This is a genomic window from Pseudoalteromonas sp. SANK 73390, assembly GCF_054966645.1.
The window spans coordinates 1-42,662 of the sequence record NZ_ARPN01000080.1 but is presented as its reverse complement, the minus strand read 5'-3'; the positions used below and the strand labels follow the sequence as shown (position 1 = coordinate 42,662).

The window sequence follows — 42,662 nt, the reverse complement described above, 5'->3', positions numbered from 1 at the left end:
AACAATTACTCCAACTTCTAAATTAGAAGTTGGTGCGGAGGGAGAGACTTGAACTCTCACACCCGAAGATACTGGAACCTAAATCCAGCGCGTCTACCAATTCCGCCACCCCCGCATTAAATCACAAAAGCTAGAACGATGAGTTTGGTAGTAAATAAAAACATGGTGGCTATGCCCTGATTTGAACAGGGGACCCCATCATTATGAGTGATGTGCTCTAACCAGCTGAGCTACATAGCCATCTATTTTTATTTCTCATCATCGCTGATGCGGGGCGTATTATGCTGATATGGCCCAAACACGTCAATACCTTTTTTACAAAAAACTGCTCTTGGCGGTTTGTTTGCGGATTAAATAGCCGAATTGGTCACGTTAATGTCATTGCTAGTTGCTATTTTAATCAATTTAATAAAAAAGGGCCATTAGGCCCTTTTATTATTTAATGTGGTTTTAAACATTAAATAAGAAGTTTAATACATCACCATCTTTTACGATGTAATCTTTACCTTCTTGGCGGAATTTACCCGCATCCTTGGCTCCATTTTCACCACGATATTGAATATAGTCATCAAAAGCAATGGTTTGAGCACGAATAAAGCCACGCTCAAAGTCAGTGTGAATTTTACCAGCCGCTTGTGGTGCAGTTGCACCTACAGGAATGGTCCATGCACGAACTTCTTTAACGCCTGCGGTGAAATAGGTTTGTAGCTTCAATAACTCATAACCGCCACGGATCACTAAGTTTAGACCTGGTTCTTCAAGTCCTAAGTCTTCCATAAATTCCAGCTTATCTTCGTCATCAAGTTCTGACAGTTCTGCTTCGATAGCTGCACAGACAGGAATGACAACGGCATCTTCAGATGCAGCAATTTCACGTACTTTATCTAAGAATGGGTTGTTCTCAAAGCCATCTTCATTTACGTTTGCTATGTACATTGTTGGTTTAATGGTTAAGAAGTTTAAGCTCTTGATTGCTTCTTTTTCTTCTTTTTCCAATTGTAATGAACGTAGTGTCAAGCCTTCGTCTAAATGAGCTTTTACTTTTTCAAGCACCTCATTTTGGAATTTGGCTTCTTTATCGCCGCCTTTTGCTTTTTTTGCATTTCTTTGCACAGCACGATCTGCGGCGTCCATATCAGCCAAAACAAGCTCAGTGTTGATAACATCTATATCATCAGCAGGGTCGATAGTACCTGCGACGTGTACGATATTTTCATTTTCAAAACAACGGACTACATGGCCAATCGCATCAGTTTCACGAATGTTGGCTAAAAACTGGTTACCTAGGCCTTCACCTTTTGATGCACCTTTAACCAGACCTGCAATATCAACGAACTCCATCGTTGTAGGTAAAATACGCTGTGGGCTAACAATCTCTGCGAGTTGCTCGAGGCGATTATCTGGAACAGGTACCACGCCAGTATTTGGCTCGATAGTACAAAATGGAAAGTTTGCGGCTTCGATACCCGCTTTAGTTAATGCATTGAAAAGGGTAGATTTACCAACGTTAGGTAAACCAACAATGCCACATTTAAAACCCATAGTTTTGAACCCTATTTTAACTCAGATAAACGCGATAAATTTTTGATCACGGTTTAAATGAATGTAGTCTGTTTTGTGCTTTTAACACACCGTCTTTTGCTAAAATTTCCATGCAACGAACTGCCTCATCAACTGCAGCTTCAATTTTCTCTTGGTCTTCTTTAGGCGCTTTTCCTAGCACCCAGCCAGTTACTTTATCTTTGTGGCCCGGGTGACCAATACCAATACGTAAACGCATGAATTCTTTGCTGTTAGCCATTTTAGCAATAATGTCTTTTAAGCCATTATGGCCACCATGACCACCGCCTTTTTTCAACTTAGCAATTCCCGGTTCTAAATCCATCTCATCATGTGCAACAAGAATATGTTCTACCGGTATTTTATAAAAATTAGCTAGGCTACTCACCGCTTTACCACTTAAGTTCATATAAGTAGTTGGGATCAAAAGTTTAAATTCTTGATTATTGATGAGTATTTTACCAGTTAGGCCATGATGTTTGGCATCTGGTTTTAATTGGCAGCTGTAGCGTTTGGCGAGCTCGAGAATGAACCATTCACCAGCATTGTGACGTGTGTTTTGATATTCGGGGCCTGGATTAGCCAGGCCCACAAGCATTTGAATATTGCTCAAGGTGCTTACACCTCAATTATTATTCAGCAGCGTCTTCGTCAGTTGCTTCTTCTGATGCAGAACCCTTAGGTGCATTTAAAGTAACAACAGCTTGGTCATGGCCTTCACCTTTACCAAGTTCAACTGATGCAACACCAGCTGGAAGAGTGATGTCAGAAAGGTGAATAGTTGCACCTACTTCCATTGCAGCTACATCGATTTCGATGAACTCAGGTAGTGCTGCTGGTAAACATGTTACGTCGATTTCAGTAACTAGGTGAGCAACAGTGTTACCGCCTTTAGTTGCAGCTTCTTCGTTTAAGAAGTGAACTGGTACTTTAGTGTGGATCTTATGGTTAGCATCTACACGTTGAAAGTCTAAGTGAGTAACTTTAGGCTTAAATGGGTGACGTTGAATGTCTTTTAAGATTGCTTCAACAGACTCGCCAGCAATGTTAAGCGTAAGGATGTGGCTGTAGAAACCTTCATCTTCTTGTGCTTTTATTACTTTATTGTGCTCTAGAGTAAGCGCTAACGCTTCTTTATCAGCACCGTATAAAATTGCTGGTACTTTGTCTGCACGACGTAGGCGGCGGCTCGCACCCGTACCCAAGTCAGCACGTACTTCTGCATTCAATGTATATAATTCGTTAGACATAATGTTTCCAAAAATTTAATTAATGTTTAAGGTGCTCGCGACCAAACACCCTACCTAAAAAGGCGCGCTACTATACCATTGCCGGTGAATAAAGAAAACATAGAACCACAAAAAAAGCACCCTGGGGTGCTTTTTGCGTTTTACATCGATGTAGTCACACTGTAATTAGTGTTGGAACATCGCTGAAATAGACTCTTCGTTACTAATACGACGAATAGTTTCAGCTAGCATATCAGCAAGCGTAAGTACTTTGATATTGTCTAAAGCACGTAACTCATCTGACAATGGAATTGAGTCGGTAACAATAACTTCATCAATCACGGAGTTACGTAAGTTTTCAGCTGCTGCACCTGAGAGTACAGGGTGTGTAGCATAAGCGAATACGCGTTTTGCTCCGTGCTCTTTAAGTGCTTCAGCGGCTTTACAAAGCGTACCACCGGTGTCAATCATGTCATCAACGATAATACAGTCACGACCAGCAACATCACCAATAATATGCATAACTTGTGACACATTTGCTTGTGGACGACGTTTATCAATAATAGCAAGGTCGGTGTCATCAAGTAACTTTGCAATGGCACGGGCACGAACTACACCACCAATATCCGGCGATACGACAACAACATCTTCAAATTCACGTTCTTTCATGTCATCTAACAGTACCGGGCTACCAAATACGTTATCAACAGGAACGTCAAAAAATCCTTGGATTTGTTCAGCGTGAAGATCAACCGTTAAAACACGGTCAACACCAACGCTAGATAGGAAGTCAGCAACAACCTTAGCAGTGATTGGAACACGGGCAGAGCGCACACGGCGGTCCTGACGAGCATAACCAAAATAAGGGATAACAGCGGTAATACGACCCGCAGAGGCACGACGTAATGCGTCGACCATAACGATAAGCTCCATAAGGTTATCGTTTGTTGGGGCACAAGTTGACTGGATAATGAAAACATCCGATCCGCGTACGTTTTCATTGATTTGTACGCTGATCTCGCCGTCACTAAAACGACCAACAACAGCATCACCTAATTCAATGAATAAACGTTTTGCAACTTTTTGAGCTAACTCAGGTGTTGCGTTACCAGCGAAGAGCTTCATGTCAGGCACGGTAGGGTTCCTCAGGCACTGAATTTTTGGACTAACATGCAATGACAGAGTCAAAACAGGCTAACTTAAACAATTTACTTCTACATTTTAAGCCAATTATCTAGTTGCATATGCGCAACTGATATATTGGAACTTGGGGCTATAAACCCTTGCCAGTATGACGGTAATGAACTGAGCACACGCTGTGCTGCAGCTGCTGAATCAAATTCAACAAAACAACACGCTCCGGTTCCCGTCATACGAGACGGCCCGTATTTTAGCAACCACCCTAGGGTCTTTTCAACCTCGGGGTAGAGCTTTTTAACCAAAGTCTCACAATCATTGCGGGTATTTGACAGTTTCCAGTCAGTTGTAAGCTTCTTTGTGTCCCTAGGTAAGTCAGGGTGAGTAAATACCTTTTTAGTACTAACATGGACATTTGGAAATACCACACAAAACCAACGTTTCTCTAGGGTTACGGGCATTAAATTTTCACCAACACCCTGCGCTAATGCGGTTTTTCCATTGATAAAAACAGGCACGTCAGCACCTAATTTTAGGCCAATTTGAGCCAATTTTTGATTGCTTAAATTACATTGCCATAATTGATTAATCGCTAATAATGTTGTTGCTGCATCTGATGAACCACCACCAACACCTCCACCCATGGGCAAGTTTTTGGTTAATGTGACGCTGATACCTTTTTGAATTTGTTTATAAGGTTGCAGCGCCATAATTGCTTTGTAAATTAAGTTATCTTCTAAAGGAATATCCGCTGTATCGCCGATGATATTGATGCAATCTTGTTCATTAAGGCGAAAAGTCAACTCATCACCAAACTCTAAAAAGGTGAATAGCGTTTCGAGTTCGTGATAACCGTCAGCTCTTTTTGCATTGATATGTAAAAATAAATTAAGTTTGGCTGGCGCCATAAGCGTTAAAGTGGTCATATTAAAATTGCCATGAATTGAGCTGAACTTTTATTCGTAAGGTTTTATGAGATAGATTCATACGAGTGGGTAGCCACATGCCATCTACAAGTGAGAATTGTTGATATTGAGCTTGCCATAGCTGGCCTTGTTGATCAATCCAAGTACTTTTACTTAGGCGGCTTTGTTCATCATATTGGTTATTCGGGTTATCTACCATACCTGTAAGCCAAGTAGGTGCTTGAGCGATAGGCAAATCTAAGCCAGTGAGACGTTTTACTAATTGTTGACTGTCGGCGTCAACATAGGTCTTGCCGTCATGCTGCAGTTCACTGTGTTGTGCTAATTCTGTAAGCGATAATATGCGTGTGCCAATGAAACTCGTCAGGATAAGCTGCTGCTTATTATTTTTGTATTGCCAATTAAAGTTCGCAGATTGGCGTTGTGTATCACTGATAAAAGCTAATTTACCATTTGCTTGCCAGCTTGTTTGTTCCTTTAATGAGGCTCTCCAATCACTAGTTTGTGGCTGTGGAGGCGAGATTTTCTGCGCACATCCAGTAATAAATAAAAAAAACATGAGCAAAATCAAGTGAAATCGTGTCAAATGATGTTCCTTACTTTCCATATTCGATTGATTTTTGGTAAAATTGCCAACTTTAAAATAGGGCGCGGGCAATTCTGGCATCTATGACTATCATAGCACTAGGTATAAATCATAAAACTGCATCAGTAGAATTGCGCGAGAAAGTCGCTTTTTCACCTGAGCAATTATCTCAAGCTCTTATTGATCTTGCGCAACAAGCTCAATTCAAAGAAACAGTGATTGTATCAACCTGTAATCGTACCGAAATCTATTGTAGCCTTGAGCATGAGAATTCCCAAGTGCTTCTTCAGTGGCTTGCATGTTTTCATAATATAGATGAGTCGCAATTGAGCGATAATGTATATGTCCATCATAACCAAGATGCCATAAATCACTTGATGCGTGTAGCCTGTGGGCTTGACTCATTGGTGCTCGGCGAGCCACAAATTTTAGGTCAAATTAAGCAAGCTTATAATAGTGCCAAACAGCATCATGGAATAAAGCCAACTTTTGAGCGTTTGTTTCAAAAAACATTTTCTGTTGCCAAACAAGTACGTACTGAGACTGATATTGGTGCAAGCGCGGTTTCTGTTGCATATGCGGCCGTAAATTTGGCCAAGCATATATACGGTCAGTTAGATAAAACCCGGGTGTTACTTATTGGTGCCGGTGAAACGGTTGAACTTGTGGCAAGGCATTTGTATCAGCATCACCCTAAGTCGATTACGGTTGCTAACAGAACTATTGAACGAGCTCAAGGCTTAGCAAGTGAAGTGCAAGGCCAAGTGATATCTCTTGCGCAATTGCCAGAAGAATTACACAAAGCAGATATTGTGATCTCCTCAACCGCTAGTACGTTGCCAATTATCGGTAAAGGGGTGGTTGAACAGGCGCTTAAACAGCGCCGCCATAAGCCTATGTTGTTTGTTGATATTGCAGTACCGCGCGATATTGAAAGCCAAGTAAGTGAGTTAGATGCCGCTTATTTGTATTCAGTGGATGACTTGCAAGCCATTGTTAGCGAAAATATGGCAAGCCGAGAACAAGCAGCACGTCAAGCACAAGCTATTATAGAACAAAGAACGCGAGAGTTTGCCCAATGGCAACGCTCGTTAAAATCTGTTGATGTAATTGTTCAATACAGAGACAGTGCCCAGCAAATTAAAACAGAGTTGGTTGAAAAAGCACTCAACCAACTAGAATCAGGCAAGCCTTCAGAAAAGGTGTTGCTAGAGTTGGCTAATAAATTAACTAACCGTTTAACTCACGCCCCGACAAAAGCGATTCAACAAGCCGCTAAGTTGGGAGATTTTGAGCAGTTAGCACAACTTAAACAAACATTAGGAATTGAGCAGGAATAATACGTTAATGAAAGAGTCCGTATATCGTAAATTAGAGACCTTAGCTGAGCGCTATGAAGAAGTGCAAGCAATGCTAAGTGATCCAGAAGTAATTGGTGATCAGAACCGTTTTCGTACACTATCAAAAGAGTACTCAGAACTTGAAGATGTTGTAAAAACGTTTGCTGCCTATCAACAAGCTCAAGAAGATGTAGCAACATCAGAAGAAATGCTAAAAGATTCAGATCCTGATATGCGCGAAATGGCCCAAGAAGAGTATAAAGAAGCAAAAGCGGCGATAGTGCAGTTAGAGGATGACTTGCAGGTATTAATGCTACCTAAAGATCCAAAAGACAGCAACAACGTGTTTCTTGAGGTCCGTGCCGGTACGGGTGGCGATGAAGCGGCTATTTTTGCTGGAGACTTATTTCGCATGTACAGCCGTTATGCTGAAACTCAAAAGTGGAAGGTAGAAGTAGTCAGCACCAATGAAGGTGAACACGGTGGCTATAAAGAAGTGATAGCAAATATCAGTGGTGATGGTGTTTACGGAAAGCTAAAATTTGAATCTGGTGCGCACCGAGTGCAGCGAGTACCTGAAACTGAATCTCAGGGCCGTGTACATACTTCAGCATGTACGGTTGCAGTAATGGCGGAAATCCCTGAAGCTGAAGCAATTCAAATTAATTCGGCAGATTTAAAAGTTGATACATTTAGAGCATCAGGTGCTGGTGGCCAGCACGTCAATAAAACAGACTCTGCTATTCGTATAACTCACATCCCTACAGGGGTTGTGGTTGAGTGTCAGGATGAGCGTTCACAGCATAAAAACCGTGCCAAAGCTCTATCCGTTTTAGGCGCACGTTTGCAACAAGCTGAAGATGAAAAACGCCAAGCTGCAGAAGCATCAGAACGTCGGAATCTGGTAGGTAGTGGCGATCGCTCAGAACGTATTCGTACTTACAACTACCCACAAGGGCGTATTACAGACCACCGTATCAATTTGACTTTATATCGCTTGAATGAAGTGGTGGCAGGCGAGCTAGGAGCAATTATTGATCCATTATTGCTTGAACATCAGGCTGACCTACTCGCGGCGATGGGTGACGATTAATCGTGTCATTATTTAATGTTGCCGAGGCTGTTGCTTGGGCAACAAAAATACTCAATAAAACCTCACCAAGTCCTAAACTAGATAGTGAGGTTTTATTGCTACACAGTCTCGATAAGCCACGCAGTTACTTATTTGCTTGGCCTGATGCGTCACTTAACGAGTCACAGCAAGAACATTTTGAAGCGTTGATAGCAAGGCGACAAGCAGGTGAACCCGTTGCACACATTGTTGGAGAAAGGGAGTTTTGGAGTCTCCCTTTAGAGGTTAATGCAAGTACCTTAATTCCTCGTCCAGACACTGAAACTTTAGTAGAACATGCATTGACGCTTACCTTACCATCAGTAGCAAAAGTGCTCGACTTGGGCACCGGAACAGGCGCAATTGCATTAGCCCTTGCATCTGAGCACCCGAACTGGCAAATAAGTGCTTTGGACTACTCAGTGGATGCTGTTGCCCTTGCAAAACGAAATCAGCAAAAACTCGGTTTAAATAATGTCTATATAAAACAAAGTAATTGGTATCAGGCTGTAACTAATGAAAAGTTTGATCTGATTGTGAGTAACCCACCGTACATAGAGAGTGATGATCACCATTTGTCTCAAGGAGATGTAAGGTTTGAACCGCTTACTGCGCTTGTGGCTGATGATGAAGGGATGGCTGACATTAAAACGATTATTGCTCAAGGTACTGAACACCTAAATCATGGCGGTTATTTGTTAATTGAGCATGGGTATAGGCAAGCTGCTAAATTGCAGCAGTATTTTGCACAAATGGCGTATAGCAATATACTTACAATTAAAGATATGGCAGGCTGTGATCGTGTAACTCTAGCTCAATGGCTAGGGAAGTCCCCATAATAATTAAATTGATGTGCACTTAAAGGATCTCTATATGGATGATTTTTTGTTTTCTGATGAACCGAACGAAGTCATTGAGCCGGAAAGCAGCGGTAAGTGGAAAGTGATCATCGTTGATGATGAACCTGAAGTCCATGCAGTGACTAAACTTGCGCTGAGTGATTTTGAATTTCAAAAAAAGCGATTAGAGTTTTTAAGTGCGTATTCTGGAGAAGAAGCACGAAAAGTGATCAAAGAGCACCCCGATGCTGCCATTGTATTACTTGATGTGGTAATGGAAACCGATGATGCAGGTTTGCAGGTTGCTAAATTTATCCGTGAAGAAGCAAAAAACAACCATATTCGAATTATTTTAAGGACGGGTCAACCGGGGCAAGCGCCAGAGCGGCAAGTTATTGTTAATTATGATATCAATGATTATAAGTCAAAAACGGAATTGACAGCTCAGAAGTTATTTACGGTTGTGATGTCTAGCTTGCGCTCTTACCGTGATATTCTTGCTATCGAACAATCCCGCCAAGGTTTAGAGAAGATAATCTGTGCATCGCGAGATATTTTTGCGACTCACTCAATCGAGCATTTTATTCAAGGCGTAATGCAACAACTGACGTCTTTGTTAGGTACTGTTGATGAAGCAATGTATGCCACCTCGTTAGTAGCAAGTAATCAGTGTAGTAAGCAAAGTGGGCAGTTGGTAGTATTTACCGGTCGAGGCGAGTTTGAGCGCAGTGAAGGCAAACCAATTAGTGAGGTACTTACTTCTGATCAGCTTGAAGCTTGCAATCAGGCTCTTCAAGATAAAGGCATAGTATATAAAAACAACTATTTATTTGCTTATTGCTCCAGTGAATATAATCATAGTTCTATGCTATTTGTATCAGGGATCCCAGAGCATTTAACTGATACGCAAAAGCATCTTATAAAAATATTTTCACAAAATGTGCAGTTAGCTTATGAAAATGTACAATTACAAGCTGAGATTGAAAGTACTCAACAAGAGCTTGTTTATCGTTTAAGCGAAGCCTTAGAGCAGCGCTCTACAGAAACAGGGAATCATGTTAAACGTGTGGCCTATTTATGTGAGTTGTTTGGTAAATACAGTAAACTGAGTCACCATGATGTTGAATTACTTAGAATGGCATCACCATTACATGACGTGGGTAAAGTAGGTATACCTGATGCTATTTTAAATAAGCCCGGTAAGTTAGATGATAAAGAATGGGATGTAATGAAATCGCATACTTTAAAAGGCTATAAAATTTTACAAGACTCGCGGCGTGAGATAGTCAATGCCGGAGCAATTATCGCCAAAGAACATCATGAGAAATGGGACGGCAGTGGCTACCCTGACGGTAAAAAGGGCGAAGATATTCATATTTATGGCCGTATAGTCGCTTTGGCTGATGTGTATGATGCTTTACGTCATAAGCGCTGCTACAAAGCATCTTGGGGTAAAGAGCAAGCATTGGAGGAAATTAACAAGCAAAAAGGCAAACATTTTGACCCTAAGTTAGTTGATATATTAAATGCACATATCGATGATGTTGAAGGTATTTTGACGCGTTACCCTGATAAACCACAATAAAAAGAGATTTTATGGATTACATAGCAATAAAGCATACACACGTACTGTTTGCTGTTTTGAGTATTTTACTGTTTTTCACCCGTGCAATTTCTCGTTTGGCTACCGGAAAGATAGCGGCCAACAAAGGTGTATTTATCACCAGTCATAGTGTTGATACATTACTGTTAATATCGGCCGTCGCGTTATTGGCAATAGGTAAAATTAACCCAATTGACCAGCCGTGGTTGATTGAGAAAATCATACTTGTTGTTGCATATATTGTATTAGGTATAGTGAGTGCGAAGGCAAGTACTCGGACTTTGCAAGTTGGTACTTTGGTTGCTGTAGTTTTTTCTTTGTTAGGGATTGGTTATTTAGCAGGCACAAAATCTGCACTTATTTTATAGTTCAAATTCTTGTTTTAAATACATAAAAGCGCATGATTTAATGCGCTTTTTTTATCTTTGAGTTTCATAAAAATATATTCGATACAAATTTTTTCACACAAGCGCCACAGTATCACTATTTGGGTCTTTAACAAAAAGTGATAGACTAGTCCTTCGTTTATAGATTATGTGAGTTAATGCGGTATATATGACTGATATCTGGTTCGAAGAACAAGGTGGTAGTACAGAGTACATACTTCAAGATGCTTTGCTAAGATGTATCAAAGCTGAGTTGCACTGGGATGCGCAAGCCAAATTAGAAAACAGCTTTTGTCAGCTTGCAGAGTTTGAGTTGTCAGTAGATAGACTTTGCAGCCAGTATTCACAACAACATCAACGATTAGATAAATTATTGGATGCTTTTTATACCGATTGGCTGTTCAGTGGCAGTGATCAGAATATTCCAGAGCATTTACTCAATAGTGTTTGCTATACCTTAAATATGCGAAGTGGATCACCTACCTCATTGGCGTTAGTTTTAAGTCATTTGCTAAAGCGTGCTCAGTTTGATGCCAATATTGCTTTGAGCCAAGGCGAGGTTATGGTGCATGTAGCGATAAGTAATGATGAAGGCTACTTAGTCGATCCAAATAGCGGTCAACAAACTTGGTACATCATACCAGAGAACGAACAAGATAAAGACCAAGAAGAAGAGCCAACAGAGATAGTTACAGATGATGAAGCCGTCAAGTTGTATTTAGCACAGCAAAAGTGGGCATTTATTGCAGTAGATAAATTTGGTCATGCATTGAGCTGTGTTGAATTGTTGATGGACCTGATAGGTGATGACCCCTATGAGCGCCGCGACAGAGGCTATTTACTTAACCAGTTAAACTGTCCAAAAATGGCGAAAGCTGATTTACAGTTCTTCGTGGATGAATGCCCTGATGACCCTACGATTGAAATAATTGAGCATCAAATTTCAGAGCTTGCCGATCACAACAACATACTACATTAATAGTAACAATACAGAGGAACGGTATGTCACAAGGAAGCGCTTTAATTACCAATAATGCAGTTATATTGGGTTTGCTCGCACTTATTCTTGGTTTTGTTTTTTATACGTCTAATTTAAAGCAGGGCTTTTGGGCTAAGTTTTATAAGTATGTTCCCGCACTGTTAATGTGCTATTTCCTACCTTCTTTACTGAACACCTTTGGTATCGTTGATGGTAGTAATAATGATGTTTATACCGTAGCAAAATACTTCTTATTGCCCGCCTGTTTGGTATTACTCACTTTAAGTATCGACCTCAAAGCGATAATGGGGCTGGGTAAAAAAGCGTTAATTATGTTTTTAACAGGGACCGTTGGCGTTGTGATAGGTGGGCCCATTGCATTACTAATTGTAGCAACCGTGATGCCTGATTTGCTCGGTGTGGCAGGGCCTGATGCGTTATGGCGGGGTATGGCTGCATTGGCTGGAAGCTGGATTGGCGGTGGGGCAAACATGCTGGCCATGAAAGAGATTTACGGCGCTGGTGGCGAAATATTTACCATCATGGTCACAGTCGATATTGTAGTCGCTAATTTGTGGATGGCAGTCTTATTGTTACTCGCGGCAAGGCATAAAGAGATTGATGCGAAAACAGGGGCAGATACTCGCTCAATTGACCGTTTAATTGATAAGGTGCAGCAGTTTGAAGCCCAACATGCTCGAAAGCCAGAGTTGAGAGACTTGATGATTTTATTGGCTTTGGCGTTTGGAGCGACGGGGGTGGCACATTTTGCAGCTGATTTACTGGTGCCATTTTTTATAGATAATTACCCAGAGCTGAAAAAGTTTTCGCTGCACAGTAAATTATTTTGGATTATCGTTTTGGTAACGACTATAGGATTGGCATTATCGTTTACCAAGGCTAGACAATTTGAAGCCGTTGGGGCTTCTAAGGTTGGCGCGAGCTTTTTGTATATCTTGATTGCAACAATAGGCTTGCATATGGATATTGCAAAGATAATTGAAGCACCAAAATATATAGTCATAGGTGTAATTTGGATGGGAATTCATGTTGGCTTGCTATTTTTGGTCGCTAAACTCATCAAGGCCCCTGTATTTTATGTTGCGGTAGGTAGTAAAGCAAATATAGGGGGGGCTGCCTCTGCACCTGTGGTGGCATCGGCATTTCACCCTGCATTAGCACCTGTTGGTGTATTATTAGCAGTACTTGGCTATGCGTTGGGTACTTATATGGCGTGGCTCTGTGGGCAGTTACTACGCATTATTGGCAGTTAAGTTGGAAAAAAAATGAACACACAAACGATTAGTTTGGCTAACATTGAAATTGCAAATGATAAGCCATTTACACTATTTGGTGGAATGAACGTTCTAGAATCTCGTGATTTGGCAATGCGTATTGCAGAACACTATGTTGAAGTTACACAAAAACTAAATATTCCTTATGTTTTTAAAGCATCTTTTGATAAAGCGAATCGTTCGTCGATTAATTCATATCGTGGTCCGGGTATGGACGAGGGCTTGAAAATATTTGAGGAAATTAAGAAAACCTTTAATGTGCCATTAATCACCGACGTGCATGAACCACATCAAGCACAGCCAGTTGCCGAAATAGTTGATATTATTCAGTTGCCAGCATTTTTAGCACGACAGACAGATTTAGTCGTTGCTATGGCAAAAACAGGTGCGGTGATCAACGTTAAAAAGCCACAGTTTTTAGCACCGCATGAAATGCGCCACATTGTGAAAAAAATCAATGAAGCTGGTAACGAGCAAGTGATTTTATGTGAACGTGGTAGTAGCTTTGGTTATAATAACTTAGTCGTTGACATGCTTGGTATGGATGACATGAAGCATATGGCCCCAGTTATTTTTGATGCAACCCATGCATTACAACGACCGGGTGGCCGTAGTGATTCAGCTGATGGACGTCGTGCTCAGGCTGCAGAGCTTTCACGTAGTGGTATGGCACTGGGTTTAGCGGGATTATTTATTGAGGCACACCCTAATCCTAATGAAGCAAAATGTGATGGCCCTTGTGCTTTGCCATTGGCGAAATTAGAAGGGTATTTACAGCAAATGAAAGCAGTTGATGAGCTAGTAAAAAGCTTTTCTGAGCTTGATACTAGCGCGGCAGATTTATAAGCAAAACAGCAAGCGCATATTAATGTGCGCTTGCTAAATTTGTAAGGCTCTTTAGCTATGTCCAGAAGATTCCCCCCCTTAAATGCACTTAAAGCGTTTGAAGCCGCAGCTCGACATTTAAGTTTTACCAAAGCAGCAGAAGAGTTATATGTAACTCAAGCTGCAGTGAGCCATCAAATTAAGATTCTAGAAGAGCATTTGGGCCTTAAATTGTTTTTACGTAAAAACCGTTCTTTGTTGCTTACAGAAGAAGGGCAAGGCTATTTTCTGGACATCAAAGAAATATTCACTCAGCTTGTAGATGCTACTGAAAAACTACTGGCTCGTGGGGCTAAAGGGTCTTTAACGGTCAGTTTAACACCGAGTTTCGCGATTCAGTGGTTAGTCCCTCGGCTTAGTTTATTTAACGAACTACATCCAGAAATTGATGTGCGAATTAAAGCACAAGACCATGACGAAAATTCATTAACAGATGATGTTGATGTGGCAATATATTATGGACGTGGACACTGGAGTGGTGTGCAAACCCATAAACTTCATACCGAATACCTAGTGCCTTTATGTAGCCCACTATTACTTAATGGTCCAAAGCCGCTAGATCAACCAAGTGATTTGTCACAGCATACATTGCTTCATGATACAACTCGACGTGCATGGAAAGCGTGGATGAAAACCGCTGGCGTACGTAATATTCAGGTTAATCAAGGACCAATTTTTAGTCATTCTTCAATGGTTTTACAAGCTGCCGTACATGGTCAAGGTGTTGCATTAGGCAATAGTGTATTGGCTAAACCTGATTTAGACTCCGGGCGTTTAATTATTCCATTCAATCATGTGCTTGAGAGTAAGAATGCCTACTACTTAGTATTGCGCGAGGCGCAATCAGAATTAGGTAAAATCGTTTCATTTAGAGATTGGATGCTCAGTCTTGTTGAGCAAGAGCAACTGTAATGTCAATACACTGGTTTAGACCAAATCAACCGATTGCCCAATTAATTTTCGCCCATGGAGCCGGAGCAGGTTGCGATTCGCCTTTTATGCAAACAATGGCGCAACATTTATGTGATTTAAACATTCAAGTCGGGCTATTTGATTTTGAATATATGCAACAAGCCAAAGCGCTTGGTAAGCGTCGCCCACCAGAGCGAGCCCCTAAATTACTTGCTTATTTTGTCAAGCAACTAGCGCAAGCTGACAAGCAGTTGCCATTATTTATTGGTGGTAAGTCGATGGGGGGAAGAATGGCCTCAATGTTAGTTACACAAGGATTTGACTCTGTTAAAGGAGTGATTGCAATGGGTTACCCATTTCACCCTCCGGGTAAACCGCTCAAGCTGCGAACAGAACATTTTGTCGATATGCCTTGCCCATTTTTAGTGCTTCAAGGTGAGCGTGATACGTTTGGAACAAAGGCAGAGTTGTTAGCAATGCAATTCAAAAAAAGACCTGATTTTGTATGGTTTGCAGATGGTGATCACTCACTTAAGCCACGTAAGAAAAGTGGTTACCGTGAAGCTGAACATTTACTTGAAGCTGCAAAACATGCCGCCCAGTTTATGCAGGAATATAGTCATGATTAAGCTATTTTTACTCGCAGGAAGTATATTTTGTATGCTATCTGTTGCTCTTGGCGCATTTGCAGCTCACGGCTTAAAACGTCACCTAGATGAGTATGCATTAGGGGTTTTTAAAACCGCCAGTGAATACCAAATGACCCATGGCATTGCGTTGATTGCAGTTGCGCTATTAATGAAATGGGGCGTCAAAGTCAGTATGTCAGGCTGGTTTTTGATTGTGGGCATACTGCTTTTTAGCGGCAGTTTATACATATTAGCGATAACCGGTATTAAATGGTTAGGGGCAATTACTCCGATTGGAGGAGTATGCTTTATTGCCGCGTGGCTCGTTTTAATAGTCAAAATAAGCAAACATTCATTTTAAAAGAGAGCTCAAATGTCGAGTGTTGTAATTTATTGTCGTAGTGGGTTTGAAAATGATGCTGCTGCGGAAATTAACCACCATGCTGCTTTGCAAGGAGTTGCGGGCTATGTAAAGGCTAAACCAAATACCGGTTTTGTCACATTTGAGTGCTTTGCACCAAATGATGCCCAGTTGTTGATAAAAAAAATTAATTTTAAAAGCTTGGTATTTGCTCGCCAGTGGTTTGCTGGCACATTGCTTAATAATATGGATATTGAGGATCGAGTCAGTGCGGTTAAAAGGCAGGTTGATGACTTTCCACTTTGTGGTGATTTACGAGTCGAAACTCCGGATACCAACGAGGGAAAAGAGCTTTCAAAGTTTTGCAAAAAGTTCTCTACTCCATTGGCAAAAAGTCTAGAGAAGCACAATAAGCTGACAAGAGACTATAAGCCAGCAAAACCTGTGTTACATGTGCTGTTTTTAGCCAATGATACGGCTTATGTTGGGTATTCATTGAGTAGCAATAACTCACCGTTTTTTATGGGGATCCCGCGTTTAAGAATGCCCAGTGATGCTCCGAGTCGTTCCACTTTAAAATTGGATGAAGCGTTTAACGTATTCGTACCAAAAGAGCAAGCTGAGCAGCGTGTGCAATCAGGAATGAGAGCGGTTGATTTAGGTGCGTGCCCTGGAGGTTGGACTTATCAATTAGTGCGCCGTGGTATGTTCGTTGCTGCTATTGATAACGGCCCGATGAATGATGCACTCATGGAATCAGGGCAAGTAAAGCACTACACCGAAGATGGCTTTAAATACTTACCAGAAAAACGCAATATTACTTGGTTAGTGTGCGACATGGTTGAAAAACCTTTGAAGGTTACTAACTTAATGCTTGATTGGATAGTCAATGCTTTTGCTAAAGAGTTAATATTTAACCTAAAGCTGCCAATGAAAAAACGTTTTGATAGTGTGTATGAGTGCTTAACGCTCATTCATGAACAGTTGGCTAAATATGAAGTGGACTATGAGCTACAAGCCAAGCACTTGTATCACGACAGAGAAGAAGTGACGGTACATATTAAAGTTAATCGTGTGCCAGAGAAGTTATACAGCTAATACAAAGTAGCTCATTGTCGGGCTACTTACTCCCTCTTACTATTCATTTTACCCATTTCACTGCAAGCTTTTTGACTTATCTTACTTCATCACATTTAAGGATATGAAGGTTTACTTTCAGTGTGGGTGGTGTAATTATGGGTCCAGCTAACAGCCTAAGGAGAAAGCCCATGGATAAAATTAACCTAGCAGATAAGTTTTCACAGTTTGATGAGTACTGGACACCAAAAATAATTGCTGAATCGAATAATCAATTGGTGAAAATAGCCAAAGGTGAAGGGGAACTTGTTTGGCATAAACACGATAATGAAGACGAGCTGTTTATCGTGTTTAAAGGGCAATTAACTTTGCAATTAAAAACAGAAAATATTGTACTCAACCCCGGTGAAATGTACGTTGTACCTAAAGGTGTTGAGCATTGCCCAAAAGCCACACCTGATACCCATTTTCTGATGGTGGAGCCAGCCTCTACCGCACATACCGGCGAAGTGGATAGCGAACTAACTGTTTCACAAGAACAACAACAATGGATATAGTTGAATCATAATTACATGGTGAGTACTCACTTTATTAATTCACGGTGAAAGGTTTATGTTTGTCATCATGAATAAACCAATGTGCTGACATGTTCGCGAAAGTAATCAATTTGACCGTTTGATTCGTGAGAAATAATATAGGTTTGGCTATCAACGTCTTTTTGAGCTAAACCATACCAGAATGATTGACAAAATGTTGTGCAATACCAACCAGGCCCTAACGGTTGAGAATTTAATGATTTTATAGTGGTGCCTTTGGGAAAGATATCCTGACCTAATCGGGTCAGTAGCGTTATAAAATCAGCTTTATTTTTACACTGTTGCCAGCATGTATCTGCATCATCTTTATAATGATCAATTCTCAAATCAATATCTTCTGCAATAAATTCAAGTAGTGTCATATCCCCTTGCTCAAATAGATTTAATAACTGGTGAATTGCAATTGCACTATTTCGCTCATACATAGATTTTCTCTCTTATTTGGTTAGCCAAAAATGAACCCTTAACACCAACCTGCAATAATACTTAATCATTTTTAGGAACTAAATCTAACACTAGCTGCGCTATACATTTATCTCTTATAACAAAAGCATAGCGAAATACCTGCCTGGCTATCGATAAAGTTTCATGGTCTCAAAATAGATCACTTATTTAAGCGGGTTAGGATAAGTTCAATAATGTGAGTTATAAGGTATTTTCTATTTCAAAACCCTTATTCAAACTTGAGGTTAAATTAGCAATTACGTATCCATAGGTATAATATTGTTTATATTTTCAAGGTATAGATAAATTGTATGATAGAAATAAAGCCACTACGTTATTTTGTTGCCGCTTATGAAGAAGGCTCAATAACGGCAGCAGCATCACGTTGTTTTATCGCTCAGCCATCTATTACACATGCAATAAAAGCGCTGGAAACGACTTTAGGTGTCATATTATTTGAACGTACTAAGCAAGGTATTAAAGCAACAAAGCAAGGGCATATGCTTTATACACTAGCGTGCGATTTACTATTACAAAATCAACAACTCCACGCGGCGTTTGTACCTAGCAACAAAACTGAACTTTATCTCTATGTGCAGCCGGATATTAACATTGAACATTACGCAAATATCATTCGCTCTATTCAGCAAAGGGGTAATAACATTAGTCTTTCGATTGCAAGCTCTGTTGAGCAATCGCAATTAGCAATTATTGATGAACAACGTTTACCAACACAATTTAATAGTACTCAGCTTAATCAAGAGTGTTATCAACTATTGGTTCGACATGACCATAAACTTGCAAAAAATAAAAGGGTCACGCTCAATGATTTTAAATCATTTACATTTATTGAAAGACCATACTGCACTAATCGAAAAGAGTTTGAACGCCTGATCCATGTTAATAACATGCATATTACGTATAAAGGAAAAGCGATTCACGACCTTCAATTGCAAGGTTTGGTGAAGTTAGGTTTTGGAGTAGCTGTTATTCCTCAGTCTTATATTCCAAAGGATGATGAGCTGGCTACTATTCCTATTGCTTTGGATACGCCTATATCACGGTCGATAGTATTAGCCTATCGTAAACTACCGGCACAGCTGATATCGTTTATAGAGCAAGTAGTGAGCACAGATGGTATTTGAATACAATGAATATTGATAACTTAGAATAAGGAGTGATAAGCGTAATCGCCAGTAGCAAAAGGATATTGGTAAAGCATTGTAGAGACCACCGACGCTGGGCAGTCTCTAAAAATTTGTAACCTGAAATAGCCGAAGTTACTTCTTTTTCTTTTGCTTAGCCTTTAATTTTTTCTTGGCCTTGATTTTTACTGGATCTTTCTTTTTCTTAGGCAGCTTGGCTTCTTTATGTTGAGGCTCGACTCCTTTGATAATACGTCGCTTTAAGCCTTGTTCAGTATAGCGCTCTACTTTTTTCAAAATAGCGGCATCGTGCGCTTCAACTAATGAAATAGCGGTGCCTTTTTTACCCGCTCTCCCTGTACGGCCTATTCGATGAACATAAACATCAGCTGTACGTGGCATATCAAAGTTAATCACGTGGGTGATGTCAGGTACATCAATTCCTCTTGCAGCAACATCTGTCGCTATTAAAATACGTGTTTTACCACTGTGAAAGCTTGCCATAGCAGACATACGTTTATCTTGAGGCATTTCGCCACGTAGCCAAGTGGTTTTGATGTCATTGGTATAGAGCTCACCAACAAGTTGTTCTAGTCGCTCACGGGTTTTGACAAACACGATGGCTTTGTGTACTTCTTCATCATTTTTAAGAAGATGCGTAAGCATCGCGAGTTTATGCTTGTAATCGTCAGCTAAATGCACCCATTGGTGAATTTTCGCTTTTTCTTTACGTGATGACTCTGCTTCTAACAATGCTGGATCAGTTAGGATCCGCTCTGCAAATAGCTCTACACTGTCGCCCTCTAGCGTGGCTGAAAATAAAAAGCATTGACGGCGATTTTTAGCTTCATCACAAATGCGTAGCATTTCTTTTTTAAAGCCTAAATCCAGCATTCTGTCGGCTTCATCTAAAATAAGTAGCTCAACATTCTCTGCATGGAAGTTTTCAGTTTCTAGATATTCCATTAGTCGACCAGGTGTAGCTATCAGAATATCGTTATTTTTTTCAAAGATTTCTTTGTGGCTACCATAATTGATACCACCCGTTACCACCCCAATACGCAGGTGCGTATTAGTCGCGAGAAGCTGACATTGCTCATGTATTTGATAAGCAAGCTCTCGTGTAGGTGTCATGATAAGGACACGCGCAAAACCAGGATCTCTACGCGGAAAGTCAAGCAAGTACTGAACTGCGGGGATCAAGAAAGCGGCTGTTTTACCCGTTCCTGTTGGCGCCGAAGCTAAAATGTCACGGCCTCTTAGTGCTTCAGGTATTGCGAGTTGTTGAATGCTGGTGGCTGTTTCGTAGCCCATTTTGTCAATGGCGGCCAAAACTTTGCCATCGAGATCAAATTCAGAAAATTGCATAGCGCATCATAAATAAAGGACAATGAACGCAATTATACGCGCGATGTCTATTTTGGAAAAGGTGAATCATGTCTGGGTTTGAATTTAAACAATTTAAGGTACAACAATTGAACACGGCAATGAAGGTTTCAACCGATGGTATATTGCTTGGAGCTTGGGTAAATTTGCAAGAAACCAAGCATGTTTTAGATATCGGGTGTGGGACCGGATTGCTGTCTTTGATGTGTAAGCAGCGTAAACCAAGCCTCTATGTCGATGCCGTTGAAATTGATAGCGGCGCTATATCTGATGCGCGCAATAATATTGCACAAAGCCCTTGGCCTGATGTGCAATTACATCACACTGATATTCAGTCGTTTTCTGCAGCTATTAAATATGACTTAGTGATATGTAACCCTCCTTACTTCAATGACAGCTTAAAGGGACAAAATCAGTCAAGAAATATTGCACGTCATACCGATAGCTTGAGCTTTCAAGCACTGCTTGAGGCTTTTATAAAAGTCAGTCACCGTACGTCTAGATTAGTGTTTATCTTGCCATGTAAAGAGGCAGAGCAGTTTGTTGCTATGGCCAAGTCGGCTCAACTTTTCTTATTACGCCATGGTTTAGTATCTAGCACCTCTGAAAAAGCACCGACTCGTAGCCTAATGGAATTGGGTTTTTGTAAGCCACAAAGCCCTCAAGTACAGTCATTGTGTATTTATCAACATATGCGCAATTATAGCCCTGAGTATATTGCACTATGCAAAGATTTTTATTTAAAAATGTAACTAAATAGGGTGTAAGCCCATTACCTAAAACTCCTTCCACAATGCCATTAATACAGGTGTCATCGCGCCCTGTAAGCGGCTGTAATTTATTTTCTATTACTTTGAACTAAAGTCAAAGTTCATTGTTAAAAAAGTGTTTCGCAATCCTAATTTAAGTGTCGGGACTGTCAGAGCACCCCATGGCTGTGTGCAAGTTGCTGATGGGTAGATTAAAGGAGTAAGCGTTATGATTTTAACTGCTAGCACGACGTTACCAACTCAATTAGGCTCGTTCGATGTAAAGATTTATCGTAACGATAAAGGCGAAGAGATTACTGCAATATGCAAAGGTGAGTTGGAAGGTCGCCGTGATTTACCCGTTAGAATGCACTCTGCATGTTTTACTGCTGAGACATTGGGGTCGTTGAAGTGTGATTGTAAGCAGCAGTTAGACTTTGCGCTTGCTTACATAGAGCGCCATCAAGGCATGGTTATTTACCTACCTCAGGAGGGCCGAGGAATAGGGCTAAGTAACAAGATCAAAGCCTATGCATTGCAAGAGCAGGGCTATGATACGATAGAAGCAAACACCTTACTTAACTTACCAATTGACGCCAGAACTTATGACGATGCAGCGCAGATATTGCAGTTGCATAAGTTATCGTCAGTTCGCCTTTTGACTAATAACCCTGTCAAGATCAAACAACTAGAGGAGCTTGGGGTTAAAGTGTCAGGCAGGGTGCCAGTACCCAGTGATCCAACGTCACACGCGATTAGTTATTTAGATACCAAGCGACGTCAAATGGGACATATGCTGGGGTATTATCATTTACAGCCTCAAAATTGTGAAATAGTCGCAAATGATAGGCCTTTTGTGCATATTAACTTTGCGATTGATGGCAATGCTAATACTAGCTGCTCTAATGGCGATGCGTTGCCTGTATCTTGTAGTGCTGATTGGCAACGCGTACATGAACTGAGACAAAAATATGATGCGATAGCCGTTGGTGCAAATACGTGGCTTAACGATAATCCAAAGTTGACAGTACGAGAGGAAGTGCTTGGCCGAAAGCCTCTGCGTCAGCCTGATAGAGTTATTTTCTCGGGTAAAAAATCGGCTCTATTAAGAGGGCTAGATATAGATCAGCCAAATATACAGCGCTCGACTTTTTTAGTGGGTCAGCCAAGTAATGCGACTGCGAAGCATTTGATACAAATAAATACCCACAGCCATCAGTTAGCATTGCCATTGGCGCAACTTAGCAAAAATAAAGTCAGTAGTATGTTAGTTGAAGGTGGGGTGACGTTAATTAAATCGTTTATAGAGCAACGACTATTTGATCTTATTACTATTTATGTCAGAACATCGTCGATTTGTCTTGCTGTAAATATTGCCACAGAGGTATTAAAAGGTATTTATCCTGACCAAATAGAAGCGCAAGCTTTTGGTGATGGTATTTTGCTAAGTGTTACCCAACCTAAATTAAGCTGTGAAATAAAAGCCGTACAGGAGCTTGCATATGAGTAAGCTCATTTTTGGTTTGTTGACCCCCGATGGTGAGCAGCTAGATGAATTTCAAACGAAACTCAGAGAGTTCACAATCGCGTTTTCACGCTATGGATATCGCAAAGAAATAGTTGAGGCGTCGGATATAGAGCAGCTATTGATTATGGCAATAGCCAAAAACGCACAGTATTGCCTTATTCAGTCAGTAGGACATGTGATAGATGAGCAGTGGTATTTACCACACTGGCATCGTCAAGGTTTCCATCAAAGTATACAAAAACTGTGTGATTACAATGACTTTTTGATTGCAGGGCAGCTGTATTGTTCTGAAAACAATACGTTGGGCATTGAAACAAGCTGTATGCTGATTAACTTATCTCAATATAAAAAGTTGGGCCAGCCTTCGTTTGGTGAGATTGATTGGCAACCAAGGGAGGTACTCTGTGCAAGCCCTGCGCAGTCGTTGAGTGTACAGACTTTATGGCAGAAAAAAACTCAGCCTTGTGACATTCGGGGGTGGCAATTTATTCTGAGTAGTTACCAACATCAACTTGTTGTTAGAGCGTTCTCAGAAGACATCAATTACAACCGCTTTGATCTAAATGTATCGCAGAGTAATCAAGCTTTTGCCGCGCGTTTGCGTAACATCAATACCGCTTTTACAGGTGAGCCTAATTTAGCCGCAACACAGCAAACTTTTTTAAATCGTGCTCAAAAGCAAATCCAAAGCGCAAAAAAAGGCGTGTTTTTATTAAATATTGAATCATATGATGACGTTGATAATGAAGTAAAAGGGCAACCGCTTGATACGGTATTTAGTGTAGCTGCAGGGTTTAAAGCCTATCGTATTTTAGCTGCGCATGGTTTTCACGCAAGTAGTAAAGTTGTGTTATTTGATTACAGCAAACAGGCTTTAGCTGTGCGTCAATATATTGTTGAGCACTGGAATGGTGAAGACTTTACAGCATTTGTTAAACAGATATTTCAACAGTTTCCAGAACCCCACACCTTTTATCAACTATGGCACAACACCAATACAACTAATATTGACTGGCAGGATCTTGAGCGGCTTTGGCAAGCAGAGCTAACCCGTTGGGGCGGAGCCGATAATTTCAAAAAAATGTGGCAAAAGTTTAGCGCGCTAGAGCATCGTTTTATACATGTGGATCTATTGCAAAATAAACAGGTACTTTTCGATGAAATCACAATGTCGGGCAATAGTTACATTTGGTGGAGCAACGCTTTCTTTACTATTTATAGCCATTGGCACTTTAGTGCTGAACAACGCCACTGCATTTACGGCGACTGGGTGAATGCTTTGGCAACTGCTGCAGGCGAGTGCCGAGTTAATGGAGCTGACCATCATAACTGTGCTGTAAATGGGTTAACGGCATTAGCTTATAACCGGCTATTTCAAAAACAAACAGGGGGTGAGCTTAATCCCCAGCAATTGTCTTGCTTAGATATTCAATTTTAGAAAAGGAATGCGTTATGAAAGTGTCTGATACTTTTTTACATCATCGTGGTCCAGTTACTTGCGCTGTTCAAGTGGGCGACAGTAGTAAAATTATTACTTCAGGGTACGACAGTGCTATAGCTTTGTTTGATATAGATACTGAGGAAGTTGAGCTACTAGGCTACCACGAACATTTAGTAAATCGAGTCACAGTCAATAAAGCAGGCACTATCGCAGCAAGTACCTCATCTGATTACAACGTGTATTTATGGAACTTAAAAGACAAAAGCTTAAAAATGGTACTTAAAGGCCATGCAGATGATGTAGAAGATTTTGTTTTTATTGATGAGCACTTAGGTGCTTCAGTGTCTAGAGATTGGCGAATTATTGTTTGGGATTTACAGACAGGTGCGATACAGCGCGTCATCTTGGGTCATCAAAAAGATGTGCTGTCAATTAATTATTTTGACGGCAAGTTGTATACATCTGGAGATGATATGACATTGCGTGTATGGGATATTGAAACGGGTGATCAACTTGCCAAGATAGGCCCATTTACTACGGAAACTGATAGCTGTGCGATTGATGAATTAAATCACCGATTAGTGCTTGGCTGTGATGACGGCTTAGTACGTGTTTTTGATCTGACTACCCATGCACTTGTAGCCCAGTTAGCGGGTCATAGCTCTGCCATTAAAAAAGTAGCGGTTTCACCCGTTAATGGCGATATTCTATCGGCTGCTTATGATCAGCGTATTTTGATTTGGGATAATCAAAACTTTTCGCAGCGTCAGCAACTAGAAAGTAAAAGCACGCTATGGGAGCGCTCTTTTAATTGGTCGTCAGATGGTCAGAGTGTGCTGGCAGGCAGCTTTGATGGCACAGTATTTGTTTGGGATGTACACACAGGGAAATGCACACACCACCTAGGAGCAAACCATGCACGGGGCAATGCTTGCTTTAATGATGTTTCCTCTAAAGGAGATGAGTCAATTGTGGCAGTCAGCGATGACGGTATTGTTCGAATTGGATCACTGAGCATAGACCAAGCACAGTGGCATATTCAGTATGCGCCTCAAACAGGGCGGGTTTTGATGAATGCGGTTCACTTTTGTCCGCAAATGCAAAAAGTGATCACGGGGGCACACAATCAAAGCTTGTATTTATTTGAGCGTACCCAGCAGGCGCTGCATGAGCAAGCCTGTGTCACTTTAAATGAAGGGCCCATCAATACTATTGTGACAGCACAGCATGACGGGTTTGAAGGTGACTTATTCGTGGCTTGCTACAGTGGCAAAATTGCCCACTTAGCCAGTGATGGTAGACAAATTAATAAAATTACGGCCCATGATAATGCAGTGAAAGCTTTAGCGCTTCACCCAACTAAGGCGCTAGGCGTGAGTTGTTGTGCTGAAGGGGCATTAGTTAGTTGGGATTTTGCAGGTAATATTCTCCAGCGTTATTTGGGGCATACAGCTATTATTGATGACGTTGCGATAGACCCTTGTGGACAATTTGTTGCAAGTGCGGGGCGCGACTTTATTTTGAAGGTGCACGGCATTGAAGATGGCAAGCTATACCACTGTATTCATTTAGGGCAACGCTCGCCAAAGAGTATGTTATTTCTGAGCTCAGAGATTGTCATTGTCACAAATTACTGGGGGGAACTTTTAAAAGTCGACCTTAGTAATGGCGAGATACAACGAAATACGATTGCAAAAAATGGCATTAGTGCAGTTGTGCGCCATGGTGAGTATTTGGCTGCAGCCTCTTATGATGGTGCTATTTATTTGGTTGACCCCAAATCGCTCGCGACTGTTAATAGTCTGCGCTCAATGATGCAAAAAGTTTTAGAGCCAGCTTATGTGTAGCGATAACCCTGCTCGTTTCGTGATTTTAGCTGCGCCTCGTAGTGGCAGTAATATGCTTGCTAGCATGCTGCACTCTCACCCTGATATTTTGTGTCATCACGAAATTTACAATCCAAATGGCCTTTTTTACGCATTATCTTTACGAGGCAGCCATTTTCGTTTGGCTGATAGTTTGGAGCACCGAGATAAGCAACCTTTAGAGTGTCTTAAGCGACTTTGGCAAAGCAGTTTAGAGCACAAAGCTGTCGGCTTTAAAATGACACATTGTCAAAACGAGCGGGTATTTGAGCATGTGTTATCAGATAAGCGGGTAAAAAAAATACTCTTGGTTCGCAACAATCAGCTTAAGGTGCATGTTTCAAAGTTGATAGCGCAGCAAAGTGGTGTATGGGAAGAGTATAGTGCTTTGCCACCTGCTACACGTTGTCAGGTTAAGGTGGAGCTTGAGCATCTTGAGTCAGATATAACCTTTAATCATGCTTACTACCAACATATTCGCAGCATATTGAGCTCCTCAGGACAAACTTGGTGTGAAGCAGAGTATGAAGCACTAAAGACTGCTTCGCAGCAAATGGCGATATTACAGTTTCTTGCTATGCGTGAGTTACCTTTAATGGCGCAAAGTCGTAAACAAACACCCAAAGACTTGCGCAAGGTTGTGACTAATTACCAAGAGTTGTTACATCAAAGTACACCGTCAATTCAGGCGCAACTGACAAGCATAGATAATTAATTGAGGCTGTATGAATATTGAAAATGCAAAGAAAATTCGGATGGTCATACTTGATGTTGATGGGGTTATGACTAATGGGCTTGTCGGGTACCAAGCTGAGCAAAGAGTCAAATTTTTCCACTCTCAAGATGACCACCTGATACGTATGACAATCAGGGAAGGGCTACCTGTTGGGATTATTTCTGGTCGTGCAGACCCCGCGAATACAGAGCATGCTGACGAGTTGGGTATGGCGCCATGCTACTTTGGTGAAATTGTAAAGTTGAATGCATTTACGCGATTGTTAGAGACCTATCAACTGAGCGCAGAGCAATGTTTGTATATGGGTGATGATTTAATGGATATTCCCATAATGCGTTTGGTTGGTGTGGCGGTATGTCCAGCAGATGCAACCCCTGAAGCTAAAGAAGCTGCCCATTGGATAACCAATGCAAATGGTGGGCACGGTGCTGTTCGTGAAGTTTTGGTTGCACTACTCAAAGCACAAGGGTTATGGCAACAAGCCACACAAAGGTATTTAATTTAAGGGGCGAACGATGACGTCGTATAGGGAATATGCAGGTATATCTGTTGCTGATTTTTCAAGTTCTCCAAATAGGCTAGAGCAACTAAATTATTCACAGTTACAAGATATTGCAAAGATTGAAGATAATGCGTTTTACTTGCTAGATTTAGACAAAGTGACGTTGAACTATCACACCTTACGTACTTGTTTTACACAGTTGTATGAATCTTGCCAAGTCGCCTATTCATTTAAAACTAATTATACCCCTGCACTTTGCAAACACCTCAAAGAGCTGGGTTGTTTTGCTGAAGTGGTATCGCAAATGGAGTATGAGATAGCCACGAAAGAAGTGGGTTACCTACCATCTCAAGTGATTGTCAATGGCCCGGTACATAATCAGCAGTTTGTTGAGGCCGTATTGTTAGATGGTGCCTGCTTTAATGTTGATGCTTGGTATTTGTTAGATATGGTGAAAAGTATTTGTGAGCGTTATGGCGAACGTCAGTTTAAAATCGGTATTCGCCTATCTTACCCTATTGCTGAAGGCGGTTATTCTCGCTTTGGAATTGAAAGTGATGAAGCCAATTTCGACAAGTTGCGGCAGTGGCAAAATACAGTAAAAAACTGTGACATAATTGGTTTTCATAGCCATTACTCTAACTCATCGCGCAGTCTGAGCTCTTTTGAGTCGCGTATTAAAGGGCTTGCGAAAGCCAGTTTGACCTTCTTTGAACATCGTTACCCTAACTTTATAAATGTGGGCGGAGGATTTTTTGGACAAATGCCTACCTCTTTAGCTGCTCAATATGAAAATGGCACGGTGAGTATTGAGCAATATGCTGAAGTTATTTGCTCAGTGATGAATACACAGTATCCACCATCACAATCATCAACACCGCCCTTATTATTACTTGAGCCAGGTACTGCGCTGGTGGCAAATTGTATGGTGTTTGTAGCCCCCGTACTTGAGGTGAAAAAGTGTGGTGGTCGAACGCTGGTCCTCATCAATGGCAGTAATCACAACGTGAATCACAAATGGCAAGGTGAGTCGCTACCCATCCAGATTATTCGCTGTCCCAATAATGAGCCATTAAATGATGTGAATGAAGTATTCGATATTGTGGGTAACACTTGCATAGAAAAAGATGTGATATGTACCAATGTGCAAGGCGGGGTGCAGGCAGGGGATTTCATTGTATTTCAATATATGGGTGGTTATAGCAATGTACTGAAACAGCCATTTATTCATCCTTGCCAAGGCATTTATGCATGGCAGCAACAAACATTAATTCAAATTAAAAAATCTGGAGATATGCGCTCAGTGCTTTATGACTATCAGTAGCGCAAGTTTTCAAAAGGAATACATGCGAAGTCAGCGTGATAAAAAGTGTAGCGCTGTGCCTGTAAACACAATAAGCAAACAACAGACGCTTATTGATACCAAAATGAGCACAATGTTCATTCAATCGCATTGTTGAAGAGGAAATTAACATGTCTAATTGGTCAGCCCCACAAACACTGGCAATTCCAGCAGGTAAGCTCGTTGTTTTTTGTGCTACGCATCAAGCGCAATTTACGCAGCAGGTACAAATTATTGATGCCCAAGGAATGCCAATCACATTTCACACCTTTGATGGTCAATCGCATACTTTCCCTATCACCGGGGAGGGCACTAGCGTTAACTTATTCGCAAATGGAAATGGCAAGTTTACCATGCAAGCAGGGTATCAAATTCAGTTTAAAAATAGTGGTAGCCAAACGTCTTTGATTGCAGCGAGCACGGTCGAATTTGACTTAAATGGCATTGTCTATGGTGGCGGTACATTATTTGCCACTGACGACCAAGGTGGTTCAGAGCAAGATTACAATGATACTAGCCTATCACTGCAATGGTTTAATACTCAGGGTTAGGTAACCGTTACGATAACAAGGAACTGAATATGAATACGCAAGTAAAAAGCTTATCTAAGCTAATATCTTATGTGATATTGTCTGGCGCACTGGTTATCAGTGGCTTCTCAGTAGCACAAAGCTTTCCCGGTGGAACTGTCATAACACCAACTGATTTAACAGCAACCCCAGCACAGTTGCCTGCACCACCACCAGAGTATCAACTAAATAACCCAATTAGCCACGAAGAATTTGCGCGTTTTGCTTGGCGTCAGTTTATTTATTTAAATTCACCAGCTAAAAAAGCCAGCGCAACGCAAAGTGGTATTTCTCCTATTGTTAGAGGCAGTGTAAACCCGACTGAAAACTTTGTAACATCAGGTAATCCACGTTTTTATCACGCAGGTAAGAGCTCAACGGATAACTTCAGTAATAATATTCTGGTTTGGGAAAGCTATGCACATCGCTCTGAATTATTTCCAAAAAATGCAAAGGCCAGTGGTGATTTTCCGACATTATTGCCTGAATATGCATTTACCAATTTAACGGTGCCTTCAAGCCAAGCAAGGTTTAACAACTTAGATGAAAATTCTCAGATTGGGCAAAATAAAATTTTCTTTCCAAAAAATGGCAGTACGCCCTCACAAAACCCCGCAGATGATTATGAAATTTTATTTGAGGCTAAAGTAAATCAAACAGAATATGACTATATTAAAGAATTGAATGTAACACCGGGTAAGGCGCTTGCCAGTTTTGACTTGCCCAATGAAACCATCGAGATAAAAGCAGCATGGCGGGTACTAAGCGATGATTTGGCTCAATCAGGGCGTTATCACACTGCTGAGGCTTTGTATTACAAGGGAGAAAATGAGGAGGCTGAAGCTCATGTGGCTACTTTTGGGCTAATTGGCCTGCATATTATCCGGAAAATGGAAAATTATGAGTCTTTCGTGTTTTCTACCTTTGAGCATATTGATAATCTGAAAAAGCCTAATGGCGCTGATACGGGGTTATATTATTACACAACCTATAATCAAATGAGTTATCAAGGCACTGTCTCATCGACCCCACATGTTATTGTTAATACAGGCACTAATCTTGTACAGCTGCCACTGCCTCAACAAGGTGATATTACTGCGCAAAATGGCTATGAATTTATTAATGGTAGCTTTACACAGCTAACGCCTACGTCAGCTGGCCCAATTAAGGTATTACAACCGCCAACCATTACTAAAGCGGTGATGAGTGTGAATCAAGAAGTTAAAAATGCAATGGCGCAATCTGGACAGTTTACGAACTCAGTGTGGCAATACTACCAGTTGAAAGGCGTGCAGCCACTGCCTGCAAATGAAGATGGTAGTGTTGCACAGCAAGCTAACCCGTTAACACAAGACTTTTTCTTGGCGAATAACGTGATAGAAAGTAGTCAGCCAGGCATACAGCTATTTAAAGGTGGCGCACCAGGGCCTATATATCAAACGTCTAAAAATGCTAAGTGTGATCAGTTACCTCCTGTGGATAAAGATAATAATGCGAAGAAAACGAAGTTTTTCTGCTTTCCAAACCCCAGATCAGGTGCCTCAGCTGAGAATATCCAGAATGTACCAAACTTAGTCGTACCGGGAGTTAGTCACGCGCAGCAAAACTCGATTGTGATGGGGGGTTGTATGGGCTGCCATGGGCAATCTAAATATAAAAACGCAGATGGGACGACGAGCAGTATTTTTAGTTTTTTAATCTCTACCAAGAACTTAGAAAGTAAGGGCGGTTTCGAAGCCGATCCGTTTGACCAGTCAGGCCCGAGTTTAAGTGCAGCGGCACAAAAGTATATGGCAACACAAAGCAAATAAGTACATTGTTATGTATGTAAAGGAGTGCGATGCACTCCTTTTTTATCATGATTTTTATTGTCAAACAGACAACTTATGGATGCTGACAGGTTTACTTGCTCCATGCTGTTCCGTCCAATGATATTGTTGGGTAATACTGCGCGCTGCAAATTGTGGGTCATCAGCTAAGGTGCATTCTTTCCATATATCCCGCCACAGCTGTATATATTTAAGGTAATGAGGGGCTAGCTCAAGTATTTCTTGTTCATTGTAATTAAACCAAGGCTTAATGAGCCCTGCAAAGTGAATAAATTTAGCATCTAACACTGTTACTTTGTCTAATGTATGAATGTATTGCTCAATAAATGGCATAAAGTTATAACGGCCGTCAACGAGTGTTACTTTGTCTTTAAAATATATATTTAAAAGCATTTGATCCGTAAATCCTTTTAGGCCAAAGTCTCGCCACAGTGCGATGTCGTCAATGAGCTTAACGACGCCCTCATAATGTATTTTATTAAGATAGGTGTTGTTGATGGCCATAAAGCCAGAATTAAAAGTGCTAGTGAAATTACTTTGTCCATAGCTATTGGGGATCTGCAATAGCGGGTAATCACTTTTTTCTAGTAACTTGTTGGCTTGATGCTCATAAGCAAAACCATCTCGTGCGGCTACAAATTCAGTCGTATTCAAAAATACATCATGCATATCTTTACAACACATACCGTCGCTGTCTAAGAAAACCACTTTTTCGTATTGCGCTAGGCGCAAAGTTTCTATGGAGAGTAAGCGTAAATGCAAGTCGCTACGCAGTTGTGGTAAATGCGCGCGTAACCTCGTGATAGCTTGCTCTACTTGGTTGGTACGTTTTATAAATTTGACTGGGTAATGTGCACTTAACTTTGTTTGGTTAGAAGAGCTGAGCTTATCAATAAAAATCACAATGTCGCCGTTAAACCAAGCGTTATATTTTAAAAAGCTATACAGTAAAACCTCAGTGCCCGTAGCGAAGTTATCGCAGGTAACTGTGGCGAGACAATAGGGTCTATTCATGAGTAGGTGACTCCAAAAAAGCAGAGCGGGGTGTAGGTTGATTATTAATAAATTTTTTTACCGCACCATCAAAAGTAACAGATAAAGTAGCTAGCGCGGCTTTTTTGTCTTGGTTTTGCCATAAAAAGTAGTTCAGCATACCGTAGCCTGCGGGGGTTTTATTGGCATCGAGAATATAAAGCCTTTGGCTATGCCTGCACCTTACAATGTCTAATTCACCAAAATCTAAACCGATTAACGTACAGAACTTAAGGATGTTTTGCTGCTCTTGAGCGCTAAACACGGTGTTAGTAGCGATGAGTTTAGGGGGAAGCTGCGCTCTGTTATCAAGTTTTTGTGTTGCCGGCACTTGCCGTATTAAGTAAACGATGGGTATTTCACCAAAAATAATGGGCACACGAAACTCTTGCTGATACTCGTCAATAGTTGAGTCAATGAGTGCTTGATAAACATTGTCTTTATGTTTGCGAGTAATGGGTGCGCTGATCACATGTCCCCCTTTCACTCCATTATCATTCGGTTTTTCAACGCATAGCCCTTGATGTGTCAATGGATCTACAAAACAGCCATAACCAAATACGTCAATGTGTAATAGCTCAACTTTTACTTTACTAATATCAATACAGTGTTGATTGATGATTGTTTGGTGACGACATGTATTTACTAAATCGACAGGACAGCTAACGTGAGTATTGTCTTGCCAAAGAAACGCAATATCGAAGTGAGAGGTTAAGTCTCTGGTAACATGGTAGTGCATGCTATTGATGATATGGGTGATAGAGTAATATTCTTTATCGGGGTATTGCGGGTAGAACAGTATTTTCATAATGCAGCATCCACTCAAAATGCAAAGGAGCCATTACGCAAATCGAAATGGCTCAGAGACTAAGATGTTAGGTCATTGACAACATCCACAGACTGACATTTCACCATCTTTGGTTGTTGTCCATTGACCGTTCCAAGTTAAGCCTAAGTTTGGGCACACTCCTTTAGGTTGAGCGTTGCTACTACATTTTTTAACCGCGCCTTGTTGGCTTTCAATTGGTCCAGCCTGAACATCAACGCAGTTTCCCGTACCAACTACGATATTGTTGAAAATATGGCTGAGTTGCCCTGATGTGGTATTTTTGTTTTTGTTGGTTTTCTCACCAGCATAGCTGTGACAGCCAAAGCAATTAGAAGCAAACCCGCCGTTAGTTTTTGAGTTTGTATCTACCCATTGAAAAGTTGTTTCGGCAACGGTATTGGCTAAACGCAGTGATCCGCGTTGGTTGGTAACATCGCCATTTACGCTGGAGTCATCGTTGATATCATGAACCCAAATAGCACCGACGTTAAAATAATTTTTAAACACGCTCATTGCACCGTCAAGCTGACTATGTACACTTTGATTCATAGCAACAATATCACTCACATTCTCCTTGGCATTTGAGTCGCTCGCGTCAGTACCATAAGGGTATACACGACAGATTTCGGTGGGTACACCTGTGAGTTCATCATTTGGTTTTGCCTGATTTATGCATTTAGCGATGGATTTGTTGTTGCCTGTTTGCAGTGCTGTTGAGCAAGATTCACTGATAAATGACCAACCTTTGTTGGTGCTGGGTTTGTCGCAATCAGGGGCGTTTTTATTGTGCTCAAACGTAGCCCAAATAAATTCTGGATGATCGGGTGTGGCGATTGCAAAATGAAACCCAATTAAACCAAGGGTAGTGTTGTTAGGTGTACCTATTGGGTTTTTCCAGACTAAATAATCAGCTGTGTTGTCTGATTGAGTCAGTACTTTCCAAGCTGTTTTAAGCTCTGTGGTGCCACCTGGGAAATTGGTACTATCTTTAATGCTTTGTGCATCATCACACATATTACGACTAAAACGCATATCATAGTAAGCGATATTACCTGCTTGATCGAAAATGACGTCACCGCCTCCTGCTTCACCATGGATGAAGCTATCTCCTTTTGCCAGTGCATTTTTTAATGTGATGCCGCTGATTTGCCCATCACATGAATTAGCAGGCGTTCCATCGGCGTTTAACTCATACAGTGGGTAATATTGTGTGTTGGAAAAATTACGATTCTGAGCGTTATTTTCTGGATTGGTTGGTGTGTTCTTATAGGTCGACATTAAGCTGATAAAAGATTGCCAAGTAAAGTGATAGAAATCACAAAAAGTATCACCATTATTAGGCACTTCTGAGGGAATACCGGGATCACCTGTAAACCAATTTGCAGGTGCAGTACATTGTGTGCTGCTGTGTGTTGGTTTACTGACTGCTTGATGAGCGGGTAGTACTAGAATTAAGCTATAGGCAAAAATTGAGAGATATTTTTGCCATTTTATATTGGTTTGGTTGATGTACTTCATGATTTGCCCCTAAGTAGATTAAAAACAGCAGTTACTGGTTGCATTAAGTGCAAGAGGCTAGACAGCTGCTATAAAGGACCATTAGGGTAGGTTATAAACAAGCTTCCTTGCATACCAGTAAACTGATTATTTGAAGTATAGTCACAATCACCTAAAAGCAAATTACACTGCATTACAGAGTGCTTGACGTATTAATCTATTTAATAATGATATAAATGAGTGAAGCAGAATTAATTAAAGGGAAGCGCATGCAGGCGAATACGGCAGAAATTTTAGAGTTTTTACAGTACATTAAGTTGCCAATGGAGTTATGCAAAATAGAGCAACATACGTTTTTACCTGGGCTTAGATTAGAGAAGGGAATATTACAGGTAGACACCCAAAAGCTGTTATATCCAGGGGATATTTTACATGAAGCTGGGCATGTTGCTGTTTGTGAACCCACCGAGCGGCATTTACTCAGTGATAATGTCTATCAAAGTGGCCGCAATAAAGATTGGATGCATGGGGAAGAAATGGCGGCCATTGCATGGTCGGTGGCAGCCATTGAATATATTGGGTTGCCACTAGATGTTGTTTTTCATCCACATGGTTACAAAGGTCAGAGCCAGAGTCTAATCAACGCGTTTTCAAACAATACAGGGTTTGGTTTTCCGTTGCTAGGTGCATGGGAAATGTTAGACCCACAACTTGGTTATCCGCACATGCAAAAATGGCTACGTGAAGTTTCTTGGGTATAAAGCACATGAGCAGTTATAACGTGTCGCTATATTCAGTCATTATTTGCGTGATCCAAGTGGCAATACGTTCATCGCTTTTTTCATATTGGCTATCTTCATCAAGGGCAAGGCCGACAAAGTGCTTTTTATCGTCAGTGAGGGCTTTAGAAGCCTCAAATTCATAGTCTGTTGTATTAGGCCAATACCCTAAAAATTGCACGTCTTGTGGGGCAATTTTATCGTGCAACATGCCCAAAGCATCTTGAAACCATTGTCCGTAGCCTTGTTGATCACCCATACCAAATAAAGCAATGGTTTTACCTGCTAAATTTACGCCGTCAATATCATCCCAGCGTGATTCCCAATCTTCTTGCAACTCGCCAAAGTCCCAAGTGGAAATACCAAAAATCAAAAAGTCATATTGCTGGGCATTAGTGAGCGGTTCATCTTTAATATTGTGTAATGAAACGATATCATCACCGATAATATCTTTGATTTTCTCCGCTGCCATTTCGGTATAGCAAGTCGTTGAACCGTAAAATAACCCTATTTGCATGCTATTTATCACTTATTGATTGACTGATATGATAGGCGCGAAGTCTACCTTATGATGCAGCAAATTGATACAGGAAGCCTGTGAGCGAACTACACCCTAACATCCCCTTAAGCAGTGATAATGCTCAATATATTGAAGTATTTTTGGACTCGTTATATCTTGAACAAGGCTTGAGCGAGAATACCTTGTCTGCTTATCGCAGTGACTTGGAAAAATTTGCGCGGTTTATTCAACAAACATCTAAGCAAACATTGTTAGAAGTGCAAAGCGAGCTGATTGAATCTTATTTGGCACATCGTCATGATTTGGGTTTAAAAGCACGCAGCACAGCGAGAGCAATTAGTGCTTTAAAGCGTTTTTATTTATTCTTTGTCAGAGAAAAACGAATTGCGAGCACACCACTGTTAAATATTGCACAACCTAAAATAACGCAGTCATTACCTAAAACGCTAACAGAGCAAGAAGTTGAAGCGTTACTTGATGCCCCAAACTTGGAAGATGCAATGGGGCTTAGAGATAAAGCCATGTTAGAACTGTTATATGCCACGGGATTGCGAGTTACTGAGTTAGTTGGTTTGCGGATGGAGCAAATCAATTTGCGACAGGCTGTGGTGCTAGTAAAAGGTAAAGGGGGTAAAGAGCGGCTTGTGCCTATGGGTGAAGAAGCATTGCATTATATTGAACAGTTTTTAAAGGTTGGGCGACCTGACATGGTCAAACATGCCACCGATTTTGTGTTTCCATCAAAACGCGGCACGGGAATGACCCGGCAAACTTTTTGGCATCGTATTAAACACTATGCTATTTTGGCTCAAGTGATGTCGCCATTATCTCCACATACATTACGTCATGCTTTTGCAACACATTTGTTGAATCATGGCGCAGATTTACGAGTCGTACAGATGATGTTGGGACATAGCGACTTGTCGACCACACAGATTTATACGCATGTTGCGAGTGAGCGATTAAAAAGTTTACATCAGCAGCATCACCCTAGAGCTTGATGGAATTTTATTGAAAATTTCCGGTCTACTGGGGAAATAAGATAATAACTTTAAGAGATAGATATGAAAAAATTAATGTTTTCAGTGGCAGTAGCCTGTAGTTTCTCGGCATTTGCTAATGCAGCACCAGAGACGGAAGTAACGTCAACGACTTCTAGTATTATGGCGCCTATGGCCATTGAACCAATTGCAGAAAGTTTTGCGAAATTGGGTGTAACGGTATCTAGTGTTGAAGATAGCCCAATTGCTGGTTTAAAAACAGTACTGACTGATAAAGGTGTTTTATATGCCAGTCCCGATGGCAAATATCTTATGCAGGGCAATATGATTGATTTGGAAACTCGCACAAACATCACTGAAAATGCACTCAGTGGCGTACGTAAAGAAGGTGTTGCAGAATATCAAGACTCAATGATTGTGTATAAAGCAGAAAACGAAAAACACCAAATTACCGTATTTACAGATATTACTTGTGGGTATTGCCGTAAATTACACCGAGAGCTAGATGAATACTTATCAGCTGGGATCACGGTTAAATACTTGGCATATCCGCGTGGTGGACTTAGAGGTTCAGGCTATGAAGATTTACGTAATGTGTGGTGTGCAAAAGACGCAGCGCAAGCATTAACAGATGCTAAAGCAGGGCAAGATGTCGCTAAAGTGGAAAATTGCAGTGCGCCGGTGGCAGAACATTACCAACTTGGACAAAGCTTTGGTTTATCAGGCACTCCAGCGATTATTCTTGATGACGGTACTTTGATCCCGGGTTACCAGCCTGCAGCTGAGTTATCAAAGATGCTCAATGCTGAAGGAAAAAAATCGTAATTGAGAGTATAATACAGGCATTATAAAAAGGCCGTAAGGCCTTTTTTATTGTCTTTAATTTAAAGTTGAGTTGTTCATGAATACCCATATTAAAGCTCGCCAGCATGTTGACGATAGTCACCTGCCAAGTCATTTACACCCAGTTATAAGGCAGATTTATGCTAGCCGCGGTGTGCAGTCAGCAGAAGAGTTAGATAATCGTGCCAGCACATTGCTCGATTTTCGTTTATTCAAAGACATCGAAAAAGCCTGCGATATTTTGCAATCAGCGTTGTATGCACAATCGAACATATTAATTGTGGGTGACTTTGATGCTGATGGGGCAACTAGCACCACTGTATTAATGGAAGGGTTAGCACAATTTGGTTATCAGAATGTGGACTATTTGGTGCCAGATAGATTCAGTCTTGGGTATGGTTTAAGTCCCGCACTTGCAGAGCAAATCGTGCAAATAAAGCCGGAACTTGTGATCACCGTTGATAATGGAATTTCTTGTATTGCGGGAATTGAAATTGTAAAGCAAGCGGGTATTGACGTTATTGTGACGGATCATCACTTACAAGGCGAGCATCTACCTAATGCCGATGCGATAGTAAATCCTAACCAACATGCTTGCCAGTTTCCCTCAAAGTCGATTGCTGGGGTTGGTGTGGCGTTTTATTTGCTGATTGCACTGCGCCATACACTGAGAGAACAAAATCACTTTGCTAACTTAGGACAATCAGAGCCAAACTTAGCCTCTTTACTTGATGTCGTTGCATTGGGTACGGTGGCAGATGTGGTGGCATTAGATGCAAACAACCGAACTTTGGTGTATCAGGGGCTTGCACGCATTCGCAGTGGTCATACACGTCCCGGTATTGAGGCTTTGATAGAGGTTGCCAATCGCAATGCTACTAGGCTCACAGCCAGTGATTTTGGGTTTTCTTTGGCACCTCGCCTAAACGCAGCGGGTCGACTTGATGACATGAGCTTAGGCATCGCGTGTTTGTTATCAAAAGATGCTAATCAGGCGCGCAGAATTGCCAGTGAACTAGATAGTTTGAATCATGAACGGCGAGAAATTGAACAAGGTATGCAACAAGAAGCGCAAGCGGTGTTAGAGCGCTTAGTGCTGAGCAGCCAAAGTGTACCGGATGCAGTGTGTTTATATCAACATGATTGGCATCAAGGTGTCATTGGTATTTTGGCTGGCCGCCTGAAAGAGCAATATCACCGTCCTACGGTTGTTTTTGCCCGAGGTGATAATGGTGAAATTAAAGGTTCTTGCCGTTCAATTGAAGGGGTACACATTAGAGATTTACTTGAGTCTCTAAATACCTTATACCCTAACTTAATTGAAAAATTTGGTGGTCATGCAATGGCGGCAGGACTTACTATCATGGAAGTAAACTTTGAAGAGTTTAAAAAAGTATTTGTACAAACTGTTAGTCAAAACTTATCAGAAGAACACAAACAAAGTGTGCTTTTGACGGATGGTACGCTGCCCGCTGATTGCTTTACCATGGATTTTGCTCGGTTATTACAACAAGCAGGCCCTTGGGGACAGCATTTTCCTGAGCCTGTTTTTTTTGGTGATTTTGAACTGGTACAGCAGCGTATTGTAGGCGAAAAGCATCTAAAACTAGTGCTCAAACACCCATCTGGTAAGCTGGTGGATGCCATTGCATTTAATGTAGATGTAAGAGCGTGGCCCAATACACAAGCTGTTTGTGCACAAGTTGCCTACCAATTAGATATTAATGAATTCAGAGGCAAGTTTTCATTACAGCTGATAGTGCGAGAAATCAGTGCTGTAACCGCATAAAGACATTTATAGGACGAACAAATTTTGCTACTATTGCGCGTTTAATACTAGGCGGGTTGTAGCGTGGGGTTTTACTTTGCTAGTCGCCATAGAAAATCAATCGTTTTTTGGAGTAATGTGCATGTTTGAAGTGAATCCTGTGATTAATCAAATCAAGGACATTCGCGAACGTACTGAGCTGCTTCGGGGGTACCTTTGACTACGCTCATAAACAAGAGCGTTTAGAAGAGGTTAACGCGGAGCTTGAAGACTCAGCAGTGTGGAACGAGCCAGAAAGAGCGCAAGCACTTGGCCGTGAAAAGTCAGCGCTAGAAGTGGTTGTGGAAACAATCGACGAGCTTGTTGCGGGCACTGATGATGTTGAAGGACTTGTTGAGCTTGCGGTTGAAGCACAAGATCAAGATACTTTTGATGAAGCACAACAAGAACTAGAAACATTATTAGCAGCACTTGAAAAGCTTGAGTTTCGCCGAATGTTTTCAGGTCCTCACGATGACAACGATGCATATTTAGATTTACAGTCGGGTTCAGGTGGTACTGAAGCACAAGACTGGTGCAACATGCTACTACGTATGTATTTACGTTGGGGCGAGGCTAAAGGCTTTAAAGTTGAATTAGTAGAGGCCACTGATGGCGACGTGGCTGGCATCAAAGGTGCAACAGTACGTTTTGTGGGTGAGTATGCCTATGGCTGGCTACGTACAGAAACAGGCGTACACCGTTTGGTACGTAAAAGCCCGTTTGACTCAAGTGGTCGTCGTCATACTTCATTTGCGTCTGCATTTGTTTATCCTGAAGTAGACGACAATATTGAAATTGATATTAACCCATCTGATTTACGAATAGATGTTTATCGAGCATCGGGAGCGGGTGGTCAGCACGTAAACACCACCGAGTCGGCCGTTCGTATTACACACGTTCCCACCAACACAGTGGTACAGTGCCAGAACGAGCGTTCGCAGCACAAGAACAAAGCGCAAGCAATGAAGCAGTTAAAAGCCAAGTTATTTGAACTTGAAATGCAAGCGCAAAATGCTGAAAAGCAGACACAAGAAGATGCCAAATCTGATATTGGTTGGGGCAGCCAAATTCGTTCATACGTTTTGGATGACTCACGTATTAAAGACTTACGTACCGGTGTTGAAAACCGTAACACGCAAGCCGTATTAGATGGTGACTTAGACAAATTTATCGAAGCTAGCCTGAAATCAGGCATTTAATCAACAAGCTAAACTAAGAGCTAACAAATGACAGATCAAATCCAAGACGAAAATAAACTCATTGCTGAGCGTCGTACCAAGTTGGATGCGATTCGCGAGAATTGCAGTGCCAATGGCCACCCTAACAGCTTCCGTCGTGAAGATTATACGGCTGATCTTCAGGCTAAGCTTGGTGATAAATCTAAAGAAGAGCTGGTTGAATTAGACAGCCAAGCTGCGGTTGCTGGTCGAGTGCTTGCTAAACGTGGACCTTTCCTAGTATTACAAGATATGAAAGGTCGTATTCAGGCATATGCTTCAAAAGATGTTCAAAAAGATTTAAAAGCGAAGTATGGTCAACTAGATATTGGTGACATCATTGGTGTAAAAGGGCCTGTACACAAGTCAGGTAAAGGCGACTTGTATGTAGATATGGTTGAGTATGAGCTACTGACCAAATCATTACGCCCCTTACCTGAAAAATTCCATGGTTTAACTGACCAAGAAGCAAAATATCGCCAGCGTTATGTTGATTTAATTACCAACATGGACACGCGTGAAACATTCCGTATTCGTTCAAAAGTGATTGAAGGTATTCGTCGCTTTTTAGCTGAACGTGATTTTATGGAAGTAGAAACGCCGATGCTTCAGGTTATTCCAGGTGGTGCAACGGCTCGTCCTTTTGTAACGCACCACAATGCGTTAGATATTGATATGTATTTGCGTATTGCACCTGAGCTTTACCTTAAACGCTTAGTGGTCGGTGGTTTTGACCGTGTGTTTGAAATTAACCGCAACTTCCGAAATGAAGGGTTATCAACGCGTCACAATCCTGAATTCACGATGATTGAATTCTACCAAGCTTACGCAGATTACAATGACTTGATGAATCTAACCGAAGATATGCTGCGCACAGTAGCACAAGACGTATTGGGCACGACGACGATTGTAAATACCACTAAAAATGCCGAAGGCGAAGTAGTTGATACTGTTGAATATGATTTTGGTAAAGCATTTACCCGTTTATCAATGGCTGATGCCATTATTGAACACAGTGAAGATGCCAAAGCGCAAGCGCAAATCTTTAAAGACCCAGAGAACCACTTTGATGAGTTAAAAGCGTTTGCGAAACAAGTGCATGTCAAAACACCTGAAAACTGTGTGTGGGGTCCGGGTAAATTTCTATGTGAAATTTTTGAAGAAGTGGCTGAGCATAAACTTATTCAACCAACTTTCATCACTGAATACCCTTGGGAAGTATCGCCTCTAGCGCGTCGTAACGATGATAATTCATTTATTACTGATCGTTTTGAGTTCTTCGTAGGTGGTCGTGAGCTAGCCAATGGCTTCTCAGAGCTAAATGATGCAGAAGATCAAGCGGCACGTTTTGCTCGTCAGGTTGAAGAAAAAGATGCCGGTGACGATGAAGCAATGCATTTTGATGATGACTACATTCAAGCACTTGAATATGGCTTACCGCCAACGGCAGGTGAAGGGATTGGCATTGACCGCTTGGTTATGCTTTTTACCGACTCTCCAACCATTAAAGATGTTATCTTGTTTCCGCATATGCGCCCTCAAGCAGACTAATTTGATGTTTGATAAAAAGCCGCTCATTGAGCGGCTTTTTTGTGCATTTCTTTTACTTTGCGCTATTTTTAGCCTTGAAGCGTTGAAAAGTTAAACGCTGTAACTTAAATGACTTATAAGCTGAACATTCTCTGAGCATACAAACCATTTTTGCCATAAAAGTGTTTGACTTATTTTCTCAAGTCTTTATTATACGCATCCACAAGACGGAGAGGTGGCCGAGTGGCTGAAGGCGCTCCCCTGCTAAGGGAGTATAGGGTTTGTAGCCCTATCGAGGGTTCGAATCCCTCCTTCTCCGCCATTTTTAATTAAATGGTATCTTGTTAATCGGTTAAGTAGCGATGAAAAACATACTTAAATACGGACGCGTAGCTCAGCTGGATAGAGTACCTGGCTACGAACCAGGCGGTCGGAGGTTCGAATCCTCCCGCGTCCGCCACTTTTCTCTAAGTGGTTAAATAAAAGAGAAACGAGACACAGGCTATCGAAGGTTCACTCTTTCAAGATACGTCCCGCGTCCACCACTTCCTCTCAGTGGTTAATCTAGGAGGCATCGTTTAAGTTAAGATGTAAAATATACTTAAACGACGGACGCG

41 protein-coding genes and 4 tRNA genes are annotated in these 42,662 nt (G+C 41.2%); 31 read left to right on the top strand and 14 right to left on the bottom strand.

The genetic code is table 11. From position 1 onward, the window contains the following. Window positions 1–30: 30 nt before the first annotated feature. From SANK73390_RS10765 to lolB, 8 genes are all read right to left on the bottom strand, one after another. Window positions 31–115: transfer RNA gene (locus SANK73390_RS10765), tRNA-Leu, on the bottom strand. A gap of 48 nt (window positions 116–163) precedes the next feature. Continuing rightward, window positions 164–240 (bottom strand) — tRNA-Met (locus tag SANK73390_RS10760). A 210-nt stretch (window positions 241–450) separates the two neighbouring features. Further along, entirely contained in the window at window positions 451–1,542 is a 1,092-nt protein-coding gene (ychF, locus tag SANK73390_RS10755) for a redox-regulated ATPase YchF (RefSeq protein WP_261595138.1), read from the bottom strand. Window positions 1,543–1,588: 46 nt separating this feature from the next. Then, complete coding sequence (pth, locus tag SANK73390_RS10750) at window positions 1,589–2,173, bottom strand: aminoacyl-tRNA hydrolase (RefSeq protein WP_462766029.1); 585 nt, start codon at window positions 2,171–2,173, stop codon at window positions 1,589–1,591. Between the two features lie 19 nt (window positions 2,174–2,192). After that, window positions 2,193–2,810 (bottom strand): 50S ribosomal protein L25/general stress protein Ctc, encoded by a 618-nt coding sequence (locus tag SANK73390_RS10745; protein ID WP_462766028.1) that lies wholly within the window; start codon window positions 2,808–2,810, stop codon window positions 2,193–2,195. A 165-nt stretch (window positions 2,811–2,975) separates the two neighbouring features. Next, a complete protein-coding gene (locus tag SANK73390_RS10740) occupies window positions 2,976–3,923 on the bottom strand; it encodes a ribose-phosphate pyrophosphokinase (protein WP_261595135.1) in 948 nt (315 codons plus the stop codon). 80 nt (window positions 3,924–4,003) lie between these two features. Next, entirely contained in the window at window positions 4,004–4,852 is an 849-nt protein-coding gene (ispE, locus tag SANK73390_RS10735; RefSeq protein ID WP_462766027.1) for a 4-(cytidine 5'-diphospho)-2-C-methyl-D-erythritol kinase, read from the bottom strand. Between the two features lies 1 nt (window position 4,853). Continuing rightward, entirely contained in the window at window positions 4,854–5,438 is a 585-nt protein-coding gene (gene lolB / locus SANK73390_RS10730; protein WP_462766026.1) for a lipoprotein insertase outer membrane protein LolB, read from the bottom strand. 83 nt (window positions 5,439–5,521) lie between these two features. On the opposite strand from lolB, the gene hemA reads away from it, so the two are divergent. The 13 genes from hemA to SANK73390_RS10665 all read left to right on the top strand — a co-directional run bounded on the left by hemA (window position 5,522) and on the right by SANK73390_RS10665 (window position 17,412). Beyond that, window positions 5,522–6,778, top strand: a complete 1,257-nt coding sequence (gene hemA / locus SANK73390_RS10725; protein WP_462766025.1) for a glutamyl-tRNA reductase — start codon at window positions 5,522–5,524, stop codon at window positions 6,776–6,778. A gap of 7 nt (window positions 6,779–6,785) precedes the next feature. Further along, window positions 6,786–7,871: a peptide chain release factor 1 gene (gene prfA / locus SANK73390_RS10720; protein WP_261595131.1), complete on the top strand. Its 1,086-nt coding sequence runs from the start codon at window positions 6,786–6,788 to the stop codon at window positions 7,869–7,871. Between the two features lie 2 nt (window positions 7,872–7,873). After that, on the top strand, window positions 7,874–8,728 hold the full coding sequence (gene prmC / locus SANK73390_RS10715) for a peptide chain release factor N(5)-glutamine methyltransferase (RefSeq protein ID WP_462766024.1): 855 nt from the start codon (window positions 7,874–7,876) through the stop codon (window positions 8,726–8,728). Window positions 8,729–8,762: 34 nt separating this feature from the next. Then, on the top strand, window positions 8,763–10,313 hold the full coding sequence (locus SANK73390_RS10710) for a DUF3369 domain-containing protein (RefSeq protein WP_462766023.1): 1,551 nt from the start codon (window positions 8,763–8,765) through the stop codon (window positions 10,311–10,313). Between the two features lie 11 nt (window positions 10,314–10,324). After that, window positions 10,325–10,699 (top strand): SirB2 family protein, encoded by a 375-nt coding sequence (locus tag SANK73390_RS10705; RefSeq protein WP_462766022.1) that lies wholly within the window; start codon window positions 10,325–10,327, stop codon window positions 10,697–10,699. A 187-nt stretch (window positions 10,700–10,886) separates the two neighbouring features. Beyond that, complete coding sequence (locus SANK73390_RS10700; RefSeq protein ID WP_261595127.1) at window positions 10,887–11,696, top strand: tetratricopeptide repeat protein; 810 nt, start codon at window positions 10,887–10,889, stop codon at window positions 11,694–11,696. Window positions 11,697–11,719: 23 nt separating this feature from the next. Beyond that, complete coding sequence (locus tag SANK73390_RS10695; RefSeq protein ID WP_462766021.1) at window positions 11,720–12,970, top strand: DUF819 family protein; 1,251 nt, start codon at window positions 11,720–11,722, stop codon at window positions 12,968–12,970. Window positions 12,971–12,982: 12 nt separating this feature from the next. After that, complete coding sequence (gene kdsA / locus SANK73390_RS10690; protein WP_462766020.1) at window positions 12,983–13,837, top strand: 3-deoxy-8-phosphooctulonate synthase; 855 nt, start codon at window positions 12,983–12,985, stop codon at window positions 13,835–13,837. Between the two features lie 57 nt (window positions 13,838–13,894). Continuing rightward, window positions 13,895–14,788 carry a transcriptional regulator GcvA gene (locus SANK73390_RS10685; RefSeq protein ID WP_261595124.1) on the top strand — a complete coding sequence of 298 codons (894 nt, stop codon included), beginning with the start codon at window positions 13,895–13,897 and terminating at the stop codon, window positions 14,786–14,788. Beyond that, window positions 14,788–15,417, top strand: coding sequence for an alpha/beta family hydrolase (locus tag SANK73390_RS10680; protein WP_462766019.1), 630 nt, complete (start codon window positions 14,788–14,790; stop codon window positions 15,415–15,417). The genes SANK73390_RS10685 and SANK73390_RS10680 overlap by 1 nt, the downstream gene beginning before the upstream one ends. Continuing rightward, window positions 15,410–15,778: a DUF423 domain-containing protein gene (locus SANK73390_RS10675; protein ID WP_462766018.1), complete on the top strand. Its 369-nt coding sequence runs from the start codon at window positions 15,410–15,412 to the stop codon at window positions 15,776–15,778. The genes SANK73390_RS10680 and SANK73390_RS10675 overlap by 8 nt, the downstream gene beginning before the upstream one ends. A gap of 12 nt (window positions 15,779–15,790) precedes the next feature. Next, window positions 15,791–16,876, top strand: a complete 1,086-nt coding sequence (rlmM, locus tag SANK73390_RS10670; protein ID WP_462766017.1) for a 23S rRNA (cytidine(2498)-2'-O)-methyltransferase RlmM — start codon at window positions 15,791–15,793, stop codon at window positions 16,874–16,876. Window positions 16,877–17,046: 170 nt separating this feature from the next. Then, on the top strand, window positions 17,047–17,412 hold the full coding sequence (locus SANK73390_RS10665; protein WP_261595120.1) for a cupin domain-containing protein: 366 nt from the start codon (window positions 17,047–17,049) through the stop codon (window positions 17,410–17,412). Between the two features lie 65 nt (window positions 17,413–17,477). Here the strand turns inward: SANK73390_RS10665 and SANK73390_RS10660 are convergent, their stop codons facing one another. After that, entirely contained in the window at window positions 17,478–17,876 is a 399-nt protein-coding gene (locus SANK73390_RS10660) for a hypothetical protein (protein WP_462766016.1), read from the bottom strand. 330 nt (window positions 17,877–18,206) lie between these two features. On the opposite strand from SANK73390_RS10660, the gene SANK73390_RS10655 reads away from it, so the two are divergent. Beyond that, window positions 18,207–19,040 carry a LysR family transcriptional regulator gene (locus SANK73390_RS10655; protein ID WP_462766015.1) on the top strand — a complete coding sequence of 278 codons (834 nt, stop codon included), beginning with the start codon at window positions 18,207–18,209 and terminating at the stop codon, window positions 19,038–19,040. 135 nt (window positions 19,041–19,175) lie between these two features. Here the strand turns inward: SANK73390_RS10655 and srmB are convergent, their stop codons facing one another. Next, window positions 19,176–20,408, bottom strand: a complete 1,233-nt coding sequence (gene srmB / locus SANK73390_RS10650) for an ATP-dependent RNA helicase SrmB (RefSeq protein WP_261595117.1) — start codon at window positions 20,406–20,408, stop codon at window positions 19,176–19,178. 68 nt (window positions 20,409–20,476) lie between these two features. Between srmB and SANK73390_RS10645 the strand changes: the two genes are divergently transcribed. The 9 genes from SANK73390_RS10645 to SANK73390_RS10605 all read left to right on the top strand — a co-directional run bounded on the left by SANK73390_RS10645 (window position 20,477) and on the right by SANK73390_RS10605 (window position 30,969). Then, a complete protein-coding gene (locus SANK73390_RS10645; protein ID WP_462766014.1) occupies window positions 20,477–21,178 on the top strand; it encodes a tRNA1(Val) (adenine(37)-N6)-methyltransferase in 702 nt (233 codons plus the stop codon). Between the two features lie 226 nt (window positions 21,179–21,404). Beyond that, window positions 21,405–22,685, top strand: a complete 1,281-nt coding sequence (gene ribA, locus SANK73390_RS10640) for a GTP cyclohydrolase II RibA (RefSeq protein ID WP_462766013.1) — start codon at window positions 21,405–21,407, stop codon at window positions 22,683–22,685. Then, entirely contained in the window at window positions 22,678–24,141 is a 1,464-nt protein-coding gene (locus tag SANK73390_RS10635; RefSeq protein WP_462766012.1) for a hypothetical protein, read from the top strand. The genes ribA and SANK73390_RS10635 overlap by 8 nt, the downstream gene beginning before the upstream one ends. Before the next feature lie 14 nt (window positions 24,142–24,155). Then, window positions 24,156–25,991: a WD40 repeat domain-containing protein gene (locus SANK73390_RS10630; RefSeq protein WP_462766011.1), complete on the top strand. Its 1,836-nt coding sequence runs from the start codon at window positions 24,156–24,158 to the stop codon at window positions 25,989–25,991. Beyond that, window positions 25,984–26,724, top strand: a complete 741-nt coding sequence (locus SANK73390_RS10625) for a hypothetical protein (RefSeq protein WP_462766010.1) — start codon at window positions 25,984–25,986, stop codon at window positions 26,722–26,724. The genes SANK73390_RS10630 and SANK73390_RS10625 overlap by 8 nt, the downstream gene beginning before the upstream one ends. A gap of 10 nt (window positions 26,725–26,734) precedes the next feature. Continuing rightward, complete coding sequence (locus SANK73390_RS10620; RefSeq protein ID WP_462766009.1) at window positions 26,735–27,250, top strand: KdsC family phosphatase; 516 nt, start codon at window positions 26,735–26,737, stop codon at window positions 27,248–27,250. A gap of 10 nt (window positions 27,251–27,260) precedes the next feature. Beyond that, entirely contained in the window at window positions 27,261–28,571 is a 1,311-nt protein-coding gene (locus SANK73390_RS10615) for a type III PLP-dependent enzyme domain-containing protein (protein WP_462766008.1), read from the top strand. 149 nt (window positions 28,572–28,720) lie between these two features. Further along, window positions 28,721–29,140 carry a hypothetical protein gene (locus SANK73390_RS10610; protein ID WP_462766007.1) on the top strand — a complete coding sequence of 140 codons (420 nt, stop codon included), beginning with the start codon at window positions 28,721–28,723 and terminating at the stop codon, window positions 29,138–29,140. A 29-nt stretch (window positions 29,141–29,169) separates the two neighbouring features. Then, a complete protein-coding gene (locus SANK73390_RS10605; RefSeq protein ID WP_462766006.1) occupies window positions 29,170–30,969 on the top strand; it encodes a hypothetical protein in 1,800 nt (599 codons plus the stop codon). A gap of 60 nt (window positions 30,970–31,029) precedes the next feature. On the opposite strand, the gene SANK73390_RS10600 is transcribed toward SANK73390_RS10605, so the two are convergent. The 3 genes from SANK73390_RS10600 to SANK73390_RS10590 form a co-directional block, all read right to left on the bottom strand. Continuing rightward, the gene (locus SANK73390_RS10600; RefSeq protein ID WP_462766005.1) at window positions 31,030–32,001 is read right to left on the bottom strand and encodes a glycosyltransferase family 8 protein; all 972 of its coding nucleotides are present in this window, start codon (window positions 31,999–32,001) and stop codon (window positions 31,030–31,032) included. Further along, window positions 31,994–32,827, bottom strand: coding sequence for a hypothetical protein (locus SANK73390_RS10595; protein WP_462766004.1), 834 nt, complete (start codon window positions 32,825–32,827; stop codon window positions 31,994–31,996). The genes SANK73390_RS10600 and SANK73390_RS10595 overlap by 8 nt, the downstream gene beginning before the upstream one ends. A 72-nt stretch (window positions 32,828–32,899) precedes the next feature. Further along, window positions 32,900–34,366 (bottom strand): mannan-binding protein, encoded by a 1,467-nt coding sequence (locus SANK73390_RS10590; protein WP_462766003.1) that lies wholly within the window; start codon window positions 34,364–34,366, stop codon window positions 32,900–32,902. A gap of 215 nt (window positions 34,367–34,581) precedes the next feature. On the opposite strand from SANK73390_RS10590, the gene SANK73390_RS10585 reads away from it, so the two are divergent. Next, complete coding sequence (locus tag SANK73390_RS10585) at window positions 34,582–35,106, top strand: hypothetical protein (protein ID WP_462766002.1); 525 nt, start codon at window positions 34,582–34,584, stop codon at window positions 35,104–35,106. A 13-nt stretch (window positions 35,107–35,119) separates the two neighbouring features. Here the strand turns inward: SANK73390_RS10585 and fldB are convergent, their stop codons facing one another. Then, a complete protein-coding gene (gene fldB, locus SANK73390_RS10580) occupies window positions 35,120–35,641 on the bottom strand; it encodes a flavodoxin FldB (protein ID WP_462766001.1) in 522 nt (173 codons plus the stop codon). Window positions 35,642–35,721: 80 nt separating this feature from the next. On the opposite strand from fldB, the gene xerD reads away from it, so the two are divergent. The 7 genes from xerD to SANK73390_RS10545 all read left to right on the top strand — a co-directional run bounded on the left by xerD (window position 35,722) and on the right by SANK73390_RS10545 (window position 42,505). Continuing rightward, window positions 35,722–36,645, top strand: coding sequence for a site-specific tyrosine recombinase XerD (gene xerD / locus SANK73390_RS10575; RefSeq protein WP_462766000.1), 924 nt, complete (start codon window positions 35,722–35,724; stop codon window positions 36,643–36,645). Window positions 36,646–36,708: 63 nt separating this feature from the next. Next, window positions 36,709–37,470 (top strand): bifunctional protein-disulfide isomerase/oxidoreductase DsbC, encoded by a 762-nt coding sequence (gene dsbC, locus SANK73390_RS10570; RefSeq protein WP_462765999.1) that lies wholly within the window; start codon window positions 36,709–36,711, stop codon window positions 37,468–37,470. Between the two features lie 76 nt (window positions 37,471–37,546). After that, complete coding sequence (gene recJ / locus SANK73390_RS10565) at window positions 37,547–39,277, top strand: single-stranded-DNA-specific exonuclease RecJ (protein ID WP_462765998.1); 1,731 nt, start codon at window positions 37,547–37,549, stop codon at window positions 39,275–39,277. A gap of 121 nt (window positions 39,278–39,398) precedes the next feature. After that, window positions 39,399–40,497, top strand: a protein-coding gene (gene prfB / locus SANK73390_RS10560) for a peptide chain release factor 2 (RefSeq protein ID WP_462765997.1) whose coding sequence is annotated in 2 segments (ribosomal slippage) — window positions 39,399–39,473 and window positions 39,475–40,497 — 1,098 coding nt in all. Because the reading frame shifts where the segments join, the coding sequence is not laid out codon by codon here. Between the two features lie 27 nt (window positions 40,498–40,524). Then, window positions 40,525–42,066 (top strand): lysine--tRNA ligase, encoded by a 1,542-nt coding sequence (gene lysS / locus SANK73390_RS10555; RefSeq protein WP_462765996.1) that lies wholly within the window; start codon window positions 40,525–40,527, stop codon window positions 42,064–42,066. A gap of 208 nt (window positions 42,067–42,274) precedes the next feature. Then, window positions 42,275–42,367, top strand: a tRNA-Ser gene (locus SANK73390_RS10550). 61 nt (window positions 42,368–42,428) lie between these two features. Continuing rightward, a tRNA-Arg gene (locus SANK73390_RS10545) sits at window positions 42,429–42,505 on the top strand. Window positions 42,506–42,662 lie beyond the last annotated feature (157 nt).

Excerpts from the sequence above, each read along its gene's own strand:
- ychF (WP_261595138.1), bottom strand. The coding sequence starts at position 1,542 with ATGGGTTTTAAATGTGGCATTGTTGGTTTACCTAACGTTGGTAAATCT.
- hemA (WP_462766025.1), top strand. The coding sequence starts at position 5,522 with ATGACTATCATAGCACTAGGTATAAATCATAAAACTGCATCAGTAGAA.
- SANK73390_RS10685 (WP_261595124.1), top strand. The coding sequence starts at position 13,895 with ATGTCCAGAAGATTCCCCCCCTTAAATGCACTTAAAGCGTTTGAAGCC.
- SANK73390_RS10605 (WP_462766006.1), top strand. The coding sequence starts at position 29,170 with ATGAATACGCAAGTAAAAAGCTTATCTAAGCTAATATCTTATGTGATA.
- fldB (WP_462766001.1), bottom strand. The coding sequence starts at position 35,641 with ATGCAAATAGGGTTATTTTACGGTTCAACGACTTGCTATACCGAAATG.
- kdsA (WP_462766020.1), top strand. The coding sequence starts at position 12,983 with ATGAACACACAAACGATTAGTTTGGCTAACATTGAAATTGCAAATGAT.
- SANK73390_RS10630 (WP_462766011.1), top strand. The coding sequence starts at position 24,156 with ATGAAAGTGTCTGATACTTTTTTACATCATCGTGGTCCAGTTACTTGC.
- SANK73390_RS10620 (WP_462766009.1), top strand. The coding sequence starts at position 26,735 with ATGAATATTGAAAATGCAAAGAAAATTCGGATGGTCATACTTGATGTT.
- ribA (WP_462766013.1), top strand. The coding sequence starts at position 21,405 with ATGATTTTAACTGCTAGCACGACGTTACCAACTCAATTAGGCTCGTTC.
- SANK73390_RS10610 (WP_462766007.1), top strand. The coding sequence starts at position 28,721 with ATGTCTAATTGGTCAGCCCCACAAACACTGGCAATTCCAGCAGGTAAG.
- SANK73390_RS10655 (WP_462766015.1), top strand. The coding sequence starts at position 18,207 with ATGATAGAAATAAAGCCACTACGTTATTTTGTTGCCGCTTATGAAGAA.
- prfA (WP_261595131.1), top strand. The coding sequence starts at position 6,786 with ATGAAAGAGTCCGTATATCGTAAATTAGAGACCTTAGCTGAGCGCTAT.
- dsbC (WP_462765999.1), top strand. The coding sequence starts at position 36,709 with ATGAAAAAATTAATGTTTTCAGTGGCAGTAGCCTGTAGTTTCTCGGCA.
- SANK73390_RS10695 (WP_462766021.1), top strand. The coding sequence starts at position 11,720 with ATGTCACAAGGAAGCGCTTTAATTACCAATAATGCAGTTATATTGGGT.
- recJ (WP_462765998.1), top strand. The coding sequence starts at position 37,547 with ATGAATACCCATATTAAAGCTCGCCAGCATGTTGACGATAGTCACCTG.
- SANK73390_RS10660 (WP_462766016.1), bottom strand. The coding sequence starts at position 17,876 with ATGTATGAGCGAAATAGTGCAATTGCAATTCACCAGTTATTAAATCTA.
- SANK73390_RS10675 (WP_462766018.1), top strand. The coding sequence starts at position 15,410 with ATGATTAAGCTATTTTTACTCGCAGGAAGTATATTTTGTATGCTATCT.
- lysS (WP_462765996.1), top strand. The coding sequence starts at position 40,525 with ATGACAGATCAAATCCAAGACGAAAATAAACTCATTGCTGAGCGTCGT.
- SANK73390_RS10615 (WP_462766008.1), top strand. The coding sequence starts at position 27,261 with ATGACGTCGTATAGGGAATATGCAGGTATATCTGTTGCTGATTTTTCA.
- ispE (WP_462766027.1), bottom strand. The coding sequence starts at position 4,852 with ATGACCACTTTAACGCTTATGGCGCCAGCCAAACTTAATTTATTTTTA.
- SANK73390_RS10635 (WP_462766012.1), top strand. The coding sequence starts at position 22,678 with ATGAGTAAGCTCATTTTTGGTTTGTTGACCCCCGATGGTGAGCAGCTA.
- SANK73390_RS10590 (WP_462766003.1), bottom strand. The coding sequence starts at position 34,366 with ATGAAGTACATCAACCAAACCAATATAAAATGGCAAAAATATCTCTCA.
- SANK73390_RS10645 (WP_462766014.1), top strand. The coding sequence starts at position 20,477 with ATGTCTGGGTTTGAATTTAAACAATTTAAGGTACAACAATTGAACACG.
- srmB (WP_261595117.1), bottom strand. The coding sequence starts at position 20,408 with ATGCAATTTTCTGAATTTGATCTCGATGGCAAAGTTTTGGCCGCCATT.
- SANK73390_RS10595 (WP_462766004.1), bottom strand. The coding sequence starts at position 32,827 with ATGAAAATACTGTTCTACCCGCAATACCCCGATAAAGAATATTACTCT.
- SANK73390_RS10745 (WP_462766028.1), bottom strand. The coding sequence starts at position 2,810 with ATGTCTAACGAATTATATACATTGAATGCAGAAGTACGTGCTGACTTG.
- SANK73390_RS10625 (WP_462766010.1), top strand. The coding sequence starts at position 25,984 with ATGTGTAGCGATAACCCTGCTCGTTTCGTGATTTTAGCTGCGCCTCGT.
- SANK73390_RS10705 (WP_462766022.1), top strand. The coding sequence starts at position 10,325 with ATGGATTACATAGCAATAAAGCATACACACGTACTGTTTGCTGTTTTG.
- SANK73390_RS10585 (WP_462766002.1), top strand. The coding sequence starts at position 34,582 with ATGAGTGAAGCAGAATTAATTAAAGGGAAGCGCATGCAGGCGAATACG.
- SANK73390_RS10700 (WP_261595127.1), top strand. The coding sequence starts at position 10,887 with ATGACTGATATCTGGTTCGAAGAACAAGGTGGTAGTACAGAGTACATA.
- SANK73390_RS10680 (WP_462766019.1), top strand. The coding sequence starts at position 14,788 with ATGTCAATACACTGGTTTAGACCAAATCAACCGATTGCCCAATTAATT.
- SANK73390_RS10710 (WP_462766023.1), top strand. The coding sequence starts at position 8,763 with ATGGATGATTTTTTGTTTTCTGATGAACCGAACGAAGTCATTGAGCCG.
- SANK73390_RS10665 (WP_261595120.1), top strand. The coding sequence starts at position 17,047 with ATGGATAAAATTAACCTAGCAGATAAGTTTTCACAGTTTGATGAGTAC.
- SANK73390_RS10600 (WP_462766005.1), bottom strand. The coding sequence starts at position 32,001 with ATGAATAGACCCTATTGTCTCGCCACAGTTACCTGCGATAACTTCGCT.
- rlmM (WP_462766017.1), top strand. The coding sequence starts at position 15,791 with ATGTCGAGTGTTGTAATTTATTGTCGTAGTGGGTTTGAAAATGATGCT.